The following is a 55,698-nucleotide window of genomic DNA, read 5'->3' as shown; positions in this document are numbered from 1 at the left end:
CCGTGCCGCCTCGATGGCCGCATCGAAGCAGTCGGCGGGTGACTGAGCGGCAACGACCGGCACGGGCGCCTCACCGTTTCGGCCGTTCATGGCCTGGAGCAGGTCGGACTGCTCGGTCTTGGTCGGCAACCCGGTCGAGGGGCCGCCGCGCTGCACGTCGACGACGATCAGCGGAATCTCCAGCATCACCGCGAGCCCGATCGTCTCACCCTTGAGGGCAAGCCCCGGTCCGGAGGTGGTCGTCACCCCCAAGGCGCCGCCATAGCTCGCACCCAGAGCCGCGCCGACACCGGCGATCTCGTCTTCGGCCTGGAATGTCGTGACGTCGAACGCCTTGTGCCTGGACAGCTCGTGCAGGATGTCCGAGGCCGGAGTGATGGGGTAGGCGCCCAGGAACACCGGTAGCCCGGAGAGCTGCCCGGCGGCGACCAAGCCGTAGGACAGGGCGGTGTTGCCCGAGATGTTGCGATAGCGCCCGGCGGGGATCACGGCAGGCTTGACGACATAGGAGACGGCGAACGACTCGGTTGTCTCGCCGAAGTGGAATCCGGTGCGGAGCGCGGCGATGTTGGCGTCGCGGATGTCGGGGTCGGCCGCGAACTTGCGCTCGAGGAACGTGGTGCTGCCCTCGATCGGACGACCGAACATCCAGCTGACGAGGCCGAGCGCGAACATGTTCTTGGCGCGAGAGGCGTCCTTGCGGGACAGGCCGAACTCGGCGACCGAGCCGACCGTCAACCCGGTCAGATCGATCGCGTGCAGCTGATAGGCGTTGAGCGATCCGTCCTCGAGCGGGTTGCCGGCATAGCCGACGCGCTTGAGGTTGCGATCGGTGAACTCGTGGGCGTCGACGATTGCTGTCCCGCCGGGCTGCAGGTCGGCGATGTTGGCCTTGAGCGCCGCCGGGTTCATGGCGATCAGGACGTCGGGCCGATCACCCGGCGTCAGGATGTCGTAGTCGGCGAAGTGGATCTGGAACGAGGAGACGCCCGGAAGGGTGCCTGCGGGGGCACGGATCTCGGCAGGGAAATTGGGAAGCGTCGACAGGTCATTGCCGAAGTCGGCCGTGTCCTGCGTGAAACGGTCACCCGTGAGCTGCATGCCGTCGCCGGAATCGCCAGCGAAGCGGATGACGACCCGGGTACGTTCCTCGACCGGCTTGGGTCCTGTCGATTCCTCTGCCGTCATCCCCACCTGCTTCCGTGTGTCCTCCCTCACACCGTACCGACTGGCCGGGGATCGCGACGTGTCAGGCCGCGGCGCGCCCCCCGATCTCGGCTTGCGGTTCCAGGGCAAGAGCCAGGACCTCGGCGACGTCGGCCACCGGGCGTACGTCAAGGTCCGCGAGGACGTCCGCGGGCACATCGGCGAGGTCGACCTCGTTGCGTGCGGGGATGAAGACGGTCTTGAGACCGGCCCGCTGGGCGGCCATGAGCTTTTGCTTGACGCCTCCGATCGGCAGGATCCGCCCGTTGAGGGTGACCTCGCCGGTCATTCCGACATCGGCGCGGACGTTGCGGCCAAGGGCCAGGGAGGTGAGCGCCGTGACCATCGTGATGCCCGCAGACGGACCGTCCTTGGGCACCGCACCGGCCGGCACGTGGAGGTGGATCGCCCGCTCCAGGGTTTCCGGGGCGATGCCGATCGCTTCGGCGTGCGACCGGACGTAGGACAGCGCGATCTGCGCTGACTCCTTCATCACGTCACCCAGCTGGCCGGTGATCGCCAGGCTGCGCTCGCCGTCGTAGGCGCTGGCCTCGATGAACAGCACGTCGCCGCCGAGCCCGGTCACCGCGAGCCCGGTCGAGACGCCGGGCACGGCCGTACGTTCCTCGGACTCGGGAACGAACCGCGGCCTGCCGAGGTAGTCCACGAGGGTCAGCTCGTCGACCACGACGGGCAGGTCGACGGAGGGGTCGGCCAGTCTGGTCGTGACCTTGCGGAACACCTTGGCGAGGAGTCGCTCCATCTGGCGCACCCCGGCCTCACGGGTGTGCGACGCGGCGATCTCCCGCAGGGCCTCGTCGGTGATCGTGACCTCGTCGCTCGTCAGCGCAGCACGCTCGAGCTGACGAGGAGCGAGGTAGTGACGGGCGATCGCAACCTTGTCGTCCTCGGTGTAGCCGTCCAGCTGGACGAGCTCCATGCGGTCGAGCAGGGCCTGCGGGATCGACTCGACGACGTTGGCGGTCGCCAGGAACAGCACGTCCGACAGGTCGAGGTCCAGATCGAGGTAGTGATCGCGGAATGTGTGATTCTGCGCCGGATCGAGCACCTCGAGGAGCGCCGCCGCGGGATCGCCGCGATAGTCGGCGCCGACCTTGTCGATCTCGTCGAGCAGCACCACGGGGTTCATCGAGCCGGCTTCGCCGATCGCGCGGACCAGGCGGCCGGGCAGCGCGCCGACATACGTCCGACGGTGGCCGCGGATCTCTGCCTCATCGCGGACACCACCCAGGGCGACCCGGACGAAGTTGCGCCCGAGGGCACGCGCGACGCTCTCGCCGAGCGAGGTCTTGCCGACGCCGGGAGGGCCGACAAGAGCCATGACGGCGCCCGATCCGCGGCCACCGACGACCTCCAGGCCACGCTCGCTCCGCCGGGCGCGCACCGCGAGGTACTCCACGATCCGGTCCTTGACGTCGTCGAGGCCGTGGTGATCGGTGTCGAGGACCTCGCGGGCGGCGGCGATGTCGGTGCGGTCATCGGTCTTGACGCCCCAGGGGAGCTCGAGGACGGTGTCGAGCCACGTGCGGATGTAGCCCGCCTCGGGGTTCTGGTCACTGCCTCGCTCGAGCTTGGCGACCTCCCGCAGGGCGGCCTTGCGAACGTCCTCGGGCAGGTCCGCCTCCTCGACCCGGGCGCGGTAGTCCTGGGTGCCCTCGGGCTCGTCGTCGCCGAGCTCCTTGCGGATCGCGGACAGCTGCTGTCGCAGCATGAACTCACGCTGGTTCTTCTCGATGCTCTCGTGCACCGAGTCGGCGATGCTCTCGTTGACCTCGGCCTCGGTGAGATAGGTGCGGGCCCACTCGATCAGCACGGTCAGGCGCAGGTCGACCTCGGGGGTCTCGAGGAGCTGACGCTTCTGCTCCAGGTCGAGGTATGACGCATAGCCCGCGGTGTCCGCGAGTGCGCCGGGATCGGTCAGCCGCTGGACCGAGTCGATGACCTGCCAGGCGTTGCGCTTCTGCAGGATCGTGACGAGGAGGCCCTTGTACTCAGTGGCCAGATCGCGAATGGCTTCGGTGGCAGGCTCGTCCTCGATCAGCTCGGCCTCGACCCACAAGGCGGCGCCGGGGCCAGTCACACCGCCTTGGATATGGGCGCGCTGCTCGGCCTGGATGACGGCGCCGGGGCCTCCGCCGGGGAGGCGGCCGACCTGCTGGATCGTCGCGATGACGCCGTGCGTCGCATATCGGTCCTCGAGACGGGGGGCGACCAGCAATCGGTCGTCGTTGCTGGTCCGGGCGGCATCGACGGCCGCGCGGGACGCGTCGTCGAGCTCGATCGGTACGACCATGCCCGGCAGCACGACGACGTCTGCCAGGGCCAGGACGGGGAACTTCTGCAATGCGGTCATGCCGTGCTCCTCAGAGTTGAGTCTGACGGGCTCAACTGCGGAGACGGGGTGGGCATTCCGGCCCGTGACGCGTGTTCGCTGAGGGCGGATCGGGTGTGCCCTAGGCGCGGAGGAACGCGAGCACGGCCAGCACCCGCCGGTGGTCGCGCTGGTCGGGCTGGAGGTCGAGCTTCGTGAAGATGCTGCTGACGTGTGCCTCGACGGTCTTGACGCTCAGGTGCAGCTCGACGGCGAGTGCCCGGTTGCTGAGGCCTTGCGCCATGAGCGAGAGGACGTCGCGCTCGCGACCGGTCAAGATGCCGAGGGGATCGTCCTCACGGCGACGGGCGATCAGCCGGGCGACGAGCTCAGGGTCGATCACGACCTCGCCGCTGGCGACCCGGCGGACGTCGAGCGCGAACGCCGCGAGGTCCGAGACCCGGTCCTTGAGGAGATACCCGACGCCCCCCTCGAACTCGGTCATCAGCCGCAGGGCGTGGTGCGCTTCGACGTGCTGTGAGAGCAGCATCAGACCGACGCCGGGTGCCGAGGCCCGGATCGCCACCGCCGCGTCGACCCCTTCGGCAGAATGGGTCGGTGGCATGCGGATGTCGATGATCGCGACCTCAGGAGGATCGGCGAGCACCAGCTCGACCAGTGACGAGCCGTCGCTCGCCTGGCCGGTGACCTCGAACCCGGACTCGGCGAGCACGCGAGCGACTCCCTCGCGGAACAGGACGGCGTCATCGGCCAACATCACGCGCACGGGAGCTCCATTCGCAAACAGGTCCCGCCGTCGGCGGGGGACTCCACGGCGAGGCGACCGCCGAGCGAGGTGACCCGATCCGCCATGCCTGCCAGTCCGCCGCCGGTGGTCACGCCGCCGCGTCCGTCGTCGGTGACGTCGAGGCGAAGGGTTGAGGGCGTACGCACGACGGAGACCGCGCACTGGCTGGCCCCGCTGTGCCGGGTCGCGTTGGTGAGTGCCTCGCTGGCGACGAAGTATGCGGTTGCCTCGATCTCCGGCGGACATCGGTCGGTCATGTCGACAGCGAGCCGGACCGGGATGGTCGAGCCGTCGACGAGGCGCTCGAGGGCGGCAGCGAGGCCGTCCTGGGTGAGCACCGCGGGGTGGATTCCGCGCGCCAGCTCACGGAGCTCGGCCGTCGCGTCGAGTAGTTGTCGTCGTGCCGAAACGGCTGCGGCGACGAGCTCGGGGTCGCCGGCCCTCTCGGCCCGGTCCACGAGTCGCCCCAGGTCGATCCCCAGGGTCACCAGTCGATGTTGAGCGCCGTCGTGCAGGTCACGCTCGATTCGTCGGCGGGCATCGTCCTGTGCCGTCACGATCCGTTTGGCCGCGGCCCGGAGCTCCCGCAGGAGCACCTCGTAGGCAGACTCCACGATCGCGATTCCCGCGGCGACGGGGACGAGCGACACCGCCAGCACGCCGGCGCGAGGGGAGCCGTCCGTGGCCAGACCGAGGAGCAACACCACCGCGCTCCCTGCGACGGCCGAGACGAACCAGCGCAGCTGATGCGCCTCATCGGTTGACGCCCGGCGAAGCCTGGCCACCACGCACATCGCCCACAGGAGCTGGAACGCCGTGTAGCACACGGGTCTCGCCACGTCGAAGAACGACTCCGCGGCCTGGCCACCCGGCAGGTCGAACGGGTGCGCGACGACGATGCCCGTGCGGGCGTACTCGACGGGCCAGAGCGCGGAGACCATCGAGAGCACCACGGCAGCGCCGAGCATGATCCTGAAGGCGATGGTCCACGCCGGCCCCGGCAGGCGCCCGTCAGGAAATCCCATGATGGCGGCACCGGCGAGGGCCAGCACCAGGGGGAGCGGCCAGACCCCGAACCAGGCGACCCACTCCGCCGCCGGGAAGTCGCCGTGCTGCCCGACCTGACGGCCGAAGAACATCACTGCGTGCGCCACTCCCGCGGCGAGGAACAGCTTGGCCTCGCGCTGGCCGGGCTGCCGATGGAGCACGAAGGAGCCCACCGCGGTGAAGGAGAGTGCGAGCAGTCCGTTGTGCAGGTTGTCGAGCCGGAACCCCAGGGTGAAACCGGTTGCGACGAGCAGGCCCGTCCCCGCGACGACGAGGAGCAGCGGGCGTCTCATGGCGCGTTAGTGGCACAGGTTGACGTCTCGCGTATGGGGGCTGACCCTCAAGATCTCCCGGGTCGGCCCCGACGCCGAGTGCCATCTCGCCGCGGGACAGTGGCTCCATGAACCTCTTGAAGACATCCCGGACTAACCGGACACCCACCGACCTGCTGCTGAACGGCGCGCTCGTCGTCGCTCCGCTGCTCTATCTGCTGGTCGACTGCCTCTATGCCGCCCGTGGTTGGGAGGATCCCGACGCCGGGGCACTCCACGCGCTCGGCGCCATCGCCTACGCCTTCGTGCTCGTGCGCATCGCGACCTGGACGCACGGCTGGTTGGCTGCGTGGACGTTGTTCGTCGGCATCGTCGGTGCTGCCGGCAACATGGCCTACGGCTTCAACACGATCCACGTCGCGCTCGGCGGGGTCGACCTGGTCGACACCAGCGGTCCGGGCGCGATCATCAAGCCGCTGGGGCTGTTCTTCCCGGTGTCACTGGTCTTGGCTGCCGTCGTCCTGCGACGGTTGGGCGTTCGCCTGGCGGCCGTCAGCGTCGCCGTGGCCGCAGTGCTGTGGCCCGTCGCGCACATCGGCAACATCGCGGGACTGGCGGTGGCGGTCAACGTCCTGCTCGTCCTGGCGTTCGTCCCGTTGGCGTGGAAGGTCTGGCCTCAGAGTGACGTGGACAGGCATTCCGGCACACCGGAGGTGTTCGGACGGATCAGGTGACCAGCGGATTGCGCGTCGCCAGGGTTGGGAAGTAGCTGAAATCGCGATCGGCGGTCCATAGCTCGGTGACTCCGTGGTCGAGGCAGATCGCCGCGATCCGGGCATCGTGGACCCGGGGGCCGACGATCGATCCGCTGCGGAGCAGATCGGCGAGCAATGAGGCGTGGTTGTCGGTCTCGCCGATCGGGCCGAAGCCGGGCGTGGCGATCAGGGCAGCAACCGCTGCGACGGCCGTGTCGACCGGCGTGGGGGGCTGATAGATGCGTGGGTGGGTCACGATTGCGAGGAACTCGTGCAGGCAGGGCCAGGGCACGGCCCATGGCCGTTGGCCTTCGGCGAGCGCTCGGATGGCCTGGAGGGCAGGTCGGTGCTGAGGGCTGTCCTCTCGCTGCGCGTAGACCAAGATGTTGGTGTCGACCGCGATCATCGTGGCAGGTCGTAGGCGAGATCGGTCATCGTCGCCGGATCGATGTCGGCTCGCAGGCCCGAGCCGCCTGAGGTCGGGAAGGCGAAGTCCGGCTTGACCTGGGGAGTGGAACGGCGCTCGATCTCACGAGTCAGACCCTCGATCATCAGCTCGCGCATCGTGGCACCCTCTGATCGGGCCAGGCGCTTGACGCGGCGGATCAGCTGATCGGGAAGATCGATCGTCGTCTTCATACTGCCGACCATATCAGGTGACCCATACACCCATATCGCCCGCCGGAGCCGCTCCACGATACGTTGAGACATGCCCGAGTCGATCGACGATCACGTCGTCCGGCGGCTGCGCACGTGGCCGACACACCTGGCGAAGAGCGAATCCGGCGGAGAATACCCGGGCACCCTGCTCGCGTACTTCGACGCACAGCTCCAGAGTCGCCACCTCGACCTCGCGATCAGGTGGTTGCAGGGCAAGGGTGAGGCGTTCTACACGATCGGCTCGGCCGGTCACGAGAGCAACGCGGCCGTCGCGATGGCGCTGCGCCCCTCCGACCCGGCGCTGTTGCACTACCGTTCCGGCGGGTTCTATGCCGCCCGCGCCGCCCAGGTGCCGGGGTCCACGGCTGTCGACGACGTGCTCAACGGTGCCCTCGCGTCGATCGCCGACCCGATCTCGGGTGGGCGCCACAAGGTCTTCGGCCACGCCGGACTCAACGTCGTCCCCCAGACCTCGACGATCGGCTCCCACCTGCCGCGCGCGTTCGGGCTGGCGTTCGCGATGGGTCGATCGAGCCGGACCGAGGTCACTCCGCCGTGGCCGCTCGACTCGGTCGTGGTCTGCAGCTTCGGCGATGCGTCGGCCAACCATTCCACTGCGGTCGGTGCGCTCAACGCGTCGGCATATTGCGCGCACCAGGGCCTACCCCTCCCGATCCTGTATGTCTGTGAGGACAACGGGATCGGCATCAGCACGAAGTCCCCGAGCGGATGGGTCGAACGGTCGTTGGGCTCCTGGCCGAGCATCGAGTACGCCTCGGCTGACGGGATCCGGCCGGTCGAGCTGCTCGCGAGCGCGGCTCGCCTGGTCGAGCGGGTGCGAACCGAGCGGCGGCCCGCGATCCTGCACCTTCGTACTGTGCGGTTCATGGGACACGCGGGCTCGGACGCCGAGCTGGCCTATCGCTCCACGCGCGAGATCGAGGACGACTATGTGCGGGATCCGCTGCTCGCGACCGCCGCTGAGCTCATCGGTGCGGGGGTGCTCACCCCAGATGACGTGCTGGCGCGATATGAGGATGCACGGGAGGCGGTGATGGAGCGGGCCACGGCGCTCGCCGGCACGACGCGCCTCGATGAGGCGGAGGCGATCACCGCGCCGATCACGATGCGCCGATCGCGCCGAGATGTCCTCGCTTCACCCGGTCGCCGGGCGCTGGCCTTCGGCCCGAAGCTCCCTGAGAGCGAGGGACCGTTGACGCTCGCGCAGAGCATCAACGCAGCGCTCAGGGACGCGCTGGCTGCGCGCCCCGATGCCCTGGTCTTCGGCCAGGATGTCGGCCGCAAGGGCGGCGTGTATGGCGTGACACGCGGGTTGCGCAAGGCGTTCGGGGCCGAGCGGGTCTTCGACACCCTGCTCGACGAGCAGACGATCCTGGGCTCGGCGCTTGGTGCGGCGCTGGCCGGCTTCCTCCCGATCCCCGAGATCCAGTACCTCGCCTACCTGCACAACGCCGAGGACCAGCTGCGCGGTGAGGCCGCGACACTGCGCTTCTTCTCCGACGGTCAGTACGAGAACGGGATGGTCGTGCGGGTCGCCGGGCTGGCATACCAGAAGGGCTTCGGCGGGCACTTCCACAACGACAACTCGGTCGCGGTCCTTCGCGACATACCCGGACTGGTGCTGGCAGTCCCGACCCACCCGGGCAGCGCGCCCGGGCTGCTGCGCGAGTGCCTGGCGCTGGCGGGGGAGGGCCGGGTGTGCGTCTACCTCGAGCCGATTGCTCTCTATCACCAGCGCGACCTGTTTCCAGGCGATGCGGCGTGGACGTCCGCCTACGTGCCGCCAGCCGGGTGGCCCGCCAACGCGTCCTGCGAGCTCGGTCGCGTCCGCACGTATGGCGAGGGGCGCGACGTCCTGCTCGTGACATTCGGCAACGGGGTCCGGATGAGCCTGCGGGCGAGCGCCGACCTCGCCGTGGACGGCACCGACTGCACTGTGCTCGACCTGCAGTGGCTGGCACCGCTCCCGTGCGAGGAGCTGCTGCGGGTGGCGGCGGGATTCGGCGCGGTCGTGGTGGTGGACGAGACACGGGCGAGCGGAGGGGTCTCCGAGTCGGTGATCACCGCGCTCGTCGACGGCGGCTATGACGGCCGGCTCAAGCGGGTCACGAGCGTCGACAGCTTCATCCCTCTCGGGCCCGCCGCTGATGCTGTCCTGCTGTCGGAGGCCCAGATCATCGCAGCCGTGCGTGAGGTCAGCTGAGCGACCGGCGTGCCTCGCCAGGCGTCATCGCCTCACACCCGTGGGCGACGGCCTCGGCGACGATGTGCGGCTCGTCGCGCATGAGTCGCCATCCCCGGCGCAGGAGGACCCAGGGCGATTTGCGTCCCTCGCGCAGGTCGCGGCTGAGGCGGAGGACGAACGTGACGATCCGGTTGCGCCGCAGACAGATCGCTGCGTCGAGGAGGCCGGCCTCGCGGCACGCGTCGACGATGACCGGGGCGAAGAGTCCCTCGGCGATGAACCGGCCGCCCGGCGCCGACAACGTCTGGGTTCCCGTACGCCTGCTGGTCGCGATGTCGTAGACCGGGACCTCAGCCGTCCCGGAGGCACACAGCTCCGCGATCGTGTCGACCGCGTCTGCGGCACTCCACGAGGCGGGATCGTCCCAGTCGACGATGCCAAGCGTCGAACGAGGCAGGTCCGGCTCGTCGGCGTCGCGATAGAAGTCGTCGAGGCGCAGCACCGGCCAACCGAGGCGCTCGGCCAGGTGCGACTTGCCTGACCCCGATGGCCCGGCAAAGATCACGACGCCCATGGGGCACCAGCCTAGGTGAGCGGGTCCCAAGCAGCCCGATCCGTCCAGCTATGCGCCAAGAATCGACAAGAAGGCCTTGGTCTGGCCACGAGTCCAAGTCACCCGGATGGACGCAGGTCTGGTCAGGGAAACGGCCGGTGAGTGAGCCGGCGTAGGATTTAGCGGTGGCACCCGGCATCGCCGTGGCTGTGGAAGGAGGGCGCATGAGGAACCAACCGATGCTCTGACCATCTGGTCGGAGCGGAATGGAGTCCTCATGGGCAGCAAGCCCTTCTATCGGCGGCGGTTCCTCAACCGCCGCGGTCATCACGCAGGTGCCTTCGTGCTCGCCGAATGCAAGATTGAGACCTGGCAGGATCGGGCCGGACTTGACGCGTTCGTGACCATCGCTGACTGCAGTCGGGTGGTGACCCTCGACCTCAGTGGCGCTACCACCTCAGAGATCAGCAACGCACTCTTCAAAGCCCGGATCTTGCGGGACACTCTTGTCGACCTGACCGCCACGCTTGAGCGGATGGCGGACGACGTGCTCGGTCCTCGGTCTCGCGGGTAATCCAGGATGTGCCCAGAGCCTGGGTGCCATGATCAGGGGATGACGGCCGCCCTCAGATGCTCGTGCTGCAGCAGACGTAAGCCACGTTCCGCCCTCCACGCCTTGGGCACTGACACGTACATCTGTCGCCGGTGCGGCCTATGGGTGGCGCTGCGACTGCGGCGGGACCCGGTCAACGGCTAGTCAATGCCGATTGCTCCGGCGAAAAGGCTTGTATCCCGTACCTACGTACGGGATTACAGTTGAAGCATGAGCGAAAAGTTGCTGATGCTGGATGACTGGATTCCCGCGGCGTGCACATTGCCGACCGTGGAGCTACCACTTCGGCGAACAGAGTTCGACGACCTGTTCTCGGCAGACGTGATCGACGTCGCCAGGGCCACGTCCGGCTCCCTTCGCCTCGAGCTCGACCCGACGCCAGCGGTCGCTGCCCGGGCTGCGGGCTTGGCGGCCAAAGAAACATCCTGCTGCTCGTTCTTCACCTTCGCGCTGACCATGACCGGAGGGACCATCGTTCTGACAGTCAGCACTGAACTGCACCATGAGCCCATCCTTGACGCTCTCGCCTCTAGAGCTGAGTCGATGGCCCGGGGTCTCCAATGAATGCCGCACTGCGATCTGGACAAGTCGCCCAGGCGGTCGGCGTCAACGTGGAGACGCTCCGCTACTACGAGAGGCGGGGAATCATCGCAGAACCAGACCGCAGCTTGGGTGGACACCGGCTCTATCCAGAGGAGACGGTGACGACTCTGCGTGTCATCAAGGCTGCTCAAAATCTCGGGTTCACCCTTGATGAGGTGGCTGAGCTGTTGGAGGCGGGAAAGCACCACCACGGTGCAGGACTCCAGTCTCGAACCGAGGCAAAACTCGCTGAAGTCGACAAGAAGATTGCGGACCTGAGTGTGATCCGTGCCAGTTTGATCGAGGCACGCGACGCCGGGTGTGACGACCTGATGCAGTGCGCAGAATCGGACTGCTGCCCACTCCCGTTCGTGCAGATCGACCCACGCCGCGAAGCGAGCCCGGCGTGAAGAACCGACACCTGGTCGGCGCCGGTGCCGCCGCATGTGCCGTCTGTTGCGCAGCGCCCATCCTGACAGTGCTAGGTGTAGCCGGTGCCGCAGCAACCGTCGCGACCTTCGCCTTCGCCGGCGCCGTGTTCGGACTCGTGGTTGCGAGTGCCGCCGTGCTGGCGTTAGGAAACCATCGACGGCGCCGGTCCTCGAGCAACTGCACTGCCGGGAAGGAACCGACCTTCATCGACATCTCGCCGGTCCGCCCAGTGGCGAGTGTCTCGCTGGTCGACAAAGAACCAGCTCAACGAGCGGAAGTTGATCGCATCACTCGGCGCTTTGCCCGGGCACAGCGGAGCAGGTAGAACGGGCTGGGCGGGACCCAGCCGAGTTGAAAGGCCTGTCCGAGGTCGTCGCGAACTGCCCAGTGTTCGATGACGAGACCGTCCGCGACCCGAAACCAGTGACTCTGACGTACGGCGAAGGTCTTGCCAGTGGGCGCCCACACCTGATCGACGCTGCCCTCGCTGTCGTAGAGGTCGAAGGGGCCGACATGCCTGCCGCTCATGGTCGTGTCGACGACGACGAGTCCGCTCTCGGCCACGACGTGTTCGACACGGTGGTTCAGGTCCGCGAATGCAGCGCGCAGCCAGAGCGCGGTTGCGTGAAATCCCTCCGGTCCGCCGGCTCGGCAGGCCGGCGGTTCGTTGGAGCCCTCGTGATTGACGGCCCCCAGGGCGACTACCTCGTCGAACTCCGGACGATCGCCGTTGGCGATGATGTCGATGCTGCGGAGCGCGGCAGTGCGCGCAGTATCCAACGGGGCTGTCATCCTTCACACTTTCGGTAGAGTCGAACAATATCTAATGTGAGGATGGAGCCTGATGGGCGATTCGGTCAAGGGGCAATCCCGTGCATACGACGCCAGTGGTCGTCGCGAAGCTGCCCGCGCGACCAGGCGCACCGTCGTGGCGGCGGCGAAGACACTGCTCGAGGAGCGTGGGTACAACGCGACCACCTTCGCGGAGGTCGCCCGTCGAGCCGGGGTTTCACCAGCAAGCGTCTATCAGCGATTCGGGAACAAAGCGGCCCTGTTCAAGGAGGTCTTCGACGACACCATTGCCGGTGATGACGAGCCTGTCGCCGTTGCCGAGCGGCCGGAGGCTCTCCGTATCCAGGAGGAGCCTGACGTCAAGGCCAAGCTGCGCATTTTCGCAGAGGGCGCAGCCACTCGCGCCGCCCGCTCGGCCCGAGTGCAGCTCGCGCTTCGCAACGGCGCCCCCATCGACCCCGCCGTCGCCGACCTCTGGCAACTGATTCAGGCCCAGCGACTCACCGGGATGACGATGCTGGCAAGCCACCTGGTCGACACCGGCCGGCTCCGTACTGGGATCGAGGTCGCCGAAGCCAGAGAAGTGCTGTGGACTTGCATCTCCGTCGAGGTCTATGACCTGTTCGTCATCCAGCGGGGTTGGAGCCGCGACGCTTACGCCGAGTGGCTCTATCGCACACTCATTGCCTCACTGACCGAGCAATGAGCCAGTTTTTGCAGCGTCCCTCGTCAGATGCGTGCATCAAAGGCGGCGAAAGACGCAGGATTTGGCTGAGGGAGCTGCACGATTGTTGGTGATCGCGCGCGAGCTTGGCCATCGTCAACGACACGCTCTCCGAGGAGCACCACCGAAGGTCATAAACCTCGACTGCTGGTTACAGCTCTTTGCCGCCGAGCTGGAATTGAGCACCGCCCGGGCCCCGGATCAACTTCGAACCTCGACGTTGCAAAGGGAGGTTATGACCATCGTTTGCGACTCCGCCCTCATGGCCCTGCGGGTTCGACTCGAAGTGCGCGTCAGAGAGCAGGAGTGTCGGACGAGCGATTGGGGGCGGTATCGGTGACCTGCGTTTGCGAGAGAGTCGAGACTCACGATGTACCGAGCTCGGTCAACGCACCATGCTGTTGTCGCGAATCGGTGCGAGGCGGGCGCTCACGCTGAGCAGGGTCTCGATGATGAAGTCCTCACGGCCGCCACCGAGGCGGCTGATCGGTACCGCGACGCTCAGGGCGTCAACGGAGTTGTTCGTAAATGGCAGAACCACGCCGAAGCAGCGCACACCCATGCAGGATTCCTCGCTCTCGACCGCGTAGCCCATCAGCTCGGCCTGGTCGATGATGGCGAGCACTGCGGCCTTGTCGGTCGTCGTGTGGGGGGTCATCGCGGTGATGTGGTCGGGAACGAGACCGCACCGCAGATCGGCCGGCAGCTTGGACAGGATTGCCCGCCCCAGCGAGGTCGAGTACGCGGGGAGCCGGCGACCCACGGCGGAGTGCATGCGCAGCGGGTGCACCGACTCACGTTTGGCCGTGTAGATGACATGGGAGCCGTCAAGGCGGCCGAGGTGGACTGTTTCCTCGGTGGCGGCAGCGACCTCCTCCATCACGGGAGTCGCGCGCGAGAGGACCGGGTCTCCGTCGAGGTACGCCGAGCTGACGACCAACGAATGGATCCCCAGCATGTAGACGCTGCCGGTGGGGTCGGTCTGTAGCCAGCCACGGTCGGTCATCGTCCGCAGCAGTGCGTGCAGGCTGCTCTTGGGGATGCTGAGTCGTTGGGACAACTGCAGCTGCGTTCCCGGACCGTGCGCCGCGATCTCGTCCAGGAGGTCCATCGCACGCGCCGCTGACTTGACGGGGCCGGCGGCTGCACCGTTGTCGAGGGTGCCCTCGACCGCTCTCACATCCTGCATCGCGCACCCCTTGGTCGGATCGATGGACCCACGTTCCACCGCTTCGCCTCATCCTAGCCGATTTCACATATATGGACCAGTTTCAGATTCTTGACTGTGACCCCGGTCACCTGTAGCGTTCAGTTCACATAGAGGAACGTGGTTCACAAAATCGAGGAGCGGCCCACAACATGATTCAGGTTAGATATTCGACCTCCCCGTCGAGCGTGGAGACCGCCCACACTGCGGACCTGCGCGCCAACTTTCTCGTGCCGGACCTGTTCGAGACCGGAGAGGTGCACGCGGTCTACACCCACGACGACCGGCTCGTCGTCGGTGGCGCCGTGCCCGGTGATGAGCAGCTGGGGCTGCCAGCTTGGGAAGACGTTCTCGGAGAGAACAGGCATCTGGAGCGTCGCGAGCTCGGCGTCGTCAACGTCGGCAGTGTCGGCCACGTCCTCGTCGACGGCGAGAAGTTCGAGCTTGAGCACCTCGATGGCCTGTATGTCGGCCGCGGGAGTGAGGTCGTCTTCGCCGGGGCCGACGCTGCGTTCTACTTTGTCTCGGCTCCCGCCCACGCGACGCACCCCTCGAGGGCGTTGAGCCACGCCGCCGTTGAGCCGGTGTCGCTCGGCAGCCCTCCGGCTGCCAACGAGCGCAGCCTCTACCGCTATGCCTGGGGTCAAGAGCTCGCGACCTCGGCCCTGCAGTTCGGCGTGACAGTCATCGCTGAAGGTTCGGTGTGGAACACATTCCCCCCGCACCTGCACGACCGCCGTACCGAGGTCTACTGCTACGTCGACCTGGCCGAAGACGACCGGGTCTTCCACCTGATGGGTCAGCCCGGTGCGACTCGTCACCTGGTTGTGACCAACCGGCAGGCCGTCATCTCACCGCCGTGGTCGATCCACAGCGGCGCCGGCACGGGTTCCTACGCCTTCATCTGGGCGATGAACGGTGAAAACAACTGCTACACCGACCTCGCCGCCGTTGCGGTGGAAGACCTGTGAGCCAGCTGTCGGGAGGTCCCTTCGACCTCAGTGGGCGTACCGCCGTGGTCACCGGGGCAGGGCGTGGCCTGGGTCAGGGCGTCGCGCTCGGCCTGGCGCAGGCCGGTGCCGATCTGATCCTGGTCGGGCTGCCCGGAAGCCAGGACGACACTGCCAAGCTGATCGTCGATCTCGGACGCGAAGCGCAGGTCGTTGACCTCGACATGTCCGACCACGACTCTGTCGCCAGAGTCGGCGTTGAGATCTCCGGCAGCCGACAGATCGACATCTTGGTCAGCAATGCTGGCATCATCGAGCGCGAAGACACCGTCGACCTGACACCCGAGTCCTGGAACCGGGTCCTGGACATCAATTTGTCCGGTCTCTTCTTCCTCACACAGGCGATCGGTCGGCCCATGGTCGAGCGAGGAAACGGCAAGATCGTGAGCATCGCCAGCCTCCTTGCCTTCCAAGGGGGAATCCGCGTGATCTCGTATGCGGCCAGCAAGCACGGCGTCGCCGGCATCACCAAGGCGCTGGCCAACGAGTGGGGTGGCTCTGGGGTGCAGGTCAACGCGATCGCTCCCGGTTACATGGCCACCGACAACACCAGTGCATTGCGCGAGGATCCCGGACGGTCCAAGGCGATCCTCGACCGGATCCCCGCCGGACGCTGGGGGACACCGGAGGACGTCGCGGGTGCCGCGGTCTTCCTGTGCTCGCCCGCTGCCGATTACGTCAACGGCCACGTCTTGGTCGTTGATGGCGGCTGGATGGCCCGATGATCAAGTCGCCCTCGCTCCGCAACCTCACACCGCAACACCAGTTGTTCCTTTCCCACAGTCTCGGACCCCACCACCGCCGGTCACCTGGCATCACGAAAATGAGGATCACACGATGAAGATCACGTCACGCCCCGCAGTTGCACTAGTCGGGCTCTCCCTGGCTGCGATGGCCTTAGCGGGCTGCAGCGAGGAAGCCGCAGGTGGAAGGGACAACGACAAAGCCGGGAAGAGCTCGGCTTGTGCCCCGGAAGATGTTCGACTCGTCGGCCAAGTCCGCAACGAGTCCAACCCCTACGAGGCGTCTTGGCTCGACGGCGGCGACAAATTTGCTGCCATGGTCGGTCTCGAGCAGCAGCGACTGACCTACGACGGTGACTCGACCAAGCAGCAGGAGCAGGTCAGCCAGCTCCTGGCCGGCAACACCGACTGCCTGGTCATGAACATCCTGCCCAACGGCGACTCAGACACCCCGCCGATCGTCGAGCAGGCCCAGGAGGCTGGCGCCTACCTCGTCACCCAGTGGAACAAGCCGTCCGACCTGAACGTCGCAGACTACGACCATTGGGTCACCCACCTGACCTACAACGGCGAGGAGTCAGGCAAGCAGATCGGGGACGCACTCGTCAAGGAGATCGGCGGCAAGGGAGGCATCATCGCGCTCCAGGGCATCCTCGACACGGCTGCCGCCAAGGACCGCTTCGCTGGTCTCGAGGCCTCGCTCTCAGAAAGTCCCGACGTGACCCTGCTCGACCAGCAGACGGCCAACTTCTCTCGCGCCGAGGCACTCGACGTGACCAAGACGCTGCTGGCCAAGCACGGCGACGACATCAAGGGCATCTGGACCGCCAACGACGACATGGCCCTCGGCGCTCTCGAGGCGCTCAAGGCAGCGGGCAAGGAGGGCAAGGTGGCCGTTGTCGGCATCGACGCCGTGCCGGATGCCCTCACCGCCATCCAGGACGGCAGCATGACTGCGACAGTCTCGAGTGACGGCCCATGGCAGGGCGGCATCGGTCTGGCCATTGGCTACTGCGCCGCCACCGGCGAGCTCGACGTCGCTGACATCTCCGACGAGGACCGTGCCTGGTTCGCCCAGCAGTTCCTGATCGACCAGGACAACGTCGCCGACTTCATTTCCCCGGACCTCGACAAGTCCGAGTTCGACTGCGCCAACGTCTTCCAGCGGTCGCAGGGCGCGATTTCGTGATGACGACATCCCCCGCCGAGGACGTCGAGTTCATCGCGGCGCGCCCCCAGCCCCGGCGGGGGGTGTCGTTCCGAGACGCAGGTCCTCCGATCGCGCTGATCGTGATCTTCTGTGTCTTCGCCGCCATCAGCAGCGACTTCCGCACACTCGCCAATGTCCAGAACATCATGGACACGGCCGCCGTCCTCGCGGTCGTCACCTGTGGCATCACGTTCGTGCTGATGATGGGGTCGATCGACCTCTCATCACCTGGCGTCATGGGCGCGGCCGCGATCGCGGTTGCGTTGCTGGTGGCCAACAACCGCAACGACAACGATCTCGGTCTGCTCGGGATTGCCGTAGCAGTCCTACTCGCCGCAGGGCTCGGCTGCGTGAGCGGCTTGGCGCTGGTGCTGCTCAAGGTGCCCTCGTTCATGACCACCCTCGGGGTCTCGGCCATCGGGCTCGGCGTCGCGACGCTGATGTTCAACGGCGTGCAGCCCAATATCACTGACCAGAAGCTCGCCACCTGGGCCGTCGACCGGTTCCTCGGGTTCTCCTACCTGACCTGGATCGCGGTTGGCTGCGTATTGGTCGGTTGGTTGATCCAGCGCTATTCGCGGCTCGGACGCTACGCGTTCGCGATCGGCGGAGCCGAGGAGGTGCTAACGCTGTCGGGCGTGAAGGTCGCGCCCTACAAGGTCGCCGTCTTCACCCTGGCCGGCGCTTTCTACGGCTTGGCCGGCGTCATGGTCACAAGCCAGCTCAGCGCCGGTCTCGTGCAGGCCGGCAAAGGATTCGACTTCGCCGCGATCACCGCCGCCGTCGTGGGTGGCACGCTGCTGACCGGTGGTCGCGGTGGCATCCTCCACTCGGCCGTCGGCGTCCTGCTCGTCACGGTACTCACCAATGGCCTGGTCCAGGTCGGTGTGAGTCCCTACTGGCAGGGCGGCGTCCAGGGCCTCATCGTCGTCGCCGCAGTTGCTGCTGCGGTCTACCCGCAACGTCGAAGGAACCAGGTGACCAAATGAGCATCGAGCTGGAACACGACATCAGCACATCGGGACCCGCGACGGTACCGGCCTTGGAAGCACGAGGACTGCTCAAGCACTACCCCGGGGTCAAGGCCCTGGACGGTGTAGACATGGTCGTCCACCAGAACGAGGTGCTCGGCCTCGCCGGAGAGAATGGTGCTGGCAAGTCGACGTTGCTCAAGGCGCTGGTCGGGCTGGTCAAGCCTGACGCGGGCGACATCTATGTGCGTGGCGAGAAGGTCAGGCTCCGCAGCGTCGTGGACGCCGCCAACCATGGCATCGGGATGGTCTTCCAGGAGCAATCGCTAGTTCCCAACCTCACGGCTGCGGAAAACATCATGCTCGGCTCCGAGGGCCGCGGCGTCCGCGGCGGCATCTACCGCTGGGACTCCATGCGCGAGATGGCCCAGGAACAGCTCGACAAGATCGGGTCCCACATCAACCCACTGGCCCGCACCGACACGCTGTCGTTCGCCGATCGTCAGATGGTCGAGATCGCCAAGGTGCTAAGGATCGAGCAACGCAGCAACAACGCACCGGTGATCATCCTCGACGAGCCCACATCGGTCCTTGAGTCCAAGGAGATCGAAACCCTCTTCACCCAGGTCCGCCGACTGCGCGAGTTCGCGTCGGTCATATTCGTCTCGCACCGTCTCGACGAGGTGCTCGACGTCTGCGACCGGGTCCTCGTGCTGCGCAGCGGCCAGTCCGTGGGCGAGGTGGCGACTGCCCACGCGGCACCAGCCGACCTACACCGGATGATGATCGGCTCGACCGGATCCGATGACCACTACCACGGCAACGCCTTCAAGAAGTCCGAAGAGCAACCTCCGCCTAGACTCACCGTCCGGGGGCTGTCCGGCAACACGTTTCGTGACTTCGACCTCGACGTCCACGAGGGCGAGATCGTCGGCATCGTCGGCGTTCACGGCTCCGGCCGCGAGGACGTCTGCCGGGCGCTGTTCGGCGCCGAGCCGTTCATCGCCGGCGAAGTCACCCTCGACGGCAAGAAGCTCGAACTCTCCGGCACCCGCTCCGCGTGTGCCGCCGGCGTCGCCTATGTCCCGGCCGAGCGCAAGACCGAGGGGATGGTCGGTCCCATGTCGGTGGCAGACAACATGACTTTGACCAAGCAGAAGTCCCGCTGCTCCGGCGTCCTGGTGGTGCCGAAGAAGCAGGCCTCGCTCGTTGACGCCTGGATCGAGCGGCTGTCCATCCGAACGCCCCACCGCGGGACTGCCATCCAGCGGCTCTCCGGCGGCAACCAGCAGAAGGTTGTCCTGGCCCGCTGGCTGGTGGCCGGTGACATCCGGCTGCTGCTGCTGGACCACCCGACCCGCGGCCTTGACATCGGCGCGCGCTCGGAGGTCTACCGGCTGATGCGTGAGCTTGCCGACAGCGGCGTCGCCACCGTGCTCCTCGCCGACAGTCTCGAGGAAGCGATCGGCATGTCCGACCGGATCGTTGTGATGAACGACGGCCACGTGACCAAAGAGGTCGCCTGCCCGACCGGTGCCAAGCCGACCCCACTCGACCTCGTCAAGGAGATGGTCTGAGCCGTGGCTACACCTGTCCTCGCCAAGCACGCATCCGAGCCAGTCGCTTCGGGAGGCCCTTCGGCCGTCCAGCGATTGACGTCGTTCATGCCGCTCATCGCGCTCGTCGCACTGCTTGCCGCGCTGAGCATCGCCGACCCGGACTTCCTTACCCAGAGAAGCCTCACCGCAGCGGTCCGCACGTCAGCGCCCCTTGTCGTGCTAGCCGCGGGCGCAACCCTCGTCGTCCTGTGCGGCGGCATCGACCTGTCGATCGCCGCACTGGCATCGCTGTCGACGGTCTTCTTCGCCATGTGGCTGCCCGACCTCGGCGGCCTCACCACGCTCGCCATTATCGCCGTCGCCGGCGCGGCCGGCGCCATCCAGGGAATCGCGCACGTCTTTCTCCGGATCCCGTCGTTCATCGTGACGTTGGGTGGTATGAGCATCTTCTCCGCGGTCGCCCTCGTCATCTCCGACGCCGGCCCCATCCGCGTCGTTGACCGAGAGGCCACGAACTGGCTCACAACGTACGTCGCCGGCTATGTGCCGATGGAGTTCGCCGTCGCCGTCATCGTGGTGGCGGTAGTCGCGCTGATCCTCAAGCTGACACCGCTACAGAGCTACGTCACCGCGACCGGCTACTCCGAGTCGTCAGCCCGACTGGCCGGCGTGCCGGTCGACCTGGTCAAGGTTGGCGCATTCTGTGTCTCCGGTGCGTGTGCCGGCCTGGCGGCGGTCATGCTCGTCTCGCGCAACTTCAGCGGTAGCCCGACGATGGCCGACAACCTGTTGCTGCCCGCCGTCGCCGCGATCGTCGTCGGCGGTACCGCGATCACCGGGGGCCATGGCTCGCTGTGGCGCTCGCTCGTAGGCGCCCTGGTCATCACTCTGCTCCGGGTTGGCCTGCCCATCGTGGGCGTCCCCTCGGCCTACGAGCAAATCCTCTACGGCGCGATCATCGTCGCCGCCGTCGCCCTGACCCTCGACCGGTCGAAGGTGCTGATCATCAAGTAGCGCCCTCGATCCCTCTCCGTCTCACGACCTGACAAAGCACACACCACCAAGGAAGACACCATGACCACCACCGTCAGCAATGACTACTCCGCCCTACTCCCCTCTGTACGCGAGTTCCTCTCCAAACCACAGCAGCTGCTCATCGGCGGCGCATGGATCGATGCTGCCGACGGCAAGACCTTCGACACCATCAACCCCGCCACCGAGGAGGTCTTGGCCCAGGTCGCCCAGGGCTCCGCGCAGGATGTCGACAAGGCCGTTGCCGCTGCCCGCACCGCCTTCGAGGACGGCTCGCCATGGTCGCGCATGACCCCGCGCGAGCGATCCCACCTGATGTGGCGCATCGGCGACCTGATCGACGAGCACGCCGAGGAGCTCGCGCAGCTCGAGTCCCTCGACAACGGCAAGCGAGTCGTGTCCGCCCACGGCGACGTCGGGGTCGCCGCCGAGCTGTTCCGGTACTTCGCCGGTTGGGCCACCAAGATGGAGGGCACCTCCATTCCCATGTCGGTCCCTGGCCGTGACTTCCACGCCTACACCCGACGCGAGCCGATCGGTGTCGTCGCCGGCATCGTGCCGTGGAACTTCCCTCTCACGATGGCCTGCTTCAAGATCGTGCCTGCCATCACAGCGGGCAACACCGTCGTGCTGAAGCCAGCCGAGCAGACGCCGCTGACGGCTTTGCGACTAGGTCAACTGCTGCTCGACGCCGGCCTGCCCGCCGGTGTCGTCAACGTCGTGACCGGCTTCGGCGACACCGGTGCCGCACTCGTCGAGCACCACGGCGTCGACAAGGTCGCATTCACCGGCAGCACCGAGGTCGGCAAGAAGATCGCCGCCGCGGCTGCCGGGAACCTCAAGAAGGTCTCGCTCGAGCTCGGCGGCAAGGCGCCCAACATCATTTTCGCCGACGCTGACATTGACGCTGCCATCGCCGGAGCCGTACTGGGCGGCTACTTCAACGAAGGCCAGTGCTGCGTCAACGGCTCACGCCTCTACGTCCAGCGGTCGGTCTTCGACCAGGTCATCGAGGGGGTCGCCGCAGCGGCCAAGGCGTTCACCGTCGGTGACGGTTTCAACTCGGCCTCCGACATGGGACCCCTGGTCTCACAGGAGCAGCACGACAAGGTGCTCGGCTACATCCGCGGCGCCCTCCATGATGGCGCGACCATCAACGCCGGTGGCCCAGACGCGCCCTTCAGCAAGGGTTACTTCGTCCAGCCGACCCTTATTACGGGGGTCACCGAGTCGATGGCGATCCAGACCGACGAGATCTTCGGCCCAGTCATCACTGCGATCCCGTTCGACACCGAGGACGAGGTTGTCCAGGCCGCCAACAACACCGTCTACGGCCTGGCCGCGGGTGTGTGGTCGCAGAACATCGGCACCGCCCACCGAGTCGGTGCGCGCCTGCGAGCCGGCACAGTATGGCTCAACACCTGGCACGCCGACGACGTCACCCTGCCCCGCGGTGGTTACAAGCAGTCCGGCTGGGGCCGCGAGCTCGGATCGTTCGGCCTGGACGACTACACCGAGCTCAAGACCGTCATCGCTGAGCTCCGCTGATGGCGCGATCCTCCACCGGAGTGCTCGGAGGCCACCGTGTCGTACCCGTCGTCGTCCTGGATGATCCGGGCCGCGCCGGTGAACTCGGTGTCGCGTTGGTCGCCGGTGGCCTGCCTGTCGCCGAGGTAACGTTTCGGACGCCTCAGGCAGCCAGCGTATTGGCCAAACTCGCCGAACGCTCCGACCTGCTGGTCGGCGCAGGCACCGTCATCACCGCCGCCCAGGTCGACCTGGCCCACGATGCGGGCGCCCGCTTCGTGGTGTCACCCGGGCTGAGCACCGCGGTCGTCCGGCGGTGCCAAGAGCTCGGCCTCCCGGTCTTCCCCGGGGTGAGCACGCCGTCCGAGATCATCGCCGCACTCGACCTGGGCCTCGACACAGTGAAGTTCTTCCCGGCCGAGGCCAACGGCGGACTCCCAATGATCAAGGCTTTCTCGGCGGCATTCCCACAGGTGAGGTTCGTTCCCACCGGTGGCATCACCGCCGACACTGCATCGTCCTACCTGGCCCACCAGTCTGTTGCCGCCGTCGGTGGCAGCTGGATGGTGGCTCCCGACCTGCTCGCCACAGGGCAGTGGGACGAAGTGACCGCACGGTGCGCCGCGACGATGACTGCGACACCTTCGGATCCGGTAATCCAAGGAGCGCCAGCATGATCACGACCCGGCCCATCGACGAGTGCGAGTTCGACATCATCAGCCTCGGCGAGGTGATGCTTCGGCTCGACCCCGGCGAGGGCCGTGTCCGCACCGCGCGACGGTTCGAGGCATGGGAGGGCGGCGGCGAGTACAACGTCGCCCGAGGCATGCGCAAGGTCTTCGGGCTACGCGCCGGGGTCGTCACAGCCCTAGCCGACAACGAGATCGGCCGCCTCGTCGAGAACCTCATCATGCAGGGGGGTGTTGACACCTCGATGATCCGCTGGGAGACCTACGACGGCATCGGGCGCACCGTCCGCAACGGGCTCAACTTCACCGAGCGTGGATTCGGCGTGCGTGGCGCGGTCGGCGTCTCCGACCGCGCCAACACCGCGATCGCCCACATGGCGCCTGGCACCGTGGACTGGGACGACCTCTTCGGCCGGCGCGGGGTGCGGTGGCTGCACACGGGGGGCATCTACGCCGCACTGTCCGAGAACGCCGCCGCGGTCGCCGAGGAGGCCATGTCCGCCGCGCAAAGGCACGGCACCGTGGTGTCCTTCGACCTCAACTACCGGCCAAGCCTGTGGGCCGGTATAGGTGGGCCCAAATTTGCGCGCGACGTCAACACGCGACTGGCCAGCCACGTCGACGTGATGATCGGCAACGAGGAGGACTTCACCGCCTCGCTGGGTTTCGATGTCGACGACGTCGATGAAAACCTCCGGGAGCTGCCCATGGACAGCTTTGCTGCGATGGTCGGCACAGTCGCCGAGAAGATGCCGTGGTTCAAGGTCATCGCGACCACGATGCGTGGGGTCCACAGCGCCAATGACAACGACTGGCAAGCCATCGCTTGGTCGACCCAGACGGGGGTACTGCAGTCGACGGCGCGTGACCACCTCGCGATCTATGACCGAGTTGGCGGGGGCGACGGCTTCGCTTCGGGCCTGGTCTACGGGCTGCTCCAGGGCGAGGACCTCCAGCAGTGCCTCGAGCTCGGCGCCGCCCACGGCGCCCTTGCCATGACGACCCCCGGGGACACTTCGATGGCCGCCCGGGACGAGGTCGTCGCTCTCGCAGGCGGCGGGACTGCCCGTGTTCGCCGCTGAACCGCCCACCATCCCCATCAAGTAGTTCACCGAAAGAGAAGGACAAATCAAATGCCCAACATCACCGTGGAGCTCCTCAAGGGCCGCACCGTCGAACAGCGCCGGGATTTTGCTGCGATCGTGGCCAACAGCGCAGTCGAGATCCTCGGCGCCAGGCGCCAGGATGTCCGAATGGTCTTCAGCGAGATCACCCCCGACATCGTCGCCAACGGCGGTGTCCTCGCCAGCGAGGACGATAGTCGGGCCGGGGTTGTCGCCGCACTCGCCGACGAGACCCGATCCTGAACCACGAGATTCACCCGGTGCTCGTCCTGGCTTCCGGCCGCCAGCGCATACAGGTCACCGAGTCTCGCTGCCATCACCGTGGGCGGAGCCAGGTGGGGACGCCGTCATGGACCTTCACACATTGCTTGCTCCCGGTGGGCGTAGCAAGTTGAGACGAAGCAACCACACCCGCACGAATGTGGGCGGCTGGCCCGTCGTGCTGCAAACCCTGCTCAACGGACAGGCGGAGGAGCCGATGATGGTCGGCACCCTCGTCGTTAACAGGCCGGACCACCCTTGGCCTTCCGAAGTGCGAGTCAGCAAGAGCCAGGAGAAGTACAGGGTCGAATCAATGGCAGGCGAACTTCTGACGGTTCACACACCCGATCGGACGGTCGTCTTTCGCCCAGATCAAGAACTGCCAGACCAGTTTGACCACGGACCTTGGGGAGTCGTGGGAACTCATAGCGGCGCAATCGAACGCCGTGACCCGTATGACTGGACCCTCGATGACTTCACCGTCCCTACGAAGCCTCCAGTTCAGGTCCAGTTTCTGGGCCTCCCTGCATGGGAGATCGAGCTTGCTCCGCCCCACAGCAAGCCGGCCCCGTTGGTCATGATCGTCGATGCGACGCACGGGATGACATATGCCGAACGGAGCCTGCGATATGGCGACCTCTACTCGTGGACGAACATTCAGGTTGTCGAAGCAATGTCAGACGAACTCTTCGAGTACAGCGGCCCTACGCACTCTCACTAGTTTGAGGCTGCTAGTTCGACTAGCCTCGATCTTTCATTGGGCTGAGGCTTCGGGCTCTTGATCCTTGGATCGTGTGTTTTGGGTTGAGGGCGTTGTTGAGTCCCGGCGTTGCTGTTTCGCCGGCGCTCCGGTTCCTCGGGTTGTAGTTTCGGGGGTCGATGTTCAGGTGATCGCGGCGAGTCGTCGGTGGCCGGTCAGGATGAGGTCGGTCCAGGGCCATCGTTTCGGCAGGCGCAGGATGTGTTGTCTGGCCGTGGTGATGATGCGGCCGGCGACGGCCAAGATTCGTAGCCTGAGTCGTTTGGGTTCCCAGATCCGTGCCGGGTTGTCGTGCCAGGCGAGGGTCTGGGTCCAGGTGATGAGTTCTGCGGCGAGTTGAGCGAGCTCGAGCCAGATCTGGTTCTTGTCGAATTCGTGCAGCGGCAGGTTGGTTGCGCCGGTGTCTTTGAGGTTGCGGATCCGGTCTTCACAGCGTGCTCGGGACCGGTGGCGGACCTCGAGTTGGGCCAGGGTCGGCCCGGTGGTGTTGGTCGCGAAGACCGTGATCCGCCACCCGTTGTCGTCGGTGATCCTCAGCTGCGCGCCGGGGTGGGGACGTTCTTTGCGGGCGATGACGCGCATGCCAGGGGGCCAGCCGGCGAAGGTGGACGGCAGCCATCGGGTCAGTTCAGCGACGAGCGCACCTTCGCGTCGGTGGCCGTCGGTGTCGAGGGCTTTCTTCCAAGCTTGGCGCGGCAGCGCGGCCAATGCATCAAGGACCGGCTGGCGACCATAGACGCCGACTGAGTACTGCAACCCCAGGTCGTGGACGTGGTGGACGAATTCGCGGACGCCAGCGCCGGAGTCTCCACGGACCAGCACCTTGGAACGCGATGGTTCAGGCAGTTGGGCCAGTGCTGCGTCCAGGACCGTGATCTGGTCGGCGGCGCTGTTCGCTGTTGCTTTTCCGGTCCGCAGCAGAGCTGCGAGTGGTTCACCGGTTCCGCCCGGGCCGTGGTCGACGAACGCCATCATCGGATGGAAACCGAAGCCACGTTTGTAGTTCGGCGACGCCAGTTCCTTCTCCGAATGGGCGCCGATCAGAGTCGCGTCCAGGTCAACGATCACCGTGTCGTCGTCGGCAAGGGGGCTGTGGTGGTCCCAGACCTTGGCCCGCGCTGACGCACGAGCAGACCTGATCACGTCGATGGCGGCGACCGGGTCGGCGCCGAGCGCCTCGATGAAGCGACTGATCGTGGGGTCGGAAGCGACCGGGCCGAACAGCTCGGGTTGGGCACGGATCAGCGAGATGTCAGCCAAGCAGTCGCCGCCAGCGGCGATCGCCAGGACCAGGTCCAGCACGATCTTGCCCGGGTCATGGATCGAGGCCGGTTTGCGCCACCTGGACAATCCAGCCGTCAGAACATCGGAAAGGCCGCTGGCAGACGCGGTCTGGGCCAGCAGTGACAGACCCGATGAGGAGATCAGCGACTCGCTGCCAGCAGCAACATGGACACGACGACCAGCCACGATATTCTTCATCTACGGAGTGCCTTTCAATCGGTCCGAATTATGTCTTCGTAAACACAATTCTTCCCGACATGACAGGCATTTCCGTGCGTTCAGGGCCGTGTCACCCCACCAACCGATGAAAGATCGAGGCTAGGTGTATTGGGAGTTTGCGGGCTTAGCCGGCCTGGACTATTCGGTGACGCGTCCTCGACAGCTGAGGCGCCTCCGGCACTCGCGGTGAAGGACGCTAGTGCGGATCACACCGAGTACAACACTCCAAGTTCTAGTGACGGCACGTACCCGCAGGTCATGTCGACGATGTAGCACCAAGACGTGCCGAATCTGCCGCTACCGCAAGTCGGCCCCGGCGGGTTGCCAGAGCTGGATCGGGTTTCCGTCGGGATCGTTCAATGCCGCGAATCTGCCATTTGGGTAGACCTCGGTGTCAACGGTCACAACAATGTGGTGGTCACGGAGCTGATCGACCATCGCGTCTAGGTCGTTGACTCGGAAATTCAAGGCCCAGGACTGGTCGTCGCTACCGAAGTGCTCAGAGTCCGCCGGCATGGCGGCGAGGACCGTCGAGCCGGCCTGTTGCTTCCACGACGGCGTGTCGTATGACTCAGGCGGCGGGTCGACCCCCAGGTGAGTGGCGTACCAGCGGGCAGAGGCTTCCGGGTTGGCCGACCGGAAGAACACGCCGCCGATGCCTGTGACTCGCTCCATAAAGGTCCCCCTTCGAACGGGATATTCCTCCCTGGATCGACGATAGTACTGAACCCGATCGAGTCGCTCCACCTTCTGCGCGCGCCGGTCCCTGCGGCGGAATCCCCGCTGACCGAACGGTGACTTCCTGACAACCATCATGCAGCCAATCAGGTGGGCCAGCACCGCAATGAGTAAACGTCCCAGCCGACCCAACCATGGAGGTCCGTACGCGGTGAAATGACGCGCACCCGGTGCCGGTTCACAGTCGAGACATCTTGAGTGACAGCAGTCGCCGGGTCGCGCCCGGTAGCATCCGCGTGTGCTCAGAGCTGACGTCGCCGCTGCGTACGATGCCCGCGCGGACGAGTATGTCGCGAAGCTGGGTTCGGTCGAACAGATGGCGCCGCAGGACCGAGAAGCGATCGAATCCTGGCGCGACGCCACGCCCGGTCGCTTCTTGGACGTTGGTTGTGGGCCCGGGCACTGGACCGACACGCTCTCGGCCGATGGACAGCGTGACGTGGTCGGTGTCGACGCCGCAGCTCGTTTCGTGTCGTCGGCTCGCGAGCGATTTCCGCACATCCATTTTCTCATCGCTGATCTCGCTGCGATGCCCGTCGCGACTGAATCAGTCGGCGGGGTGCTCGCGTGGTTCTCGATTATCCACGCGGCGCCGGCGGAGGTCCCGGAGACGTTGGGTGAGCTCGCCCGGGTCCTCACTCCTGGCGGATCTTTGTTGCTCGGCTTCTTCGACGGCGACGATTGCGAACCGTTCGATCATGCCGTGACTACGGCTTACTACTGGTCTGCCGCTGCGCTCGGTGAGCTCCTTGCGCACGAAGGGTTCGTCGTCGAGCAGACGGTAGTACGCCAAGATCCAGGAGTTCGACGACAAGGGCGTGTCCTCGCGACACGGAAACGCTAGAGGCGCCTCGCCCTGATGCAGTGATATGCGCAACCGGGATCAGCCGGCGAGGGCGCGCTCGATCTCGCCGACGGCGGCGGTCTCCTTCTGGGACGTGTCGTCGGCGGCGGCCGCGACGTCCTTCGCGGATTGGAGCACGACCTGCCTGTACTCCTCGACCAGCTGCGGGGCCTTCTTCGTCAGAATGCCGACGGCCTGCTTGAGCAGCTCAAGGGTGCGTGCGTTGACCTCGTCCTTACCGCCGGAGGGCATCTCCGGGAGGCCTCCGACGACGAGCTTCTGCACGTCAGGCGAGGCGGCCTTGACCGCTTTGCTCGCGGCGAAGGACTCCTTGAACGTGTCGAAGAACCCGGGCTCCGCCTGGGCGACGAGGGCGCCGGCGCGCAGGGCGGCGGACCGGACGATCTTCTGCTCGTCTTCGGTGAGTGGGGTTGTGGGCTGCTGCGGCGTCTCCGTCATGTGCCGCTCCTTCTGGCTGGTGGACCCGAATGAGCCCTACTTCTCCTGTCTACCCAGCTAGCGGCCAAACACGCCCGAGCGGTGGAGCAATTCCCCCTCGCGTCGGGCCGGAACAGCCGACCACACATTCTGGGCGCGCTGACGCGGCGGCTAGACGCAGCATGAGGAGTGACCGGCTCGCGGCATCTGGACGCTCCGCGAGCCAATCCTGCTGCGGCGCGAAGCGGTCGGGGTGCGCGCGAGGACACGAGTGTCGACGGGTTGCGCGATGCATTCACGTGTAGGCGTCCTCCACCACCTCCCGCCGCACCACCCTCAGAGCAGTCCGGAGGCGGTCAAGGTCGGTCGAGCCGAGCGCTAGGCGGATGGCTTGTGGAGTGTGGGCAGTCGTGGTGAACGGGGCCGCTGTAGTCACCGAGATCTGCTGTCGCGCCAGCGCCGCAGTTAGCCGATCGGCGCGAGAGTCCTCGGCCAACGGGAGCCACACGAAGTACGACGACCGGTGAGCCACGAGCCTCAGTCCATTCAGTTCACGGCGGGCGAGGGCCTGCCGCGCTGATGCGTCCGCGCGCTTTTCTTCCTCGAGACTATCGACCGTCCCATCGTCCATCCAGCGGCAGGCGATCGCCGTGGTCAGGGCGGGGGTGTTCCAGGTAGTCGCCCGGATCGCGCGCTCGAGGGCCGACACCAAAGCAGGCGGGGCCACTACGTACCCGACGCGCAACCCGCTCGCGACGCTCTTGGAGACGCCCGACACGTGGACGGTCAAATCGGGTGCCATCTCGACGAGCGGCGGTGGTGGATCCTTCGCCAGGTAGGCGTAGGAGGCGTCTTCGATAATCACGGCGCCGCACCGACGGGCGATCTGGGCGAACCGCTCTCTGTTCGCGGCGGACATCACCCAGCCGAGAGGGTTGTGAAGGGTGGGCATCGTGTAGATCGCGCGCACCGGACGCGTCGCGCACAGCCGCTCGAGATCGTCCAGATCAGAGCCCTGCGGGGTGGAGCGGATGGGCGCGAGCTCGAGGTGGAACGCTTCTGCTAGCACCTTGAAACCCGGGTAGGTCAGTGCGTCCACGGCGACCACATCCCCCGGGCTGAGTGTCGCCATCACAGAGACGGCTAGCCCGTGCTGCGCTCCGCTGACCATCAGTACCCGATCGACATCGACACTGACTCCGCGCCGTCGCAGGTACCGGACGACCGAGGCGCGGTCCCGAGGCCGGCCTCGGTGCGGCTGGTAACGCAGCAACGCGTCCAGGTCGCCGGAAGTGGCCAGTTCCCGAAGTACGGCTCGAAGCTGGTCGGCCTGACCAGGCAAAGCCGGGTAGTTGAAGTTCAAGTCCACCGCGTCGGCGGCCACGACCTGCTGGTCGATACCGTGACCTGCGGGGATCGCGAGGTCCCGCACGAACGTTCCCCTGCCCTGCTCTCGACTCACCAGACCCATCGACTGCAGCTCGGCGTACACCCGGGTCGCCGTCACCACGGCGATGCCCTCACGCTCGGCCAACGTCCGATGAGTCGGCAGGCGCGACCCGCCAACCAAACGACCCGTCCTGATCTGGGACGCCAACGCATCGACCACGTGCTTGTACTTCGAGACCGCCACCCACTGAGTGTATGCATGACAATTCTTTGACTGTCGTGATTCTTGCTTCGTACGGTTCGATCACCCACCCGGAAGGACCCACCATGCACATCGCCATCCTCACCTTCGAGGGCTACAACGAACTCGACTCCCTCATTGCCCTCGGCGTCCTGAACAGAATCAAGAGCGACGACTGGCGCGTCACCATCTCCACCCCCACGCCGAAGGTGACCTCGATGAACGGCGTCGTCATCGAGCAGATGTCGACCCTCGAAGAAGCATGCGACGCCGACGCGGTCATCATCGGCAGCGGCATCGCCACCCGCGAGGTCGTCGAGGACCCGGCCATCATGAACGTGCTGCAGCGCCTCGATCCCTCGCGTCAGCTGATCACCGCGCAGTGCTCCGGCGCACTCGTCCTGGCACGCCTCGGCCTGCTCGTCGGCGTCCCGGCGTGCACCGACCTCACCACCAAGCCGTGGGTCATCGCCGCTGGCGTCGACGTTCTCGACCAGCCGTTCTTCGCCAAGGACAACACTGCCACGGCCGGCGGCTGCCTAGCATCGCACTACCTGGCGGCGTGGATCATCACCCGACTCAAGGGATCCGAAGCCGCCGAGGACGCGCTGCACTACGTCGCCCCGGTCGGTGAGAAGCAGGAATACGTTGAGCGCGCATGGCGCAACATCACGCCCTACCTGCCCGCAGCGGTCCCGTCGCTCGTCTGATCTGTCAATCAAACCAGCCAACGTGTCAGCGGACTCAAACAAAGCAGGCGCTCGACTAGATCAAATTCGGTTCGAACGGCGGCGGATTCCCACCTTCGGGCGCAGGGTCCCGCCCTTCGCGGTGAAATGACGCGGGCGCCGACGAGCCAGGGCATCAGGGCTCTGGGTCGACACCCGGGTAGCTTGCTCCACTCCCAGCACGCCACCGGAAATACTGCCGGGCCCAGAGGCCGGCCCCCAGAACTCCCCACAGAAGAGCGAGGACAAAAGCAACCTTGCCGTGGGTCGAATCGCGGTTGGCGAGGAAGGCAAGGACAAGCCCGCCGATGATGAATAGGCCCAGCCGAAAGGGGTCCGGCTTCTCAGTCTCCACCAAGTGAGAATGGCTCACGTAGAGAAGTCCTGCAAGGGTCCTCGAGCGACGGCGTCTACTGGGATAGGACCCAGGCCCATTCACCGGTCCCAAGCGGTGGAATGACTGTGAGGATCGCCAACGCAGCCCGAAAGGTGCTGGGCTGTGGTTGGTGACCGTGAGTGTGACCCCTGGAATGACTGGCTTTGTGCCTTGTTGCGACCTGTCCGCTCGCGGTTGCCGGCCCCGGCCCGGTTGGAGGAGCTGGCCTGATCAGGAGCTTGACCATCTGGCGTTAGTGGCGCCGGATGTGTCTCATCACAGTCCTGCCGAGCCTCCGTCCCGGACCGGAACCACGTCCCGTCCGGCGAAGGAGAGAACGCATGAACAGTCTGACCGATCTGCGTGAGGTGGTCGATGTCGTCATCGGCGTCGACACCCACGTCCATACCCACTCCGCGGCCGTGGTTGATGCTGCGACTGGTGGTGTCCTCGATGAGATCACCATCGAGGCAACAGCCCAGGGCTATGCCGAGCTGGTGGAGTTCGCCAACAACCACGCGATGTTGCGAGCCTGGGCGATAGAGGGAACCGGCGGCCACGGCGCCGGTCTGAGCCGTCACCTGCTGGAGGCCTCAGAGATCGTCATCGAGCTGGACCGTCCGAAGCGGGCTGCGCGCCGCAACGGCGCGAAATCTGATCCGCTCGATGCGATCCGCGCTGCGCGTGAAGCGATGGCCAGGCCGCGGTTGGGAACTCCCCGCCGCGGGGGCGAACGCCAAGCACTGTCGGTACTTTTGGCTGCTCGACGCTCCGCGATCAATGCCTCCACCGAGGCCCAGCTGCAGGTCTTCAGCCTGGTTATTGCAGCACCCGAACCGATCCGGCTCAGGTTCCGCAGTCAGAAGCTTGCCGCGATGCTCAACACGGCTGCGAACCTGCGACTGCACGCCTCCTGGGACACCGAGACGACCAGCACCGTGGTCGCGTTGCGGACCTTGGCCCGGCGGGCGCACGCGATGTTGAAAGAAGCACGGGAGCTGCAGAAGGCGATGGTGGCCGTCATCAGCCAGTGGCGTCCCGACCTGCTCGAGGAGTTCGGTGTCGGACCGATCGTCGCAGCGACGGTGTTGTGCGCCTGGTCCCACCCAGGCCGGGTCCACTCCGAGGCGGCGTTCGCGATGCTTGCCGGCGTGGCACCGATCCCAGCCAACAGCGGCCAAGTCACCACCCGGTATCGGCTTAACCGTTACGGCGACCGGAACCTCAACAACGCCTTACACACCGTGGTGCAAAGCCGGATCCAATACCAGCCAGCCACCCGCGACTACGTCGCCCGCCGCACAGCCGAAGGCAAGACCAGCCGAGAGATCAAACGCTGCCTCGCCCGCTACGTCGCCCGAGACCTCTACCGCCTACTCGAAAGCTGCCCCGCAACGGCTTGACGAAGCATAGGAGCGTCGCAGCCATCTGCAAAGACTGGACCCGACATTAGGGGCTGCAGCCGCACCCAAGGCTCCGGGTTGACGACCCCTATCCGGACAGCGACCCTAGTTCCGTTTCAGTTCGTGGTGGAGCGCCGGACTTCCAGCGGTCGAAGGTCTGCAATCCCCAGAACACTGCGAGCCAGAAGATTGCCCATGCTTCCACCCAGAAGACTCGGTGCAAGTAGAAGGAGTCACCGTAGTGCTTGGCTGGAAAGTAGAGGGCAGCGAGCCCACCTGCCATCACGATCGCAAGAGTCCCGTACGTGATTGCCCAGCCGCGGCTGGGAGGCTCGTTGAAAGTCGTGATGCCGCGCAACTTTTGATGGGCAATGACGGTCACCACGAAGACGATCAGCCCGAACATGGTGAAAGCTGCGAACTTGTGGGCACCGCGGTACGCCCACTCCGGGTCGTGGTGGAGCTTGAGGACGACGTAGGTGTACAACACGGCAGCGGCAGCCAGCGGGAACCAATATGAGCGAGCGTGCTGCGTAATGGACGGCCACTTGTTCGCGCCCTGGGCGTAGATGCCAAGCAAGATCAACAAGCCGATGGCAACACCTACAACCAGCAGATAGGACCACAAATTGTTGGCGACCGCTTCATGGCTTGCGTTGACCACATCGCGAGTTCCGGCCTTGGTCGTCACCGGGTCGCCGGTGACGCCCGTCAACCCGCAAGTGCTTGGCTTGCCGGTCGGTGCGAACGCGACGATTGGGGCCAGAAGGCCGGCGAGGTTCAGAAGCCCGTCCTCAGCCGGGGTCTTCCCCCACAGTGCGATCATGACGAGACCAAGCGCGACCAAAGCACCGACGAAAACGGACTGGACGTTCGTGAAGTAGTACGCGCTGATCGACCCCTGCAGGCAGTTGCCCGCCTCGTCATACTCGTGAAGGACTGACACTGCAAGGATCGCGATCACACCGACCGCGCCGAGTCGCAAGCTCATGTAAGTGCGTAGTGCCATGACTGGCGGAGTTGTGGTCGATTCGTGGGCTGGGTTTGCTACGGCTGGTGCGGCAGGGTCTGGACTCATCACGACTCGCTCCTGGCTGCCGGCGCGACGGAGGAGTTCGCCGCCGGGCGCCGGGGTGCGGCTGCGATCAGCAGTGTTGCGCTTCTACTTCGTCACAGCAAGGTTTGTGGCCGAGCAGCGTTGCACAAATCCATCGCTCAACGCTAGATATCCTGCTTCACTCTGGGCGATCGGGAGGAAAGACGCAGGTGTCGCAGGGTCTCCTGCTTGACCCTGTTATCCACTCAGGCGCTGCTACTAAGGCGAAGCCTAGAGCCGACAGGCGGCCTATGACCCGCATTGCGATGGCACCAACGTGGATCAAGTTGGTCGGCGCTGCAAAAACAAGTGTTGATGGCTACCGGATACGACGCGAGCGCACTTGTGACTCGCTAGGTGCGTAAACGGTGCCTCATGCAGCCTCGGCGTCCTGTCGCGGCGAGGGCCTTCTCCAGGCTTCGACCTGAAACGCGAGCACGGCGCCTATGGCGGCTGCCGTAAGCATCAGACCCCACCCGTATTCGTTGAGGTAGGCAGTGAGTATGTACACCGGGAACTTCAGAATTCCTGGCGCGTCGGTCATTCCGCTATTCCAGTCGGGAAGCAGACCGAGGGCCAGTTCTTGGCAGATCAAAGCAGTCCCGAGGAGGGTCAGCCCGATAACCACACATGACCCGGCTGGACCGAAGTCCTCGTATTTGTCATGGATCCCGAGCCACGTCAGCACCGCGAATCCGACCGTTGCTGGCAGCGTGTAGCCGGCAGCGAACGCGATCAATTGCGCACCCTCGTTGTCAACTTTGCCGGAGTTCTCCAGTAGTTGAGAGATCGCCTCCCACGGGGTGATCAGATACCCAAAAATTGCTGTAACCAAGAACGCACCGGCCCATAGCCAAGGCATCGCCCGTTTGAGCGTGGCGTGGTCGTCGTGATCCATGACGCTCGCCTCCTCCTTTAAGTATCGACAACGGGGTGTCGCCGCGCATGACTCGTTGTGGCTAGTTCGGCGGCTCTAGTCGGTGCGTCTTCAGTCGGACTAGCTAGGCCGCGTGCCGTCGGTATCGAGCTCTTAGGACGTCCGCGCCTTATCCGACACGCGGCGGAATGACGCGGCCAGCTGGTGGGCGCCTCGTCGAGAGTGGCCATCACGTTTGCTTGGTGAAGCGGTAACCCTTCGGCATGATGACATCATGTCGCCTGACTTCCCGGACCATCACAAGACGTCGCGACGTTCCACGTGGTGGGTGGGTCGAGGGCAGCTTGGCCGAAAATGGTGGGCAGGTGCAGTTCCAATGGCAGTGCTGGCATCGTGGGTCACGTTCGGTTATGTGCTGGAGGACGAGAAGGACCACGGCTGGGTGATCGCGGTGAACTGGGTGTTGGTAGTCGCTCTCCTCGCTTGGGGCTACACCCGCCGCCCCAAGCACTCGTAGGAGACCACCCCTCGCGGTGGATTGACGCAACGCCGGCCGCCAAATCGACAGATGCTCAGCGCGACTACTGCTTGATCAGATGCTTCGAGAACTTCTTGCGACGTCGCTGCCTGTGAGCTTCACTGACTCACATGTCGAGCATCAGGCAGCTCTTCAGCGCGCCGCCGACGGAGACCCCCTTTGGCCCCCTAACCTCGATCTTTCATCGGTTGGTGGGGTGACACGGCCCTGAACGCACGGAAATGCCTGTCATGTCGGGAAGAATTGTGTTTACGAAGACATAATTCGGACCGATTGAAAGGCACTCCGTAGATGAAGAATATCGTGGCTGGTCGTCGTGTCCATGTTGCTGCTGGCAGCGAGTCGCTGATCTCCTCATCGGGTCTGTCACTGCTGGCCCAGACCGCGTCTGCCAGCGGCCTTTCCGATGTTCTGACGGCTGGATTGTCCAGGTGGCGCAAACCGGCCTCGATCCATGACCCGGGCAAGATCGTGCTGGACCTGGTCCTGGCGATCGCCGCTGGCGGCGACTGCTTGGCTGACATCTCGCTGATCCGTGCCCAACCCGAGCTGTTCGGCCCGGTCGCTTCCGACCCCACGATCAGTCGCTTCATCGAGGCGCTCGGCGCCGACCCGGTCGCCGCCATCGACGTGATCAGGTCTGCTCGTGCGTCAGCGCGGGCCAAGGTCTGGGACCACCACAGCCCCCTTGCCGACGACGACACGGTGATCGTTGACCTGGACGCGACTCTGATCGGCGCCCATTCGGAGAAGGAACTGGCGTCGCCGAACTACAAACGTGGCTTCGGTTTCCATCCGATGATGGCGTTCGTCGACCACGGCCCGGGCGGAACCGGTGAACCACTCGCAGCTCTGCTGCGGACCGGAAAAGCAACAGCGAACAGCGCCGCCGACCAGATCACGGTCCTGGACGCAGCACTGGCCCAACTGCCTGAACCATCGCGTTCCAAGGTGCTGGTCCGTGGAGACTCCGGCGCTGGCGTCCGCGAATTCGTCCACCACGTCCACGACCTGGGGTTGCAGTACTCAGTCGGCGTCTATGGTCGCCAGCCGGTCCTTGATGCATTGGCCGCGCTGCCGCGCCAAGCTTGGAAGAAAGCCCTCGACACCGACGGCCACCGACGCGAAGGTGCGCTCGTCGCTGAACTGACCCGATGGCTGCCGTCCACCTTCGCCGGCTGGCCCCCTGGCATGCGCGTCATCGCCCGCAAAGAACGTCCCCACCCCGGCGCGCAGCTGAGGATCACCGACGACAACGGGTGGCGGATCACGGTCTTCGCGACCAACACCACCGGGCCGACCCTGGCCCAACTCGAGGTCCGCCACCGGTCCCGAGCACGCTGTGAAGACCGGATCCGCAACCTCAAAGACACCGGCGCAACCAACCTGCCGCTGCACGAATTCGACAAGAACCAGATCTGGCTCGAGCTCGCTCAACTCGCCGCAGAACTCATCACCTGGACCCAGACCCTCGCCTGGCACGACAACCCGGCACGGATCTGGGAACCCAAACGACTCAGGCTACGAATCTTGGCCGTCGCCGGCCGCATCATCACCACGGCCAGACAACACATCCTGCGCCTGCCGAAACGATGGCCCTGGACCGACCTCATCCTGACCGGCCACCGACGACTCGCCGCGATCACCTGAACATCGACCCCCGAAACTACAACCCGAGGAACCGGAGCGCCGGCGAAACAGCAACGCCGGGACTCAACAACGCCCTCAACCCAAAACACACGATCCAAGGATCAAGAGCCCGAAGCCTCAGCCCAATGAAAGATCGAGGCTAATTGAGCTGATTCGTCTCTCCTTGCTGTAACGCGTCAACTTCGCGGAGACCACGCCACGCGCTTGTGGGCTACACCCAGCGGACTCTGCCCTCACGGAGCCAGAAGTGGCACCGTCGGGACCCCTTCGAGTCGACCGACGGCGATAGTGACGGTGCCCCCGAAGGGTCGGCACTGAGACGCCAGCGAGCGCGGCCGGGATGGGCAAGGTTCAGCTCGAGGATATGGCCGCGACCGCAAGGGCACTCGAACGCGGCCCATTTGGCCGGTGCGCCGAGTTGGTAGATCCGCCGCGGATTCAGCCTCTCGGGTAGGCCGTTGCGGGCTCGGACCAAAACTATTGCAGTGAACCGTGCGCGGGGCCTCCGTCGTATCCGCCGAAACGCGTTCACGCCACTGCGACGAAGTGACACCGCCAACTCAGTCATTGTGGGCTTCCTTGTCGCTTGGGGCGAGCGGGGGTACAGGCCACATGAGGTCGAGGTAGGGCTGCTTCTGGCCGCGGCCGAGGTAACGAGAGTCGGAGCAGAAGCACCCGGATCTTTGCGGGAGTCGGTTGCGCCGCAACTCGCCGACGTGAGGTCGCAGCAACAGCTCGGTAGCAGCAGGCGACCCAATTCCCACCAATCGCATGAGGAGCTCTGTGGCGGCGAGAGACGCGACTAGGGTCGTCAATGTAACGATGGCTGGCTGTGGTGTCTCGGCGGCTTGGACATAGCCCTCACCTGCTAAGGCCTTCCGGGCCTCCGGGTCGAGGTTTTCCGCGTAGGCGAGGGCTGCGTCGAGCCTGCCCCGGCACAGCAGGCAGGCCGCTCCAGGCCCGAGCCACGTGACTCGCTCATCCACCTCGGCGCCGACGTCAGAGAGCGCCACGAGGACGGCTAGGTCGATCACGACTGCAAGGTGCGCATATGCGAACCGGTTCAATATGAGCCGTGCGCCGTGGCCGTCCACGCAGCTAAAGACGACATCCGCGTGCTGGACGGCCTGAAGAGCCTCTGGGGAGTGCAACGGTGCATTCACCTCGGTGATCACACTCCCTAGCCCGATGTCCCGCAGGTGGTCGGCGAGGACCGAGACCTTTGGGCGTCCGATGTCGGCCATGCGCATCCCGTGGCCGCGGGTTGCGGTTGGTGGCGTGACTACGTCGTCGTCGACCAAGCAGATGCTGCCCATGCCAATTCTCGCCAACTGGACGGCGACGGCAGAGCCTGTGCCGCCAGTCCCGACGATGGCGACGTTTATAGCGCCGAGGGTGCGTTGCCCTTCTTCTCCGAGCATGCGGACTTGTCGGTCGAAGGCACCGTGGGCCGCGGCGCTATCATCTCGGTCATTCTCGTCACCATTCGGATTGGGCGGCAACATGATTCGAAGAGAGGTGCCTGCCACGCGGAGCGCCTCAACTGGATGCAGATGGACAGCGTCTGATGAGGCGGACGGGGAGCGCCCGCCAGCAAATATGCAGGCTCGCGCGGTGACGACCGGGGCGTCGCTGCGCCCGGCTACGACCATGGAGGCGTACGCAGGAGCACCGAAATCTCGGGCGGCAGCGGCGAGCTCAGCGTCGACAACGTCGTCGTAGGTGGAGAAGAACGCCTTTCCTGCCGGATGTGTGTGTACGAAGACTGGTATTTGTCCGTTCTTGATCGCGGCCCGGAACGCGGGGACCCAGCCGGAAGAAGCGATGGCCAGACCCACGTCGGTCTGCTTTAGGTAGGCGTCATCCGGGACCCGGGTAGTCGTTTGCCCAAGTAGCGAGTATTTTGCGCCGGTCGCGGGGCTCGCGGTCACCAATGTGGCCGCGACCACCGCGGCCGTCTCGACTGTCAGATTCAGCCCACCGACAAGGTCGGCGAAGTGCTCCTCGCTCAGTGCGATCCGCCCGACCTTTGAGGATGCCATCAGCTGTCGCCGGCTTGACGCAGGCACCGACGGACGTAGCCGAGGTAGGTCTCGAGGTTGTCGATCCCCGGTCGCCACTGTTGCGCAATGTGTCGACTCCAACGCTGCCAGCTTCGGTTGACGTAGATCTCGATCAACTCGGTGCCCGGGATCGCGGCACCGGTTCCAGAGGTTACCTGCGGATCGACCCAGAACATGTCAGGTGCCGCGTCCGGGAATCCGAACGGCAATCGAAGTAGCAGGTTCACGTTGTCCGGAGCCAAGCCCGGAGCAGTGCTGAATTTCTCTACTACCAAGTTTGCGAATCCGGGCTCTGCGTCGATCGTGTAGGTCAGACCGGCGTCGGCGAGGAACGCTTCGTCCTGTTCGCGAAGAACGCTGGCCAACTCTGTCATCACGCCCCTGCTGCCGGGTGCTGGCCTGGGTTGATGACACGCGGAACGGTGAAGAATCGCATCTTGTCGACCAACTCAACGATCTGGTCGTCGTTGATGAGTTCGTCAAGCTCATCGACGATGTCGAGCCACAAGTCGCGATCCTCGCCGACCGGCGGCTGGGCCAAGGCCCGGATCTGCGTGCCGGTGAGTTGGTGAGCGTGCGCTTGGTATTTCGTGCCGTCGATGAAGATCGGCACCTTGTCTGGCTTGGGGGGCTTGGCCTTCTGGGTCTCAGTCGACATGATTCTCCTACTTTCTCGATTTGGGTAGCGGATCCACCCACCTGCTATAGAGCATACACGAATACACATTGCTTGCAATAAGCATCGGTTGAAGGCATGCTTATCTCTACAGCGCACGGAGCGCGAAGAAGAAAGGGAGACATCGTGAGCAAGAGCCGCGTGACGACCATTCGTCAACCTGAGGACCAGGCAGAGGACATGGAGTTTGTTGCCCGCGTGGACGGGATCCCGGCGTCCGAACTTGTTCGTGACGCGATTGGTGACTATTTGGAAAGGCGTCGAGCCGACCCAGCCTTCAAGTCTCGGCTGGCCGCCCGAATTGAGGCCGACCAAGCGATTCTCAAACGACTGGCGGAGTAGGCCCAACACAGAATCAAATCGGCTAAGAGTCAAATCTGCACCACACCAGATCTCAGACCCAAGGCAGGAAGGATGGCAATGATCGAGTATCTCGGGCTAGCCGACTTCCTGCTGATTGCCGAGGCGGTTCTGCAGGTCCCTGCCGAAGATCTGCATCGTGTGTGCGACATCGGAGCCGCGGACTCGGCGCTCAAGGCGCCGGCCGCGTGCTTCGGCACGTACGAGGCTTACCCCTCAATGGCGCAGAAGACCGCGGTGCTGGGCAATCGGCTGTGTCGCAACCACCCGCTCCTCGACGGCAACAAGCGCGTCGCATACTTGGCGATGCACGAATTCGTCGAGCGCAATGACCACAGCTGGACGCCGCCTGTGGGCGATGACCCGAGCGGCGACGAGACTGTCAAAGTGATGTGGGACCTCGCCGCCGGACAGATCACCGAAGCCGAGCTGACCGTTTGGGTAACCGAGCGGATAGGTGGACCCGCATGAATATGGCGCAACCACCTTCGGGATCCGCCGAGCCCAACGGTCCGGTCGGGCGGGAGTCGAACCGCGAGGGCCGCCCGACCACCCCGGACCTTGAGTCGAGGCCGAGGTCAATCCCACAGTTGTACATCGCCTGCCCGCTCACCGGCCTCGACTCGGACAAGGGGCGACTCGAGGAAACCAGCCACCGCATCGAGACGGTCAAGCGAGCCGTCGAAGAGGCAACGGTCACCGATCGAATCGAGGCCGAACAGTGGCCCGTGAGCATGCATATCCCGTTCGAGAACACCCGGCCAGGCAGCGACGGTGGGCTGAGTCCGTCAACGGTCTACGACCTTAACCTCGACGCACTGCTTGCCTCAGACGGCCTGATCGTGGTCACCGACCAATACTGCAGCGCCGGCATCGGCCAGGAGATCGAGTGGGCAGCACGCGCTGGCACCCCGGTGCTGTATCTCTCACGCGTTGCAGCCAGCAGGCAGATCTTGGGCACCCCACACAACGTGGCCGGGCGTACGTGTGACGACGCTGTGACGATGGCTGCCCACGTGCGGAACTGGCTGTCGGCGAACCGTTCTCAGATTCAGAGCGGCCCAACCCGACGCGATGACCGGGCGCTCGCCTATTTGGATCTGACCACGCGGTTGCGCGCGGCTTGGGAACAAAGCACCAACCGATCACCGCTGGCAGCCCAATTGAACCTCCCGCCCAGCGGTATAGACAGCATCATTAGATCGCCTGAGCGTGTGGCATTGACACCATGGTGGACGATCTGTGGGCTCGCGGTACTCCTGAGCGTGAGCCTCGAGGCACGACGTGGGCTTAGTTTCGCGGAGAGTAGGGCGTGGGTGCGGGCGGCTGAAGACGGTAGCTGGGACGCCCGTACCGCTGAGAGGATGCGCATCTACGCTGCGACGACCGGGGCCACCAGCCTCGAGCGTCCCGCCACGTGGATTTCTCTGCACTCATCCGCCTCCGACGCCTGAGTTCCTCACTGGTCATTCAATAGTCATCGAGGTCGGCCTTTTGCGGTATCAGTCTGGGCGCTTTGCACCTGCGTCTTAGTGGGCTACTAGAGACTTCACGCAGGATCGGTGTGAGGCCAGACTCGATCTAGCCTCGATCTTTCATTGGGCTGAGGCTTCGGGCTCTTGATCCTTGGATCGTGTGTTTTGGGTTGAGGGCGTTGTTGAGTCCCGGCGTTGCTGTTTCGCCGGCGCTCCGGTTCCTCGGGTTGTAGTTTCGGGGGTCGATGTTCAGGTGATCGCGGCGAGTCGTCGGTGGCCGGTCAGGATGAGGTCGGTCCAGGGCCATCGTTTCGGCAGGCGCAGGATGTGTTGTCTGGCCGTGGTGATGATGCGGCCGGCGACGGCCAAGATTCGTAGCCTGAGTCGTTTGGGTTCCCAGATCCGTGCCGGGTTGTCGTGCCAGGCGAGGGTCTGGGTCCAGGTGATGAGTTCTGCGGCGAGTTGAGCGAGCTCGAGCCAGATCTGGTTCTTGTCGAATTCGTGCAGCGGCAGGTTGGTTGCGCCGGTGTCTTTGAGGTTGCGGATCCGGTCTTCACAGCGTGCTCGGGACCGGTGGCGGACCTCGAGTTGGGCCAGGGTCGGCCCGGTGGTGTTGGTCGCGAAGACCGTGATCCGCCACCCGTTGTCGTCGGTGATCCTCAGCTGCGCGCCGGGGTGGGGACGTTCTTTGCGGGCGATGACGCGCATGCCAGGGGGCCAGCCGGCGAAGGTGGACGGCAGCCATCGGGTCAGTTCAGCGACGAGCGCACCTTCGCGTCGGTGGCCGTCGGTGTCGAGGGCTTTCTTCCAAGCTTGGCGCGGCAGCGCGGCCAATGCATCAAGGACCGGCTGGCGACCATAGACGCCGACTGAGTACTGCAACCCCAGGTCGTGGACGTGGTGGACGAATTCGCGGACGCCAGCGCCGGAGTCTCCACGGACCAGCACCTTGGAACGCGATGGTTCAGGCAGTTGGGCCAGTGCTGCGTCCAGGACCGTGATCTGGTCGGCGGCGCTGTTCGCTGTTGCTTTTCCGGTCCGCAGCAGAGCTGCGAGTGGTTCACCGGTTCCGCCCGGGCCGTGGTCGACGAACGCCATCATCGGATGGAAACCGAAGCCACGTTTGTAGTTCGGCGACGCCAGTTCCTTCTCCGAATGGGCGCCGATCAGAGTCGCGTCCAGGTCAACGATCACCGTGTCGTCGTCGGCAAGGGGGCTGTGGTGGTCCCAGACCTTGGCCCGCGCTGACGCACGAGCAGACCTGATCACGTCGATGGCGGCGACCGGGTCGGCGCCGAGCGCCTCGATGAAGCGACTGATCGTGGGGTCGGAAGCGACCGGGCCGAACAGCTCGGGTTGGGCACGGATCAGCGAGATGTCAGCCAAGCAGTCGCCGCCAGCGGCGATCGCCAGGACCAGGTCCAGCACGATCTTGCCCGGGTCATGGATCGAGGCCGGTTTGCGCCACCTGGACAATCCAGCCGTCAGAACATCGGAAAGGCCGCTGGCAGACGCGGTCTGGGCCAGCAGTGACAGACCCGATGAGGAGATCAGCGACTCGCTGCCAGCAGCAACATGGACACGACGACCAGCCACGATATTCTTCATCTACGGAGTGCCTTTCAATCGGTCCGAATTATGTCTTCGTAAACACAATTCTTCCCGACATGACAGGCATTTCCGTGCGTTCAGGGCCGTGTCACCCCACCAACCGATGAAAGATCGAGGCTAGGTGCTCGGCGGGACGCTCTCTTTTGGGCTGCCCACCCGTCCGCGGGTGTGGCTCACTTTCGGTCTGCAGCCCGTCGGGCACCGTCGCGAGGCGTGGCTCAAGAGGGGACTGCCCTGCTCGTAGTAGCAATGCCCACCTCGCCGTCCCTTTTCGCACGAGAACAGGCGGGTGGAAACAGATGGAACACGTCATCATTGGGGTCGATCCCCACAAGTTGTCGGCAACGATCGAGGTCGTCGACGAACAAGAGAAGCTGCTGGGCTCGGGGCGGTTCACGACCGACCAGCCCGGCTATGCCGCGATGCGCGCCTATGTGAAGTCGTGGCCCGAGCGGGTCTGGGCCGTCGAAGGCGCCAACGGTGCCGGCCGGCCGCTCGCGCAACGGCTCCTCGAAGCAGGTGAGCAAGTCGTTGACGTTCCGGCCAAGCTCGCCGCCCGGGTCAGGCTGTTCGACACTGGCCACAACCGCAAGACCGACGCGCTCGACGCGCACTCGATCGCGATCGTCGCTGTCCGCACCGAGTCGCTGCGTGTGTTGAAGGTCGACGGAGAGCTCGAGGCGTTGCGAATGCTCACCGACCGGCGTGAAGCGCTGACCCGCCGCCGCGTCCAGACCGTCTGCCGCCTCCAAGCGCTCCTCGCCGAGCTGACTCCAGGTCACGCCAAGCGTGACATCACGCCATTGCAGGCCAAGAAGGTGCTCGCGAGCGTCCGCCCTCGCGACATCGCGGGCAAGACTCGACGCCGGATCGCTGCCGAGGAACTCGCCGAGCTGGTCGCGGTCGACGCGAAGATCAAGAAGGCCACTGCCGAGCTCAAGGCCATAGTCCTGGCCCGCGGCTCGCAGCTGATGGACCTCCCCGGGATCGGACCTGTCGTCGCCGCCAGAATCCTTGCCGACGTCGGTGACATCGCTCGCTTCGCGGATCGCAACAGGTTCGCGTCGTGGACTGGCACCGCGCCACTGGATGCATCATCGGGTGAGCAGAATCGACATCGGCTTTCCCGGGCCGGGAACCGGCGGGTCAACCACATGATCCACATCGCCGCCGTCACCCAGATCAGGCACGACACCGACGGGCGGACCTACTACCGACGAAAGCGTGACGAGGGCAAGAAGTCGATGGAAGCGATCCGCTGCCTCAAACGACGCATCTCGGACACGATCTTTCGCCAGCTCCTCGCCGACGCCAACGCCGCATCTGAACACGTGAGCGCGGATCCGGGAGGGCAATGCGGGGCGTCTCTGAAATCCAGCGCGGTCGACCTGCCCCCGCACATCGACACTTCGGATCAGCCACTTCCCGGACCCGCGAAACCGACGCTACAACCGGCCGCCCGACGACGGAAGAGCCCAGTCCCCACGACTCTCCCATCGGCCTCTTGACAACAGAGGGGAGCCGGAAGGACACACCTTCCAATGAGCCTTCACCACCCAGCATCCGCCGCTACCGGATTCCGATCGCTGCCCGATCCGGAACTGGCCTCGGTCACACGCCGATCGGGTGCCAGACGGTCTTGATCTCGACGAGAGCCTCGAGGCGGGCCAGCGTCGGCTCGGCGAGCCAGTCGATCTTGTCGGTCGGAGCACGCAGCACCCGCTTGAGGTTGTCTGCAGCCGCGACCTCAAGCGAGGTGGCCAGCTCGAGATCGTCGACGCCGGCGAGGTCGAGCGCATTGACATCCATGTGCGAGGCGAGCCACGGGGCGATCTCTGCGGCCTTGCCGGTCAAGATGTTGACGACGCCGCCGGGCAGGTCCGAGGTCGCCATGCACTCGGACAGCGTCACGGCCGGCACCGGGAACTTCTCGCTGGCGATCACCACAATGGTGTTGCCGGTCGCGATCGCAGGCGCGATGACCGAGACGAGGCCGAGCAGCGGCCCGCTGGGCGCGATCGTCGCGACGACACCGGTCGGCTCGGGGGTCGACAGGTTGAAGTAGGGACCCGAGACGGGGTTGGCGTTGCCGAGAACCTGGCCGAACTTGTCGGCCCATCCGGCATACCAGACGACGCGGTCGATCGCGGCCTCCACATAGGTGACGGCCTTCTTGTCGGTGAGGCCCTCGGCAGCACGGAGCTGCTCGATGAACTGGTCGCGCCGGCCCTCCATGACCTCGGCGAGCCGGTAGATGACCTGGCCGCGGTTGTAGGGGGTGCGTGTCGACCAGCCGCCGAACGCCTTGCGGGCGGCAAGCACCGCGTCCCGGGCGTCCTTGCGCGATGCCATCGCCATGTTGCCCAACGACCCGCCCTTGGCGTCGAACGCCTCGTACGTACGGCCGGACTCCGAGCGGGGGAACGCCCCACCGATGTAGAGCTTGTGCGTCTTGCGTACGTCCAACCGGCTCATGCGCTGGCTCCCTGCAGGTAGGCGGCGAGGCCGTGGCGCCCGCCCTCACGGCCATAGCCCGACTCCTTGTAGCCGCCGAACGGCGACGCGGGATCGAACGTGTTGAAGGTGTTGGCCCAGACGACACCGGCGCGCAGCTGGCCCGCCATCGACAGGATCCGCGAACCCTTTTCGGTCCAGACGCCGGCGGACAGGCCGTAGGGCGTGTTGTTGGCCTTCTCGATCGCCTCGGCGGGGGTGCGGAAGGTCAGGACCGACAGGACCGGCCCGAAGATCTCCTCGCGCGCGATGCGGTGCGCCTGCGTGACGCCGGTGAAGATCGTCGGGGCGAACCAGAATCCGCTGTCGGGGATGTCGCACGGAGCCGACCAGCGCTCGGCGCCCTCGTCGTCGCCGACATCGGACAGCTCGTTGATGCGGGCCAGCTGCTCGGCGGAGTTGATGGCTCCGATGTCGGTGTTCTTGTCGAGGGGGTCGCCGAGGCGCAGCGTCGACATGCGCCGCTTGAGCCGCTCGATGACGTCGTCATAGACGCTCTCCTGCACCAGCAGGCGCGATCCGGCGCAGCAGACATGTCCCTGGTTGAAGAAGATCCCACCGACGATGCCCTCGACGGCCTGGTCGAGCGCGGCATCGTCGAACACGATGTTGGCGGCCTTGCCCCCGAGCTCGAGGGTGACCTTCTTGGACGTGCCGGCGACCGAGCGGGCGATGGCCTTGCCGACCGCGGTGGAGCCAGTGAACGCGATCTTGTCGACGTCCGGGTGCTCGACCAACGCCTGGCCGGTGGCGCCGGCGCCGGTGATGATGTTGACGACCCCCGGCGGAAGCTCGGCCTGCTGGCAGACCTCGGCGAACAGCAGCGCGGTGAGGGGAGTGGTCTCGGCGGGCTTGAGCACGACGGTGTTGCCGGCCGCCAGCGCGGGAGCGATCTTCCACGCCAGCATCATGATCGGGAAGTTCCACGGGATGACCTGGCCGGCGACCCCGAGTGCTCTGGGGTCCGGCCCGAGTCCGGCGTGACCCAGCTTGTCGGCCCAGCCGGCGTAGTAGAAGAACCACTGCGAGACCAGGGGCAGGTCGACGTCGCGGGACTCCTTGATCGGCTTGCCGTTGTCGAGCGACTCCAAGACGGCGAACTCACGGCTGCGCTCGGCCATGATGCGGGCGATGCGGTAGAGATACTTCGCCCGTTCGCTGCCCGGCAGCTTGGACCAGACCTTGTCGTATGCCTGCCGCGCCGCCTTGACAGCCTTGTCGACGTCGCCTGCGGTCGCCTCGGTGACCTCCGCAAGCACCTCCTCGGTGGAGGGGCTGATCGACTTGAACGATCCACCTCTGCCATCGACGAACTCCCCGCCGATGAACAATCCGTACGAGCTCTTGATGTCGACGATCGACCGTGACTCGGGTGCTGGGGCGTAGTCGAAGACGTTCTTCTTGGCAGTCATGATCAGTCCAACGTCACATAGTCGGGGCCGGAGTAGCGGCCGGTGGCAATCTTTTGGCGCTGCAGGAGCAGGTCGTTGAGCAGGCTCGAGGCACCGAAGCGGAACCAGTCCGGGTCGAGCCAGTCCTCGCCGGCGATCTCGTTGACCATCACGAGATATTTGATGGCGTCCTTGGAGGTGCGGATGCCGCCTGCCGGTTTGACGCCGACCTGGCGACCCGTCTCGTCGCGGAAGTCTCGGACCGCCTCGAGCATCACGAGGGTGACCGGCAGGGTTGCGGCGGGCTGGACTTTGCCGGTGCTGGTCTTGATGAAGTCGGCTCCGGCCATCATCGCGAGCCAGGACGCCTTGCGGACGTTGTCGTACGTCTGCAGCTCGCCGGTCTCGAAGATCACCTTGAGGTGGGCGAGCGAGCCGTTGGGGCGGGCGCAGGCCTCCTTGATCGCGACGATCTCGTCGAACACCAGCTCGTAGTTGCCGGTCAGGAACGCCCCACGGTCGATGACCATGTCGATCTCGTCGGCGCCGGCCTCGACGGCATCGCGGGTGTCGGCGAGCTTGATGTCGAGCGCAGCACGACCCGAGGGGAACGCCGTGGCGACGCTGGCGACGTTGAGACCTGAGTCGCCGAGGCTGTCCTTGGCGATCTTGACCATGTCGGGATAGACGCAGACCGCGGCGGCAGAGGGGCACGTCGGATCCGTGGGATCGGGCCGCATCGCCTTGTGCGCCAGCGCGCGTACCTTGCCGGGCGTGTCAGAGCCCTCGAGCGTCGTGAGGTCGACCATCGATATCGCGAGGTCGATGGCCCAGGCCTTGGAGGTCGTCTTGATCGACCGGGTCCCCAACCCGGCGGCGCGGGCCTCGAGCCCGACCTGATCGACGCCCGGCAGTCCGCCGAGGGTCTTGCGCAGGGACGCGGTGGCGCCAGTCACGAATCCTCCTGAAGCTACGACCACGTCGTCGGGGCCATGGGTCAAGGTTAGGCCCTCGGGAGAGCACCACAAAGCCCGCCGAAGGCCGGCCGCCCCCGCTGGGAGTGACGCTTTTGAGGCACGCTTCGGCGTGTCGCATCAAAGGTGTCACTCCCAGCGGGGACGAGGGTCAGCTCACGAGGGCGCGGTGCTGCGCGGGACTGACCCCGCGTACGCGTTTGAATGCCGCGCTGAGGGCGAACGGGCTGCCATAGCCGACCTGCCGTGCGACAGCGGCGATCGTCAGGTCGGGCTCGCGGAGCAGGTCGGCAGCGAGGTCGAGGCGCAAGGTCGTGAGGTAGGCCATCGCCGGCTCGCCGAGCACGTTGGAGAATCGGCGGGCCAGTGCCGCGCGCGAGACCCCGACCTCAGCTGCCAGCATCGCCAGTGTCCACGGCCGGGGCAGGTCGCCCTCGAGCAGGCGTAGGGCCGGGCCGAGGACAGGATCGGCTCCTGCCCGATACCAGGCCGGTGTGCTGGAGGCATCCCGGGCGAACCAGTCGCGCACCGCCGAGATGAGCACCAGGTCCAGCAGGCGGTCGAGGAAGACCTCCTGACCGACGTCGTCGCGCAGCATCTCGGCGCAGAGGACATGGACGAGCTCGCCGCTCCACTCATCGGCGCGCAGGACGAACAGCTGGGGCAGGCTGCGCAGCAGCCGGGCGCTGATCGCGCGGGTGCTCTCATAGGTGCCGGTGACGATCATCGTCTCGCCGTCCGGATCATTGCCCCACGTCCGGACGCCGAGCATCATCGCTGCCTCGAGGCTGTTGCCGTCGATGTCGACGCAGCGCTGCCCCGGATTGATGAAGACTCCCGGCGGCGTGTCCGGGTGGTCGGAGATCGTGTATGGCTCGGGCCCGCGGGCGACCATGACGTCGCCCGGGCCAAGGCGGGCCGGATCACCGCCGTCGGGAACGACCCATGCCTCGCCACTCACCACGATGGCGATCGACAGGGGCGCCTCATCCTGGACGCGCAGCGACCACGGTGCCGTGAGGACCGATCGCAGCAGGAAGGCGCCGTTGGCGCGGGGTCCGTCCAGCAGGCCGCTCATGGTGTCCATGCCGTCAAACATAGACGCTCGCACATGCAGGGGAGCGTCCAAGCCATGGGGAGTCTCACGGGTGGCGCTGCTCGTCGTTGCTTTGACTGTGCAATCCATCTCCGATCCCGTATCTTCGCGGTATCGGTGACGCTCACGATCGGGGGATTTCGTGTCAGAGACCGGCAATCCGTTGCTCGCCGCGTTCAAGCGGCTGCAGCCCGATGTCGACGTCCTGGTGCTCCCGCCCGAGCCGTCCCTCGCGCTCCTCGAGCTGTCGGAACCCGCTGAGGCGGTCTTTGCCGCCGCTGCCACACGTGCGACTGCGGCGTCCCTCGCTGAGGAGGTCCGTGCCGCCGGACCCCCCGCGGTGGTCGAGCGCTGGAACCGGCTCGAGCCTCACGTCTACCGCCACCGGACGCGCCTTCGGGTCGACCTGTTCGACACGACGTCTGCCCTCGCGGCCGTCCTCGACGTCCTCGACTCGCTGAACGGCGCCGGCTGGGAGCTCCGCCCCGTCGACGCGCCCACCCCGTGGCTCATCGCGCGGTCGCCGCTGGCCTCCATCCGGCCTCTCACCGCCGACGTCGCCGTGCACGGCTCCACGCTCGTGATCACCGTCGAGAGCGCGCCGCTCAGGCTCGAGCAAGCTCCGTCGTGACCACATTCGTGCTGATGCTCTCCGAGGTCCGTCGCGCCTCGGACCTCTGGGACGACCAGGCCGAGCAGCTGCGCGCCGGTCACAAACGCCTCACCGACGCGAGTGGCTCGACCGAGGGGCTCGGCGACCGCGTGGGACCCAAGGCCGGTACCTACCTCACCACGTGGCTCTCCGAGGTCACCAGCCTGGCCACCGCCGCGCAGGACCGGGCCGACGGCCTCGACCAGTTCACCGTGAGCACCGTGGAGCTGGACGAGCAGTCGGCCGCCGACCTGCGCGCCTCGTTGCCCTGGACGAGCCAGGACGCGGTGGTCGAGAGAATCGGGGACACCAACCCGTTCCCCACCGATGATCCGGGGCCCGCCCCGCCGACCTCCCCGGCCGTCCCGTGACGCTCATCGACCTCCCCGTGGAGATGCCCGACTGCACGTACACGACCGCGGGCCGGTCGGTCGTGTCCGGCGTGCGTGCCTGCGCCACGGTCATCTCTGACGTCGCTGGGACCATGCACGCCAACGCGGCGCCCGCGGGCATCGAGGGCGAACCCGCCGAGGTGGCGCAGCACGCCATGACCGAGACGGCCGGCCAGGTCGACGCGGCCGCCGCTGCGATGATCACCGGCCTGACGGCGCTCGATGCCTACTGCGACCGCATGGATGAGCTGAAGTCCACCTGGCACGACCTGGAGAATATGAAGGGTGCCCTCGACATCTCGGTGACCTCGCTGCGGTCGCGGCAGAACAGCTCTGAGCCGGTCGACGCGACGCTCGACACCGACATCCGCGCGCACAACAGCAAGGTCGCCACCTACGACACCGACGTCAGCACCTGGACGAGCGATGTCACGGCGGCCGAGAACCGCGTCATCGCGGCGCTCGGCCGGGCCGACACCGTCTTGGAGGCCGAGGGCCTGGTCGGGTCGGTGCCCGACGTCCCCACGCTCCTCCAGGAGCTGGACGAGCTGGGCAAGGACCCCTTCGCCATCAACACGTGGTGGCTCGCGCTGAGCGCGGCCGAGCGGGAGGCCCTCAAGGTGAGCGACCCCAGCATCATCGGCAACACCGACGGCATCCCCATCCAGGACCGCGACGACGCCAACCGTGCCCACCTCAGCGCCTTGCTCAACACGCTCGCGCAGATGAAGGACGACGGCGAGACGCTGTCGGAGGATCAGCAGGAGCTCTACGACCAAGCGCAGTCGGTCTACGACGGTCTCGACCAGGCCAAGGACGAGTACGACCTCAACGGCGACCCCATCCCGGCCTACCTCATGCTCTACGACCCGTACGCCGCCGACGGCGACGGCTATGGCGCCATCGCGTTCGGGAACCCCGAGACCGCCGACCACGTGTCGGTCAACGTGCCGGGCTTCGGCAACAAGCTGACGGGCATCGACGGCCTGGCCGGGTCCGCGTTCGACGTCCGTGAGACTGCTGAGCGGCATGGCAACGGCACGGTCGCCTCCATCGCGTGGATGGGCTACGACGCCCCCGAGTTCGACAGCTCCGTCAACGGCGTCGTCGACGGGCTGGGCGTGGCCGGCGAGTACAAGGCGGAGGCGGGCGCCCGCAACCTGGAGTCGTTCGTCGATGGCCTCCGCGCCACCCGCCAGGGCGAGGACCCGCACATGACCGTCATCGGGCACAGCTACGGCTCCACCACGGTGGGCAAGGCGGCAGGACAGGACGGCACGCTCGACGTCGACGACATCGTGCTCGTCGGCTCACCGGGCGCCGGCGAGGAGAACCCGCATGCCTCGGACCTGCGGGGCAACGTCTACGTCGGATCGGCCGGCGACGACTTCGTCTCGCGCCTGGGCAGCACCGGCGACGTCTCGCTCGGCACCGACCCGGCCTCGGCGGGCTTCGGCGGCACACGCTTCGAGGTCGACACCCCCGGCGACTTCGCCTTCGACGACTGGGACACCAACCTTGACATCCACACCTCGTACTTCGACCGCGACTCCTCCTCGCTCGCCAACGTGGGCATGGTCGTGGCGAACGACGGAGGCGACGTCGACGAGGTCGATCACCGTCAGGCACCCAACTCGGTCTGGTATGCGCAGGAGGCGGCAGAGGACGGGTGGCGGGCCACCGAGGCTGGCTATGAGGCGGTCGAGGACGGCGTCAAGGACTGGTTCAAGAACCGATTCGGGCTCGGCTGATGAACGGAGCTTGGTCATGACACGGATTCGCCACGCCATCGCCGTCATCCTGGTCCTCGCGTTGATGGTGGGCTGCGAGGATGGCGGCGTGGAAGCAGAGCCCAAGGAGTCGGTGAAGGTCGGCGCTGCCGACCTGAGGTCCACGCGTTCGGAGATCCTCGACCTCATCGGCACGGCGGTCACGTCGGCTTCGAGCGCGGCCGGCGGGCAGAAGCTCCCGAGCAGCGACGAGATCAAGTCGTCCGGCTGTGATGCCATCTATCCGCGACGTTTCCGCTACGTCGAGGTGAGTGGTGGCTTCAGGGTGCCGAACGGCGACCGCGCTTCTGTGGTGGGCAAGATCCGTGATGCGTGGCTGGCCGAGGGCTGGAAGCCCGAGGTCGGGGGCGAGGAGGTGGCCGGTGAGGACGACCAGGTCATGTCCACGAAGAAGGCTTCGAGCGGCGTCCCGCTGACCATCCGTGCCATCGTGCTGGAGGGCTCGTCGGGTCAGCCCGTGGTCAACATCGACATCCGCACCTCCTGCCTGGAGCTGTCGCAGGACGCGCTGGACTCCCTCGACCGGTAGCACCCCGGCGCTGAGGGTGTCCGTGCGAACGACCTAGACGCACGCGTATGCATACGAGCCTTTTGACCATGGAAAGTCTCGATTGCCGCTGGTGAGATGGACTCATGACTACTCCACACATCGCCGTCTTCAGCGGCACAGGAACAACCGGCCGACGCATCGTGCAGCGACTCGAGGCGCGCGGCATCCCCACCCGCAGCGGATCGCGATCCGGCACTCCGCCGTTCGACTGGGCGGACGAGCGCACCTGGGCACCCGCCCTGGAGGGTGTCTCCGCCGCCTACCTGGCGTACCACCCGGACATGGCAGCACCGGGTGCGGCGGAGGCCGTCGCCACGCTGTCGGCACACGCCGTCGATGCCGGCGTCGAGCGGCTCGTGCTTCTCTCGGGCCGGGGCGAGGAGGACGGCTGGCCCACCGAGGATGCCGTGCGCGGCTCCGGCACCGGATGGACGATCCTCAGGTCGAGCTGGTTCTCGCAGAACTTCAGCGAGTCGTTCCTGCTCGACCCGATCCTCGCCGGGGAGGTGGCACTGCCCACCGGTGATGTCACGGAGCCGTTCGTCGACGTCGAAGATCTCGCCGATGCCGCGCTTGCCGCGCTGACCGAGCCGGGCCATGACGCACAGACCTACGACCTGACTGGCCCGCGGCTGCTCTCCTTCGAAGAGGCAGTAGATGACATTGCGAAGGCGTCCGGACGACCGATCACGTTCATCCCGGTGTCGACCGAGCAGTTCGCCGCTGGACTGTCGGATCAGGGTGTTCCGCCGGATCTGGCGGAGTTCCTCGGGCACTTGTTCACCAAGGTGCTCGACGGGCGTAACTCGCACCTGACCGGAGACCTGGAGCAGATCCTGGGCCGCCCGGCGCGGGACTTCCGCGCCTATGCCGGGTCGGCCGCGGCCACCGGGGTCTGGAACGTGGCCTGATGACTCGCGCGGTGCTCGTCACGGCGACGGTCCTGACCGGGCTGTCGGCGGGGCTGTTCGCCACCTTCTCCTATGTGGTCATGCCTGGTCTGCGCCGCGCGGGTGATGCGGCCTTCGTGGAGGCCATGCGTGGCATCAACGTGGCGATCCTCAATCCGGTGTTCACCCTGATCTTCGGCGGCGCGTTCGTCGCGGTGGCAGCGGCTCTGGTCACCGGGTGGAACGAGACGTCCAGACCCTGGGTCGCCGCCGGACTCGTGCTGTACGTCCTTGGGGCCTACGTCATCACGTTTGCGGTCAACGTCCCACTGAACGACGCGCTCGAGGGAGGCGACGGAAGCGTCGCCGCGCTACGCGAGGCGTTCGAGGACACGTGGATCCGGTGGAACCACGTCCGCTCGGCGCTCACCACCTCGGCGTTCGCATGCCTCGTGGTCGGCGTCCTGAAGGCCTGACGCTCAGGCTGGGGGATAGGTGGCCGGGGGATAGGTGGGCGGGGGCTTGCGGTTGCGCTTGATTGCCACGACCAGCACGATCACGAAGGCGCCTAGCGCCGACAGGCCGGAGATGAGACCGCCGGTGACCCCGACGCCGACGTAGCGACCGATCTGCGGGTTGGGCGCGTGACCGAACAGAACGGGGCGACCCGCGCTCTGGCAGGTCACGGAGTGTTGCGATCCCGGAGAACCCTCGACGATGCCGAGGCGCTCCCACTCTTGGCCGCCGTCGGTGATCGTCACCTGGTCGGCAGTGCCCGGCACCAGCGAGTCCTGCCCCTGGTCGTCGACCGAGCGGCAGCTCGCGGCCGCACCCTCGGGGGCCACCCAGATCGCCTCGCCGCGATCCAGCAGCTCGATGCTCACCGGCCGGTTCTCGGGGATCGGGGTCACGTCGTATCCGACCAGTGCGCGGACGATCCATGTGGCCAGTGCGATGCCAATCGTCACGGCGACGAGGGTGAGCACAGCCGCAACGGCGTACCAGCCGCGACCAGGACGTGTGGCGGGAGCAGCGGGGGTTGTCATGGCACGAGCCTAGATGCCCAGGGTTGCGGCGAGGTCGGCCTTGATGTCGGCGATCTGCTGATCGGCGATCTGGCGGGACGTCTCGACCGACTCGGTCACCGGGACCACGATCTCGAGGTAGCACTTGAGCTTGGGTTCGGTGCCTGATGGGCGGCAGATGATTCGTCCGGACTCGATCGGTGGAGCGCCGGCGAGCCCGAGCCGGATGCCGTCGGTTGGGGGCAGCCCGTGGTAGCCGTCGGCGAGGTCGTCGACCGATGTCACGGCCATCCCGCCCAGCGACGCCGGCGGTGAGGAGCGGAGGGTGTCCATTGCGCGGGAGATGATCGTGAGGTCCTCGACGCGGACCGAGAGCTGGCTGGTGGCGTGCAGGCCGTGCTGGCGGTAGATGTCGTCGAGCTGGTCGAGCAGGGTGCGGCCTTCGGCCTTGAGTGTGGCTGCGAGCTCGAGCACCGTGATGATCGCCGAGACGCCGTCCTTGTCGCGTGCGATGTCGGGCGCGACGCTGTAGCCGAGGGCCTCTTCGTAGCCGAACACCAGCGTCGGGATCTTGCCGAGCCACTTGAACCCCGTCAGCGTCTGCTCCGACGGCTGTGCGAACGCGGCGGCCTGCCGGCCGAGCAGGTCCGAGGAGACGATCGAGGCGGCGTAGGTGCCTTCGACACCTTTGCGGAGCAGGAAGTCGGCCAGCAGTGCGCCGACCTGGTCGCCGGTCAGCATCCGGTAGGCCTCGCCGTCGCGGACTCCCACCGCGGCGCGATCCGCGTCGGGGTCGTTGGCCACGATGACGTCCGCGCCGACCTCCGAGGACAGCTTGAGCGCGAGGTCCATCGCCCCGGGCTCCTCGGGGTTGGGGAACGCGACGGTCGGGAAGTCCGGATCCGGTTCACCCTGTTCGCGTACGACGTGCAGCGGCGGGAACCCCGCACGCGCGACGGCCTCGACCAGGGTGTCCCGCCCGACCCCGTGCATGGGTGTGTAGACCGCGACGACGTCGCGCGGGCCGGCAGCCGGCAACGCGACGACCGCCTCGACATAGGCCTCGGCGACCTCGGGACCGGCCAGCTCATAGGCATCGCTGCGTGGCATCTGATCGACCCGACCGGCCGCGTCGATCGCGGCCGAGATGTCGGCGTCGGCCGGTGGCACGATCTGGCTGGAGTCCTGCAGGTAGACCTTGTAGCCGTTGTCCTGCGGCGGGTTGTGCGACGCGGTCACCATGACCCCGGCGCTGCAGCCGAGGTGACGGATCGCGAACGCCAGCACCGGCGTCGGCAGGTGCGTCGGCAAAAGGAACGCATGAACCCCAGCGCCCTCCATGA

57 protein-coding genes (1 of these 57 only partly in view) are annotated in these 55,698 nt (G+C 66.0%); 32 read left to right on the top strand and 25 right to left on the bottom strand.

The features are described 5' to 3' along the window. The 4 genes from WKF39_RS05005 to WKF39_RS04990 form a co-directional block, all read right to left on the bottom strand. Positions 1–1,188: the 5' portion of a 2-oxoacid:acceptor oxidoreductase subunit alpha gene (locus WKF39_RS05005; RefSeq protein ID WP_340386132.1), read on the bottom strand. The gene continues 699 nt to the left of window position 1, outside the view; only the first 1,188 of its 1,887 coding nucleotides appear in the window; it begins with the start codon at positions 1,186–1,188; the stop codon falls past the left edge of the window. Between the two features lie 61 nt (positions 1,189–1,249). Beyond that, positions 1,250–3,580: an endopeptidase La gene (gene lon / locus WKF39_RS05000; protein WP_340386131.1), complete on the bottom strand. Its 2,331-nt coding sequence runs from the start codon at positions 3,578–3,580 to the stop codon at positions 1,250–1,252. 100 nt (positions 3,581–3,680) lie between these two features. Further along, entirely contained in the window at positions 3,681–4,316 is a 636-nt protein-coding gene (locus WKF39_RS04995; protein WP_340386262.1) for a response regulator transcription factor, read from the bottom strand. Then, on the bottom strand, positions 4,316–5,686 hold the full coding sequence (locus WKF39_RS04990) for an ATP-binding protein (protein ID WP_340386130.1): 1,371 nt from the start codon (positions 5,684–5,686) through the stop codon (positions 4,316–4,318). The genes WKF39_RS04995 and WKF39_RS04990 overlap by 1 nt, the downstream gene beginning before the upstream one ends. 107 nt (positions 5,687–5,793) lie before the next feature. On the opposite strand from WKF39_RS04990, the gene WKF39_RS04985 reads away from it, so the two are divergent. Further along, complete coding sequence (locus tag WKF39_RS04985; protein ID WP_340386129.1) at positions 5,794–6,399, top strand: hypothetical protein; 606 nt, start codon at positions 5,794–5,796, stop codon at positions 6,397–6,399. Here the strand turns inward: WKF39_RS04985 and WKF39_RS04980 are convergent. Next, a complete protein-coding gene (locus tag WKF39_RS04980) occupies positions 6,392–6,826 on the bottom strand; it encodes a TA system VapC family ribonuclease toxin (protein ID WP_340386128.1) in 435 nt (144 codons plus the stop codon). The genes WKF39_RS04985 and WKF39_RS04980 overlap by 8 nt on opposite strands. Continuing rightward, on the bottom strand, positions 6,823–7,059 hold the full coding sequence (locus WKF39_RS04975; RefSeq protein ID WP_340386127.1) for a hypothetical protein: 237 nt from the start codon (positions 7,057–7,059) through the stop codon (positions 6,823–6,825). Before WKF39_RS04975 ends, WKF39_RS04980 begins: the two co-directional genes overlap by 4 nt. Positions 7,060–7,129: 70 nt before the next feature. Here WKF39_RS04975 and WKF39_RS04970 point away from each other — a divergent pair, with 70 nt between their 5' ends. Further along, positions 7,130–9,304, top strand: a complete 2,175-nt coding sequence (locus WKF39_RS04970) for a thiamine pyrophosphate-dependent enzyme (RefSeq protein WP_340386126.1) — start codon at positions 7,130–7,132, stop codon at positions 9,302–9,304. Here the strand turns inward: WKF39_RS04970 and WKF39_RS04965 are convergent. Beyond that, entirely contained in the window at positions 9,297–9,860 is a 564-nt protein-coding gene (locus tag WKF39_RS04965; RefSeq protein ID WP_340386125.1) for an ATP-binding protein, read from the bottom strand. The genes WKF39_RS04970 and WKF39_RS04965 overlap by 8 nt on opposite strands. Positions 9,861–10,116: 256 nt before the next feature. Here WKF39_RS04965 and WKF39_RS04960 point away from each other — a divergent pair, with 256 nt between their 5' ends. From WKF39_RS04960 to WKF39_RS04950, 3 genes are all read left to right on the top strand, one after another. After that, positions 10,117–10,413 (top strand): hypothetical protein, encoded by a 297-nt coding sequence (locus WKF39_RS04960; protein ID WP_340386124.1) that lies wholly within the window; start codon positions 10,117–10,119, stop codon positions 10,411–10,413. Between the two features lie 249 nt (positions 10,414–10,662). Further along, positions 10,663–11,016, top strand: coding sequence for a hypothetical protein (locus WKF39_RS04955; protein ID WP_340386123.1), 354 nt, complete (start codon positions 10,663–10,665; stop codon positions 11,014–11,016). After that, entirely contained in the window at positions 11,013–11,444 is a 432-nt protein-coding gene (locus tag WKF39_RS04950) for a MerR family transcriptional regulator (protein WP_340386122.1), read from the top strand. Before WKF39_RS04955 ends, WKF39_RS04950 begins: the two co-directional genes overlap by 4 nt. A gap of 286 nt (positions 11,445–11,730) precedes the next feature. Here WKF39_RS04950 and WKF39_RS04945 read toward each other — a convergent pair whose 3' ends face one another. Then, positions 11,731–12,258: an ester cyclase gene (locus WKF39_RS04945; RefSeq protein WP_340386121.1), complete on the bottom strand. Its 528-nt coding sequence runs from the start codon at positions 12,256–12,258 to the stop codon at positions 11,731–11,733. Positions 12,259–12,310: 52 nt separating this feature from the next. Here WKF39_RS04945 and WKF39_RS04940 point away from each other — a divergent pair, with 52 nt between their 5' ends. Beyond that, positions 12,311–12,964, top strand: coding sequence for a helix-turn-helix domain-containing protein (locus tag WKF39_RS04940; RefSeq protein ID WP_340386120.1), 654 nt, complete (start codon positions 12,311–12,313; stop codon positions 12,962–12,964). A 403-nt stretch (positions 12,965–13,367) separates the two neighbouring features. Here the strand turns inward: WKF39_RS04940 and WKF39_RS04935 are convergent, their stop codons facing one another. Beyond that, on the bottom strand, positions 13,368–14,171 hold the full coding sequence (locus tag WKF39_RS04935; RefSeq protein ID WP_340386119.1) for an IclR family transcriptional regulator: 804 nt from the start codon (positions 14,169–14,171) through the stop codon (positions 13,368–13,370). Positions 14,172–14,341: 170 nt separating this feature from the next. Here WKF39_RS04935 and kduI point away from each other — a divergent pair, with 170 nt between their 5' ends. From kduI to WKF39_RS04880, 11 genes are all read left to right on the top strand, one after another. Continuing rightward, positions 14,342–15,160, top strand: coding sequence for a 5-dehydro-4-deoxy-D-glucuronate isomerase (gene kduI / locus WKF39_RS04930; protein WP_340386118.1), 819 nt, complete (start codon positions 14,342–14,344; stop codon positions 15,158–15,160). Continuing rightward, complete coding sequence (gene kduD / locus WKF39_RS04925; protein WP_340386117.1) at positions 15,157–15,924, top strand: 2-dehydro-3-deoxy-D-gluconate 5-dehydrogenase KduD; 768 nt, start codon at positions 15,157–15,159, stop codon at positions 15,922–15,924. Before kduI ends, kduD begins: the two co-directional genes overlap by 4 nt. Positions 15,925–16,036: 112 nt before the next feature. Continuing rightward, positions 16,037–17,131, top strand: a complete 1,095-nt coding sequence (locus WKF39_RS04920; RefSeq protein WP_340386116.1) for a sugar ABC transporter substrate-binding protein — start codon at positions 16,037–16,039, stop codon at positions 17,129–17,131. After that, positions 17,131–18,141, top strand: coding sequence for an ABC transporter permease (locus tag WKF39_RS04915; protein WP_340386115.1), 1,011 nt, complete (start codon positions 17,131–17,133; stop codon positions 18,139–18,141). The genes WKF39_RS04920 and WKF39_RS04915 overlap by 1 nt, the downstream gene beginning before the upstream one ends. Next, positions 18,138–19,700 (top strand): sugar ABC transporter ATP-binding protein, encoded by a 1,563-nt coding sequence (locus WKF39_RS04910; RefSeq protein ID WP_340386114.1) that lies wholly within the window; start codon positions 18,138–18,140, stop codon positions 19,698–19,700. The genes WKF39_RS04915 and WKF39_RS04910 overlap by 4 nt, the downstream gene beginning before the upstream one ends. Positions 19,701–19,703: 3 nt before the next feature. Continuing rightward, positions 19,704–20,696, top strand: a complete 993-nt coding sequence (locus WKF39_RS04905) for an ABC transporter permease (protein ID WP_340386113.1) — start codon at positions 19,704–19,706, stop codon at positions 20,694–20,696. A gap of 60 nt (positions 20,697–20,756) precedes the next feature. Then, positions 20,757–22,262, top strand: coding sequence for an aldehyde dehydrogenase family protein (locus WKF39_RS04900; protein ID WP_340386112.1), 1,506 nt, complete (start codon positions 20,757–20,759; stop codon positions 22,260–22,262). Continuing rightward, entirely contained in the window at positions 22,262–22,918 is a 657-nt protein-coding gene (gene eda / locus WKF39_RS04895; RefSeq protein ID WP_340386111.1) for a bifunctional 4-hydroxy-2-oxoglutarate aldolase/2-dehydro-3-deoxy-phosphogluconate aldolase, read from the top strand. The genes WKF39_RS04900 and eda overlap by 1 nt, the downstream gene beginning before the upstream one ends. Next, complete coding sequence (locus WKF39_RS04890; protein ID WP_340386110.1) at positions 22,915–24,012, top strand: sugar kinase; 1,098 nt, start codon at positions 22,915–22,917, stop codon at positions 24,010–24,012. The genes eda and WKF39_RS04890 overlap by 4 nt, the downstream gene beginning before the upstream one ends. A gap of 51 nt (positions 24,013–24,063) precedes the next feature. Then, positions 24,064–24,297: a tautomerase family protein gene (locus WKF39_RS04885; protein ID WP_340386109.1), complete on the top strand. Its 234-nt coding sequence runs from the start codon at positions 24,064–24,066 to the stop codon at positions 24,295–24,297. A gap of 106 nt (positions 24,298–24,403) precedes the next feature. Then, complete coding sequence (locus tag WKF39_RS04880; RefSeq protein ID WP_340386108.1) at positions 24,404–25,036, top strand: hypothetical protein; 633 nt, start codon at positions 24,404–24,406, stop codon at positions 25,034–25,036. Positions 25,037–25,198: 162 nt separating this feature from the next. On the opposite strand, the gene WKF39_RS04875 is transcribed toward WKF39_RS04880, so the two are convergent. Beyond that, complete coding sequence (locus WKF39_RS04875; protein WP_340385989.1) at positions 25,199–26,557, bottom strand: IS1380 family transposase; 1,359 nt, start codon at positions 26,555–26,557, stop codon at positions 25,199–25,201. Between the two features lie 318 nt (positions 26,558–26,875). Then, complete coding sequence (locus WKF39_RS04870) at positions 26,876–27,418, bottom strand: VOC family protein (RefSeq protein ID WP_340386107.1); 543 nt, start codon at positions 27,416–27,418, stop codon at positions 26,876–26,878. A 136-nt stretch (positions 27,419–27,554) separates the two neighbouring features. Here WKF39_RS04870 and WKF39_RS04865 point away from each other — a divergent pair, with 136 nt between their 5' ends. After that, a complete protein-coding gene (locus tag WKF39_RS04865; protein WP_340386106.1) occupies positions 27,555–28,160 on the top strand; it encodes a class I SAM-dependent methyltransferase in 606 nt (201 codons plus the stop codon). Positions 28,161–28,199: 39 nt separating this feature from the next. Here the strand turns inward: WKF39_RS04865 and WKF39_RS04860 are convergent, their stop codons facing one another. Beyond that, the gene (locus WKF39_RS04860; RefSeq protein WP_340386105.1) at positions 28,200–28,619 is read right to left on the bottom strand and encodes a hypothetical protein; all 420 of its coding nucleotides are present in this window, start codon (positions 28,617–28,619) and stop codon (positions 28,200–28,202) included. Positions 28,620–28,893: 274 nt separating this feature from the next. Further along, a complete protein-coding gene (locus tag WKF39_RS04855; RefSeq protein ID WP_340386261.1) occupies positions 28,894–30,207 on the bottom strand; it encodes a PLP-dependent aminotransferase family protein in 1,314 nt (437 codons plus the stop codon). A gap of 107 nt (positions 30,208–30,314) precedes the next feature. Here WKF39_RS04855 and WKF39_RS04850 point away from each other — a divergent pair, with 107 nt between their 5' ends. Both WKF39_RS04850 and WKF39_RS04845 read left to right on the top strand, forming a co-directional pair. Continuing rightward, positions 30,315–30,938: a DJ-1/PfpI family protein gene (locus tag WKF39_RS04850; RefSeq protein ID WP_340386104.1), complete on the top strand. Its 624-nt coding sequence runs from the start codon at positions 30,315–30,317 to the stop codon at positions 30,936–30,938. Between the two features lie 735 nt (positions 30,939–31,673). Continuing rightward, positions 31,674–32,735: an IS110 family transposase gene (locus WKF39_RS04845; protein WP_340386103.1), complete on the top strand. Its 1,062-nt coding sequence runs from the start codon at positions 31,674–31,676 to the stop codon at positions 32,733–32,735. 88 nt (positions 32,736–32,823) lie between these two features. Here WKF39_RS04845 and WKF39_RS04840 read toward each other — a convergent pair whose 3' ends face one another. Beyond that, positions 32,824–33,726, bottom strand: a complete 903-nt coding sequence (locus WKF39_RS04840) for a hypothetical protein (protein ID WP_340386102.1) — start codon at positions 33,724–33,726, stop codon at positions 32,824–32,826. Between the two features lie 478 nt (positions 33,727–34,204). Then, positions 34,205–34,729 carry a hypothetical protein gene (locus WKF39_RS04835; protein WP_340386101.1) on the bottom strand — a complete coding sequence of 175 codons (525 nt, stop codon included), beginning with the start codon at positions 34,727–34,729 and terminating at the stop codon, positions 34,205–34,207. A 355-nt stretch (positions 34,730–35,084) separates the two neighbouring features. Between WKF39_RS04835 and WKF39_RS04830 the strand changes: the two genes are divergently transcribed. Together WKF39_RS04830 and WKF39_RS04825 are read left to right on the top strand one after the other, a co-directional pair. Further along, the gene (locus tag WKF39_RS04830; protein WP_340386100.1) at positions 35,085–35,225 is read left to right on the top strand and encodes a hypothetical protein; all 141 of its coding nucleotides are present in this window, start codon (positions 35,085–35,087) and stop codon (positions 35,223–35,225) included. A 312-nt stretch (positions 35,226–35,537) separates the two neighbouring features. Then, complete coding sequence (locus tag WKF39_RS04825) at positions 35,538–36,896, top strand: IS1380 family transposase (protein WP_340385989.1); 1,359 nt, start codon at positions 35,538–35,540, stop codon at positions 36,894–36,896. 560 nt (positions 36,897–37,456) lie between these two features. On the opposite strand, the gene WKF39_RS04820 is transcribed toward WKF39_RS04825, so the two are convergent. From WKF39_RS04820 to WKF39_RS04810, 3 genes are read right to left on the bottom strand one after another with little or no spacing between them, the layout of a single operon-like run. Beyond that, positions 37,457–38,938, bottom strand: a complete 1,482-nt coding sequence (locus tag WKF39_RS04820; protein WP_340386099.1) for a ThiF family adenylyltransferase — start codon at positions 38,936–38,938, stop codon at positions 37,457–37,459. Further along, positions 38,938–39,333 (bottom strand): E2/UBC family protein, encoded by a 396-nt coding sequence (locus WKF39_RS04815; protein WP_340386098.1) that lies wholly within the window; start codon positions 39,331–39,333, stop codon positions 38,938–38,940. The genes WKF39_RS04820 and WKF39_RS04815 overlap by 1 nt, the downstream gene beginning before the upstream one ends. After that, positions 39,333–39,617, bottom strand: coding sequence for a multiubiquitin domain-containing protein (locus tag WKF39_RS04810; RefSeq protein WP_340386097.1), 285 nt, complete (start codon positions 39,615–39,617; stop codon positions 39,333–39,335). The genes WKF39_RS04815 and WKF39_RS04810 overlap by 1 nt, the downstream gene beginning before the upstream one ends. Positions 39,618–39,761: 144 nt before the next feature. Between WKF39_RS04810 and WKF39_RS04805 the strand changes: the two genes are divergently transcribed. The 3 genes from WKF39_RS04805 (at position 39,762) to WKF39_RS04795 (ending at position 41,449) form a co-directional block, all read left to right on the top strand. Further along, a complete protein-coding gene (locus tag WKF39_RS04805; RefSeq protein ID WP_340386096.1) occupies positions 39,762–39,977 on the top strand; it encodes a hypothetical protein in 216 nt (71 codons plus the stop codon). A gap of 72 nt (positions 39,978–40,049) precedes the next feature. After that, positions 40,050–40,466, top strand: a complete 417-nt coding sequence (locus WKF39_RS04800) for a Fic family protein (RefSeq protein ID WP_340386095.1) — start codon at positions 40,050–40,052, stop codon at positions 40,464–40,466. Then, positions 40,463–41,449 carry a hypothetical protein gene (locus WKF39_RS04795; RefSeq protein WP_340386094.1) on the top strand — a complete coding sequence of 329 codons (987 nt, stop codon included), beginning with the start codon at positions 40,463–40,465 and terminating at the stop codon, positions 41,447–41,449. Before WKF39_RS04800 ends, WKF39_RS04795 begins: the two co-directional genes overlap by 4 nt. Before the next feature lie 270 nt (positions 41,450–41,719). Here the strand turns inward: WKF39_RS04795 and WKF39_RS04790 are convergent, their stop codons facing one another. Further along, positions 41,720–43,078, bottom strand: coding sequence for an IS1380 family transposase (locus WKF39_RS04790; RefSeq protein ID WP_340385989.1), 1,359 nt, complete (start codon positions 43,076–43,078; stop codon positions 41,720–41,722). Between the two features lie 302 nt (positions 43,079–43,380). On the opposite strand from WKF39_RS04790, the gene WKF39_RS04785 reads away from it, so the two are divergent. Beyond that, on the top strand, positions 43,381–44,589 hold the full coding sequence (locus WKF39_RS04785) for an IS110 family transposase (RefSeq protein ID WP_340386093.1): 1,209 nt from the start codon (positions 43,381–43,383) through the stop codon (positions 44,587–44,589). Between the two features lie 103 nt (positions 44,590–44,692). Here the strand turns inward: WKF39_RS04785 and WKF39_RS04780 are convergent, their stop codons facing one another. From WKF39_RS04780 to WKF39_RS04765, 4 genes are all read right to left on the bottom strand, one after another. Continuing rightward, complete coding sequence (locus WKF39_RS04780) at positions 44,693–45,556, bottom strand: aldehyde dehydrogenase family protein (protein WP_340386092.1); 864 nt, start codon at positions 45,554–45,556, stop codon at positions 44,693–44,695. Continuing rightward, positions 45,553–47,007 (bottom strand): aldehyde dehydrogenase family protein, encoded by a 1,455-nt coding sequence (locus tag WKF39_RS04775; RefSeq protein ID WP_340386091.1) that lies wholly within the window; start codon positions 47,005–47,007, stop codon positions 45,553–45,555. The genes WKF39_RS04780 and WKF39_RS04775 overlap by 4 nt, the downstream gene beginning before the upstream one ends. Before the next feature lie 2 nt (positions 47,008–47,009). Beyond that, positions 47,010–47,942 carry a deoxyribose-phosphate aldolase gene (deoC, locus tag WKF39_RS04770; protein ID WP_340386090.1) on the bottom strand — a complete coding sequence of 311 codons (933 nt, stop codon included), beginning with the start codon at positions 47,940–47,942 and terminating at the stop codon, positions 47,010–47,012. 169 nt (positions 47,943–48,111) lie between these two features. Next, complete coding sequence (locus tag WKF39_RS04765; protein ID WP_340386089.1) at positions 48,112–49,047, bottom strand: AraC family transcriptional regulator; 936 nt, start codon at positions 49,045–49,047, stop codon at positions 48,112–48,114. Between the two features lie 151 nt (positions 49,048–49,198). On the opposite strand from WKF39_RS04765, the gene WKF39_RS04760 reads away from it, so the two are divergent. The 6 genes from WKF39_RS04760 to WKF39_RS04735 all read left to right on the top strand — a co-directional run bounded on the left by WKF39_RS04760 (position 49,199) and on the right by WKF39_RS04735 (position 53,806). Then, entirely contained in the window at positions 49,199–49,687 is a 489-nt protein-coding gene (locus WKF39_RS04760; RefSeq protein ID WP_340386088.1) for a hypothetical protein, read from the top strand. Then, positions 49,684–50,079: a hypothetical protein gene (locus WKF39_RS04755; RefSeq protein ID WP_340386087.1), complete on the top strand. Its 396-nt coding sequence runs from the start codon at positions 49,684–49,686 to the stop codon at positions 50,077–50,079. Before WKF39_RS04760 ends, WKF39_RS04755 begins: the two co-directional genes overlap by 4 nt. After that, entirely contained in the window at positions 50,076–51,851 is a 1,776-nt protein-coding gene (locus tag WKF39_RS04750; protein ID WP_340386086.1) for an alpha/beta hydrolase, read from the top strand. Before WKF39_RS04755 ends, WKF39_RS04750 begins: the two co-directional genes overlap by 4 nt. Positions 51,852–51,867: 16 nt before the next feature. Next, positions 51,868–52,419, top strand: coding sequence for a hypothetical protein (locus WKF39_RS04745; protein WP_340386085.1), 552 nt, complete (start codon positions 51,868–51,870; stop codon positions 52,417–52,419). A gap of 104 nt (positions 52,420–52,523) precedes the next feature. After that, positions 52,524–53,351, top strand: coding sequence for an NmrA family transcriptional regulator (locus WKF39_RS04740; protein WP_340386084.1), 828 nt, complete (start codon positions 52,524–52,526; stop codon positions 53,349–53,351). Continuing rightward, on the top strand, positions 53,351–53,806 hold the full coding sequence (locus WKF39_RS04735; protein WP_340386083.1) for an anthrone oxygenase family protein: 456 nt from the start codon (positions 53,351–53,353) through the stop codon (positions 53,804–53,806). Before WKF39_RS04740 ends, WKF39_RS04735 begins: the two co-directional genes overlap by 1 nt. A gap of 3 nt (positions 53,807–53,809) precedes the next feature. Here WKF39_RS04735 and WKF39_RS04730 read toward each other — a convergent pair whose 3' ends face one another. Together WKF39_RS04730 and WKF39_RS04725 are read right to left on the bottom strand one after the other, a co-directional pair. After that, positions 53,810–54,376 (bottom strand): hypothetical protein, encoded by a 567-nt coding sequence (locus WKF39_RS04730; RefSeq protein ID WP_340386082.1) that lies wholly within the window; start codon positions 54,374–54,376, stop codon positions 53,810–53,812. Between the two features lie 9 nt (positions 54,377–54,385). Continuing rightward, on the bottom strand, positions 54,386–55,698 hold a 1,313-nt coding region (locus WKF39_RS04725; RefSeq protein WP_340386081.1), incomplete at its 5' end, for a phospho-sugar mutase.

The sequence above is a fragment of the Aeromicrobium sp. genome (assembly GCF_037719875.1).
Lineage (GTDB): Bacteria > Actinomycetota > Actinomycetes > Propionibacteriales > Nocardioidaceae > Aeromicrobium.
This window is presented reverse-complemented; position numbering and strand designations above follow the sequence as displayed.

Bases quoted from the DNA above. Each gene is read 5' to 3' on its own strand.
- lon (WP_340386131.1), bottom strand. From the start codon at position 3,580: ATGACCGCATTGCAGAAGTTCCCCGTCCTGGCCCTGGCAGACGTCGTC.
- WKF39_RS04995 (WP_340386262.1), bottom strand. From the start codon at position 4,316: ATGTTGGCCGATGACGCCGTCCTGTTCCGCGAGGGAGTCGCTCGCGTG.
- WKF39_RS04990 (WP_340386130.1), bottom strand. From the start codon at position 5,686: ATGAGACGCCCGCTGCTCCTCGTCGTCGCGGGGACGGGCCTGCTCGTC.
- WKF39_RS04985 (WP_340386129.1), top strand. From the start codon at position 5,794: ATGAACCTCTTGAAGACATCCCGGACTAACCGGACACCCACCGACCTG.
- WKF39_RS04980 (WP_340386128.1), bottom strand. From the start codon at position 6,826: ATGATCGCGGTCGACACCAACATCTTGGTCTACGCGCAGCGAGAGGAC.
- WKF39_RS04975 (WP_340386127.1), bottom strand. From the start codon at position 7,059: ATGAAGACGACGATCGATCTTCCCGATCAGCTGATCCGCCGCGTCAAG.
- WKF39_RS04970 (WP_340386126.1), top strand. From the start codon at position 7,130: ATGCCCGAGTCGATCGACGATCACGTCGTCCGGCGGCTGCGCACGTGG.
- WKF39_RS04965 (WP_340386125.1), bottom strand. From the start codon at position 9,860: ATGGGCGTCGTGATCTTTGCCGGGCCATCGGGGTCAGGCAAGTCGCAC.
- WKF39_RS04960 (WP_340386124.1), top strand. From the start codon at position 10,117: ATGGGCAGCAAGCCCTTCTATCGGCGGCGGTTCCTCAACCGCCGCGGT.
- WKF39_RS04955 (WP_340386123.1), top strand. From the start codon at position 10,663: ATGAGCGAAAAGTTGCTGATGCTGGATGACTGGATTCCCGCGGCGTGC.
- WKF39_RS04950 (WP_340386122.1), top strand. From the start codon at position 11,013: ATGAATGCCGCACTGCGATCTGGACAAGTCGCCCAGGCGGTCGGCGTC.
- WKF39_RS04945 (WP_340386121.1), bottom strand. From the start codon at position 12,258: ATGACAGCCCCGTTGGATACTGCGCGCACTGCCGCGCTCCGCAGCATC.
- WKF39_RS04940 (WP_340386120.1), top strand. From the start codon at position 12,311: ATGGGCGATTCGGTCAAGGGGCAATCCCGTGCATACGACGCCAGTGGT.
- WKF39_RS04935 (WP_340386119.1), bottom strand. From the start codon at position 14,171: ATGCAGGATGTGAGAGCGGTCGAGGGCACCCTCGACAACGGTGCAGCC.
- kduI (WP_340386118.1), top strand. From the start codon at position 14,342: ATGATTCAGGTTAGATATTCGACCTCCCCGTCGAGCGTGGAGACCGCC.
- WKF39_RS04920 (WP_340386116.1), top strand. From the start codon at position 16,037: ATGAAGATCACGTCACGCCCCGCAGTTGCACTAGTCGGGCTCTCCCTG.
- WKF39_RS04915 (WP_340386115.1), top strand. From the start codon at position 17,131: ATGACGACATCCCCCGCCGAGGACGTCGAGTTCATCGCGGCGCGCCCC.
- WKF39_RS04910 (WP_340386114.1), top strand. From the start codon at position 18,138: ATGAGCATCGAGCTGGAACACGACATCAGCACATCGGGACCCGCGACG.
- WKF39_RS04900 (WP_340386112.1), top strand. From the start codon at position 20,757: ATGACCACCACCGTCAGCAATGACTACTCCGCCCTACTCCCCTCTGTA.
- eda (WP_340386111.1), top strand. From the start codon at position 22,262: ATGGCGCGATCCTCCACCGGAGTGCTCGGAGGCCACCGTGTCGTACCC.
- WKF39_RS04890 (WP_340386110.1), top strand. From the start codon at position 22,915: ATGATCACGACCCGGCCCATCGACGAGTGCGAGTTCGACATCATCAGC.
- WKF39_RS04885 (WP_340386109.1), top strand. From the start codon at position 24,064: ATGCCCAACATCACCGTGGAGCTCCTCAAGGGCCGCACCGTCGAACAG.
- WKF39_RS04880 (WP_340386108.1), top strand. From the start codon at position 24,404: ATGGACCTTCACACATTGCTTGCTCCCGGTGGGCGTAGCAAGTTGAGA.
- WKF39_RS04875 (WP_340385989.1), bottom strand. From the start codon at position 26,557: ATGAAGAATATCGTGGCTGGTCGTCGTGTCCATGTTGCTGCTGGCAGC.
- WKF39_RS04860 (WP_340386105.1), bottom strand. From the start codon at position 28,619: ATGACGGAGACGCCGCAGCAGCCCACAACCCCACTCACCGAAGACGAG.
- WKF39_RS04850 (WP_340386104.1), top strand. From the start codon at position 30,315: ATGCACATCGCCATCCTCACCTTCGAGGGCTACAACGAACTCGACTCC.
- WKF39_RS04845 (WP_340386103.1), top strand. From the start codon at position 31,674: ATGAACAGTCTGACCGATCTGCGTGAGGTGGTCGATGTCGTCATCGGC.
- WKF39_RS04840 (WP_340386102.1), bottom strand. From the start codon at position 33,726: ATGAGCTTGCGACTCGGCGCGGTCGGTGTGATCGCGATCCTTGCAGTG.
- WKF39_RS04835 (WP_340386101.1), bottom strand. From the start codon at position 34,729: ATGGATCACGACGACCACGCCACGCTCAAACGGGCGATGCCTTGGCTA.
- WKF39_RS04830 (WP_340386100.1), top strand. From the start codon at position 35,085: ATGGCAGTGCTGGCATCGTGGGTCACGTTCGGTTATGTGCTGGAGGAC.
- WKF39_RS04825 (WP_340385989.1), top strand. From the start codon at position 35,538: ATGAAGAATATCGTGGCTGGTCGTCGTGTCCATGTTGCTGCTGGCAGC.
- WKF39_RS04820 (WP_340386099.1), bottom strand. From the start codon at position 38,938: ATGGCATCCTCAAAGGTCGGGCGGATCGCACTGAGCGAGGAGCACTTC.
- WKF39_RS04815 (WP_340386098.1), bottom strand. From the start codon at position 39,333: ATGACAGAGTTGGCCAGCGTTCTTCGCGAACAGGACGAAGCGTTCCTC.
- WKF39_RS04810 (WP_340386097.1), bottom strand. From the start codon at position 39,617: ATGTCGACTGAGACCCAGAAGGCCAAGCCCCCCAAGCCAGACAAGGTG.
- WKF39_RS04800 (WP_340386095.1), top strand. From the start codon at position 40,050: ATGGCAATGATCGAGTATCTCGGGCTAGCCGACTTCCTGCTGATTGCC.
- WKF39_RS04795 (WP_340386094.1), top strand. From the start codon at position 40,463: ATGAATATGGCGCAACCACCTTCGGGATCCGCCGAGCCCAACGGTCCG.
- WKF39_RS04790 (WP_340385989.1), bottom strand. From the start codon at position 43,078: ATGAAGAATATCGTGGCTGGTCGTCGTGTCCATGTTGCTGCTGGCAGC.
- WKF39_RS04785 (WP_340386093.1), top strand. From the start codon at position 43,381: ATGGAACACGTCATCATTGGGGTCGATCCCCACAAGTTGTCGGCAACG.
- WKF39_RS04780 (WP_340386092.1), bottom strand. From the start codon at position 45,556: ATGAGCCGGTTGGACGTACGCAAGACGCACAAGCTCTACATCGGTGGG.
- WKF39_RS04775 (WP_340386091.1), bottom strand. From the start codon at position 47,007: ATGACTGCCAAGAAGAACGTCTTCGACTACGCCCCAGCACCCGAGTCA.
- WKF39_RS04765 (WP_340386089.1), bottom strand. From the start codon at position 49,047: ATGGACACCATGAGCGGCCTGCTGGACGGACCCCGCGCCAACGGCGCC.
- WKF39_RS04745 (WP_340386085.1), top strand. From the start codon at position 51,868: ATGACACGGATTCGCCACGCCATCGCCGTCATCCTGGTCCTCGCGTTG.
- WKF39_RS04740 (WP_340386084.1), top strand. From the start codon at position 52,524: ATGACTACTCCACACATCGCCGTCTTCAGCGGCACAGGAACAACCGGC.
- WKF39_RS04735 (WP_340386083.1), top strand. From the start codon at position 53,351: ATGACTCGCGCGGTGCTCGTCACGGCGACGGTCCTGACCGGGCTGTCG.
- WKF39_RS04730 (WP_340386082.1), bottom strand. From the start codon at position 54,376: ATGACAACCCCCGCTGCTCCCGCCACACGTCCTGGTCGCGGCTGGTAC.